Source organism: Paracoccus sp. 08 (genome assembly GCF_024105395.1).
GTDB classification, from domain to species: Bacteria; Pseudomonadota; Alphaproteobacteria; order Rhodobacterales; family Rhodobacteraceae; genus Paracoccus; species Paracoccus marcusii.
Genome location: NZ_WEKR01000076.1, coordinates 1 through 55,646 on the forward strand (window position 1 = coordinate 1; position 55,646 = coordinate 55,646).

At 67.6% G+C, this 55,646-nt stretch carries 56 protein-coding genes and 2 pseudogenes (1 of these 58 running past the window's edge); 9 read left to right on the forward strand and 49 right to left on the reverse strand.

Annotated elements, in window-relative coordinates:
• Positions 1–409, reverse strand: a 409-nt coding sequence (gene trpA, locus GBO37_RS20490) for a tryptophan synthase subunit alpha (protein ID WP_252930626.1), incomplete at its 3' end; no start/stop codon positions are given.
• Positions 410–581: 172 nt separating this feature from the next.
• Here trpA and GBO37_RS20495 point away from each other — a divergent pair.
• From GBO37_RS20495 to GBO37_RS20515, 5 genes and pseudogenes are all read left to right on the forward strand, one after another.
• A pseudogene (locus GBO37_RS20495) lies at positions 582–749 on the forward strand (tryptophan synthase subunit alpha); the annotation flags it as partial.
• A complete protein-coding gene (locus GBO37_RS20500) occupies positions 746–1,306 on the forward strand; it encodes a VOC family protein (protein WP_252930627.1) in 561 nt (186 codons plus the stop codon). The pseudogene GBO37_RS20495 and the gene GBO37_RS20500, both read left to right, overlap by 4 nt.
• Complete coding sequence (locus GBO37_RS20505) at positions 1,303–1,797, forward strand: GNAT family N-acetyltransferase (RefSeq protein ID WP_252930628.1); 495 nt, start codon at positions 1,303–1,305, stop codon at positions 1,795–1,797. The genes GBO37_RS20500 and GBO37_RS20505 overlap by 4 nt, the downstream gene beginning before the upstream one ends.
• A gap of 140 nt (positions 1,798–1,937) precedes the next feature.
• On the forward strand, positions 1,938–2,603 hold the full coding sequence (locus GBO37_RS20510; RefSeq protein WP_045999326.1) for a molecular chaperone DjiA: 666 nt from the start codon (positions 1,938–1,940) through the stop codon (positions 2,601–2,603).
• A gap of 38 nt (positions 2,604–2,641) precedes the next feature.
• Positions 2,642–3,022, forward strand: a complete 381-nt coding sequence (locus GBO37_RS20515; RefSeq protein ID WP_252930629.1) for an AAA+ family ATPase — start codon at positions 2,642–2,644, stop codon at positions 3,020–3,022.
• Here the strand turns inward: GBO37_RS20515 and GBO37_RS20520 are convergent.
• From GBO37_RS20520 to GBO37_RS20565, 10 genes are all read right to left on the reverse strand, one after another.
• Positions 3,019–4,893 carry an exonuclease domain-containing protein gene (locus GBO37_RS20520; RefSeq protein ID WP_252930630.1) on the reverse strand — a complete coding sequence of 625 codons (1,875 nt, stop codon included), beginning with the start codon at positions 4,891–4,893 and terminating at the stop codon, positions 3,019–3,021. The two genes, GBO37_RS20515 and GBO37_RS20520, sit on opposite strands and share 4 nt — an antisense overlap.
• The gene (locus tag GBO37_RS20525; RefSeq protein ID WP_042244394.1) at positions 4,893–5,255 is read right to left on the reverse strand and encodes a response regulator transcription factor; all 363 of its coding nucleotides are present in this window, start codon (positions 5,253–5,255) and stop codon (positions 4,893–4,895) included. Before GBO37_RS20525 ends, GBO37_RS20520 begins: the two co-directional genes overlap by 1 nt.
• Positions 5,248–5,751: a hypothetical protein gene (locus GBO37_RS20530; protein ID WP_252930631.1), complete on the reverse strand. Its 504-nt coding sequence runs from the start codon at positions 5,749–5,751 to the stop codon at positions 5,248–5,250. Before GBO37_RS20530 ends, GBO37_RS20525 begins: the two co-directional genes overlap by 8 nt.
• On the reverse strand, positions 5,748–7,562 hold the full coding sequence (locus tag GBO37_RS20535) for a DUF294 nucleotidyltransferase-like domain-containing protein (RefSeq protein ID WP_252930632.1): 1,815 nt from the start codon (positions 7,560–7,562) through the stop codon (positions 5,748–5,750). The genes GBO37_RS20530 and GBO37_RS20535 overlap by 4 nt, the downstream gene beginning before the upstream one ends.
• A 60-nt stretch (positions 7,563–7,622) precedes the next feature.
• The gene (locus GBO37_RS20540; protein ID WP_252930633.1) at positions 7,623–9,530 is read right to left on the reverse strand and encodes a sodium:solute symporter family protein; all 1,908 of its coding nucleotides are present in this window, start codon (positions 9,528–9,530) and stop codon (positions 7,623–7,625) included.
• A 10-nt stretch (positions 9,531–9,540) separates the two neighbouring features.
• Positions 9,541–9,798 carry a DUF4212 domain-containing protein gene (locus GBO37_RS20545; protein WP_148911726.1) on the reverse strand — a complete coding sequence of 86 codons (258 nt, stop codon included), beginning with the start codon at positions 9,796–9,798 and terminating at the stop codon, positions 9,541–9,543.
• A 119-nt stretch (positions 9,799–9,917) separates the two neighbouring features.
• Positions 9,918–11,873, reverse strand: a complete 1,956-nt coding sequence (gene acs, locus GBO37_RS20550; RefSeq protein ID WP_252930634.1) for an acetate--CoA ligase — start codon at positions 11,871–11,873, stop codon at positions 9,918–9,920.
• A 179-nt stretch (positions 11,874–12,052) separates the two neighbouring features.
• Positions 12,053–13,588, reverse strand: a complete 1,536-nt coding sequence (locus GBO37_RS20555) for a SulP family inorganic anion transporter (RefSeq protein ID WP_252930635.1) — start codon at positions 13,586–13,588, stop codon at positions 12,053–12,055.
• A 70-nt stretch (positions 13,589–13,658) separates the two neighbouring features.
• Positions 13,659–15,953, reverse strand: coding sequence for a glycoside hydrolase family 55 protein (locus tag GBO37_RS20560; RefSeq protein WP_252930636.1), 2,295 nt, complete (start codon positions 15,951–15,953; stop codon positions 13,659–13,661).
• A gap of 129 nt (positions 15,954–16,082) precedes the next feature.
• The gene (locus tag GBO37_RS20565) at positions 16,083–17,669 is read right to left on the reverse strand and encodes a lysine--tRNA ligase (RefSeq protein WP_252930637.1); all 1,587 of its coding nucleotides are present in this window, start codon (positions 17,667–17,669) and stop codon (positions 16,083–16,085) included.
• A gap of 87 nt (positions 17,670–17,756) precedes the next feature.
• Here GBO37_RS20565 and GBO37_RS20570 point away from each other — a divergent pair, with 87 nt between their 5' ends.
• Positions 17,757–18,179, forward strand: a complete 423-nt coding sequence (locus GBO37_RS20570) for a tellurite resistance TerB family protein (RefSeq protein WP_045999336.1) — start codon at positions 17,757–17,759, stop codon at positions 18,177–18,179.
• Here GBO37_RS20570 and GBO37_RS20575 read toward each other — a convergent pair.
• The 3 genes from GBO37_RS20575 to GBO37_RS20585 form a co-directional block, all read right to left on the reverse strand.
• The gene (locus GBO37_RS20575) at positions 18,176–19,561 is read right to left on the reverse strand and encodes a D-alanyl-D-alanine carboxypeptidase (RefSeq protein ID WP_252930638.1); all 1,386 of its coding nucleotides are present in this window, start codon (positions 19,559–19,561) and stop codon (positions 18,176–18,178) included. The two genes, GBO37_RS20570 and GBO37_RS20575, sit on opposite strands and share 4 nt — an antisense overlap.
• Entirely contained in the window at positions 19,558–20,151 is a 594-nt protein-coding gene (locus GBO37_RS20580; RefSeq protein WP_252930639.1) for a nicotinate-nucleotide adenylyltransferase, read from the reverse strand. Before GBO37_RS20580 ends, GBO37_RS20575 begins: the two co-directional genes overlap by 4 nt.
• 89 nt (positions 20,152–20,240) lie before the next feature.
• Positions 20,241–21,842 carry a bifunctional UDP-sugar hydrolase/5'-nucleotidase gene (locus GBO37_RS20585; RefSeq protein WP_252930640.1) on the reverse strand — a complete coding sequence of 534 codons (1,602 nt, stop codon included), beginning with the start codon at positions 21,840–21,842 and terminating at the stop codon, positions 20,241–20,243.
• A gap of 141 nt (positions 21,843–21,983) precedes the next feature.
• On the opposite strand from GBO37_RS20585, the gene GBO37_RS20590 reads away from it, so the two are divergent.
• Both GBO37_RS20590 and GBO37_RS20595 read left to right on the forward strand, forming a co-directional pair.
• Complete coding sequence (locus GBO37_RS20590) at positions 21,984–22,319, forward strand: DUF952 domain-containing protein (protein ID WP_139597533.1); 336 nt, start codon at positions 21,984–21,986, stop codon at positions 22,317–22,319.
• Complete coding sequence (locus tag GBO37_RS20595; RefSeq protein ID WP_252930641.1) at positions 22,316–23,368, forward strand: quinone-dependent dihydroorotate dehydrogenase; 1,053 nt, start codon at positions 22,316–22,318, stop codon at positions 23,366–23,368. Before GBO37_RS20590 ends, GBO37_RS20595 begins: the two co-directional genes overlap by 4 nt.
• Positions 23,369–23,370: 2 nt before the next feature.
• Here the strand turns inward: GBO37_RS20595 and cysE are convergent, their stop codons facing one another.
• The 31 genes and pseudogenes from cysE to GBO37_RS20750 form a co-directional block, all read right to left on the reverse strand.
• Positions 23,371–24,198: a serine O-acetyltransferase gene (gene cysE / locus GBO37_RS20600; protein ID WP_371927660.1), complete on the reverse strand. Its 828-nt coding sequence runs from the start codon at positions 24,196–24,198 to the stop codon at positions 23,371–23,373.
• Between the two features lie 77 nt (positions 24,199–24,275).
• Complete coding sequence (locus GBO37_RS20605; RefSeq protein ID WP_252930643.1) at positions 24,276–24,986, reverse strand: DUF2793 domain-containing protein; 711 nt, start codon at positions 24,984–24,986, stop codon at positions 24,276–24,278.
• Positions 24,976–28,775 (reverse strand): annotated as a pseudogene (locus GBO37_RS20610) (glycoside hydrolase/phage tail family protein). Before GBO37_RS20610 ends, GBO37_RS20605 begins: the two are co-directional and overlap by 11 nt.
• Before the next feature lie 24 nt (positions 28,776–28,799).
• Positions 28,800–29,225: an NlpC/P60 family protein gene (locus GBO37_RS20615; protein WP_127898344.1), complete on the reverse strand. Its 426-nt coding sequence runs from the start codon at positions 29,223–29,225 to the stop codon at positions 28,800–28,802.
• Entirely contained in the window at positions 29,218–30,051 is an 834-nt protein-coding gene (locus GBO37_RS20620; RefSeq protein ID WP_252930644.1) for a DUF2163 domain-containing protein, read from the reverse strand. Before GBO37_RS20620 ends, GBO37_RS20615 begins: the two co-directional genes overlap by 8 nt.
• Complete coding sequence (locus GBO37_RS20625) at positions 30,048–30,680, reverse strand: DUF2460 domain-containing protein (RefSeq protein WP_127898342.1); 633 nt, start codon at positions 30,678–30,680, stop codon at positions 30,048–30,050. The genes GBO37_RS20620 and GBO37_RS20625 overlap by 4 nt, the downstream gene beginning before the upstream one ends.
• 13 nt (positions 30,681–30,693) lie before the next feature.
• Positions 30,694–31,338 carry a phage tail tape measure protein gene (locus tag GBO37_RS20630; RefSeq protein ID WP_252930645.1) on the reverse strand — a complete coding sequence of 215 codons (645 nt, stop codon included), beginning with the start codon at positions 31,336–31,338 and terminating at the stop codon, positions 30,694–30,696.
• Entirely contained in the window at positions 31,325–31,579 is a 255-nt protein-coding gene (locus tag GBO37_RS20635) for a rcc01693 family protein (protein ID WP_252930646.1), read from the reverse strand. The genes GBO37_RS20630 and GBO37_RS20635 overlap by 14 nt, the downstream gene beginning before the upstream one ends.
• The gene (locus tag GBO37_RS20640) at positions 31,576–31,890 is read right to left on the reverse strand and encodes a gene transfer agent family protein (protein WP_252930647.1); all 315 of its coding nucleotides are present in this window, start codon (positions 31,888–31,890) and stop codon (positions 31,576–31,578) included. The genes GBO37_RS20635 and GBO37_RS20640 overlap by 4 nt, the downstream gene beginning before the upstream one ends.
• Positions 31,890–32,303, reverse strand: a complete 414-nt coding sequence (locus tag GBO37_RS20645; RefSeq protein WP_045999351.1) for a phage major tail protein, TP901-1 family — start codon at positions 32,301–32,303, stop codon at positions 31,890–31,892. The genes GBO37_RS20640 and GBO37_RS20645 overlap by 1 nt, the downstream gene beginning before the upstream one ends.
• A gap of 12 nt (positions 32,304–32,315) precedes the next feature.
• A complete protein-coding gene (locus GBO37_RS20650; RefSeq protein ID WP_045999352.1) occupies positions 32,316–32,735 on the reverse strand; it encodes a DUF3168 domain-containing protein in 420 nt (139 codons plus the stop codon).
• A complete protein-coding gene (locus GBO37_RS20655; protein ID WP_127898337.1) occupies positions 32,732–33,070 on the reverse strand; it encodes a head-tail adaptor protein in 339 nt (112 codons plus the stop codon). The genes GBO37_RS20650 and GBO37_RS20655 overlap by 4 nt, the downstream gene beginning before the upstream one ends.
• Positions 33,070–33,684 (reverse strand): hypothetical protein, encoded by a 615-nt coding sequence (locus tag GBO37_RS20660; protein WP_045999353.1) that lies wholly within the window; start codon positions 33,682–33,684, stop codon positions 33,070–33,072. The genes GBO37_RS20655 and GBO37_RS20660 overlap by 1 nt, the downstream gene beginning before the upstream one ends.
• Positions 33,685–33,874: 190 nt before the next feature.
• Positions 33,875–35,038, reverse strand: a complete 1,164-nt coding sequence (locus GBO37_RS20665) for a phage major capsid protein (protein ID WP_252930648.1) — start codon at positions 35,036–35,038, stop codon at positions 33,875–33,877.
• Between the two features lie 108 nt (positions 35,039–35,146).
• Positions 35,147–35,677: an HK97 family phage prohead protease gene (locus GBO37_RS20670; protein WP_240542390.1), complete on the reverse strand. Its 531-nt coding sequence runs from the start codon at positions 35,675–35,677 to the stop codon at positions 35,147–35,149.
• Between the two features lie 3 nt (positions 35,678–35,680).
• Entirely contained in the window at positions 35,681–35,911 is a 231-nt protein-coding gene (locus GBO37_RS20675; protein WP_045999356.1) for a hypothetical protein, read from the reverse strand.
• Between the two features lie 3 nt (positions 35,912–35,914).
• Complete coding sequence (locus tag GBO37_RS20680) at positions 35,915–37,099, reverse strand: phage portal protein (protein WP_252930649.1); 1,185 nt, start codon at positions 37,097–37,099, stop codon at positions 35,915–35,917.
• A gap of 79 nt (positions 37,100–37,178) precedes the next feature.
• Positions 37,179–38,438, reverse strand: a complete 1,260-nt coding sequence (locus GBO37_RS20685) for a DNA-packaging protein (protein ID WP_252930716.1) — start codon at positions 38,436–38,438, stop codon at positions 37,179–37,181.
• 34 nt (positions 38,439–38,472) lie between these two features.
• Positions 38,473–38,880 carry a hypothetical protein gene (locus tag GBO37_RS20690; RefSeq protein ID WP_045999357.1) on the reverse strand — a complete coding sequence of 136 codons (408 nt, stop codon included), beginning with the start codon at positions 38,878–38,880 and terminating at the stop codon, positions 38,473–38,475.
• Between the two features lie 235 nt (positions 38,881–39,115).
• Positions 39,116–39,751, reverse strand: a complete 636-nt coding sequence (locus tag GBO37_RS20695) for a phosphoribosylanthranilate isomerase (RefSeq protein WP_252930650.1) — start codon at positions 39,749–39,751, stop codon at positions 39,116–39,118.
• A gap of 3 nt (positions 39,752–39,754) precedes the next feature.
• Positions 39,755–40,138, reverse strand: a complete 384-nt coding sequence (locus GBO37_RS20700; RefSeq protein WP_252930651.1) for a LapA family protein — start codon at positions 40,136–40,138, stop codon at positions 39,755–39,757.
• Positions 40,139–40,188: 50 nt separating this feature from the next.
• Positions 40,189–40,473, reverse strand: coding sequence for an integration host factor subunit beta (ihfB, locus tag GBO37_RS20705; protein ID WP_045999360.1), 285 nt, complete (start codon positions 40,471–40,473; stop codon positions 40,189–40,191).
• Positions 40,474–40,712: 239 nt separating this feature from the next.
• On the reverse strand, positions 40,713–42,392 hold the full coding sequence (gene rpsA, locus GBO37_RS20710) for a 30S ribosomal protein S1 (RefSeq protein WP_084693668.1): 1,680 nt from the start codon (positions 42,390–42,392) through the stop codon (positions 40,713–40,715).
• Between the two features lie 187 nt (positions 42,393–42,579).
• Positions 42,580–43,371: a metallophosphoesterase gene (locus tag GBO37_RS20715; protein ID WP_252930652.1), complete on the reverse strand. Its 792-nt coding sequence runs from the start codon at positions 43,369–43,371 to the stop codon at positions 42,580–42,582.
• Between the two features lie 6 nt (positions 43,372–43,377).
• Positions 43,378–44,334, reverse strand: a complete 957-nt coding sequence (locus GBO37_RS20720) for a diacylglycerol kinase family protein (RefSeq protein ID WP_252930653.1) — start codon at positions 44,332–44,334, stop codon at positions 43,378–43,380.
• Between the two features lie 71 nt (positions 44,335–44,405).
• On the reverse strand, positions 44,406–44,609 hold the full coding sequence (locus GBO37_RS20725; RefSeq protein WP_127898328.1) for a formate dehydrogenase subunit delta: 204 nt from the start codon (positions 44,607–44,609) through the stop codon (positions 44,406–44,408).
• Positions 44,599–45,423 (reverse strand): formate dehydrogenase accessory sulfurtransferase FdhD, encoded by an 825-nt coding sequence (gene fdhD / locus GBO37_RS20730; protein WP_252930654.1) that lies wholly within the window; start codon positions 45,421–45,423, stop codon positions 44,599–44,601. The genes GBO37_RS20725 and fdhD overlap by 11 nt, the downstream gene beginning before the upstream one ends.
• A 2-nt stretch (positions 45,424–45,425) precedes the next feature.
• Complete coding sequence (gene fdhF / locus GBO37_RS20735; protein WP_252930655.1) at positions 45,426–48,353, reverse strand: formate dehydrogenase subunit alpha; 2,928 nt, start codon at positions 48,351–48,353, stop codon at positions 45,426–45,428.
• Positions 48,350–49,867, reverse strand: a complete 1,518-nt coding sequence (locus GBO37_RS20740; protein ID WP_252930656.1) for an NADH-quinone oxidoreductase subunit NuoF — start codon at positions 49,865–49,867, stop codon at positions 48,350–48,352. The genes fdhF and GBO37_RS20740 overlap by 4 nt, the downstream gene beginning before the upstream one ends.
• Positions 49,864–50,337 (reverse strand): formate dehydrogenase subunit gamma, encoded by a 474-nt coding sequence (locus GBO37_RS20745; protein ID WP_045999367.1) that lies wholly within the window; start codon positions 50,335–50,337, stop codon positions 49,864–49,866. The genes GBO37_RS20740 and GBO37_RS20745 overlap by 4 nt, the downstream gene beginning before the upstream one ends.
• Positions 50,338–50,427: 90 nt before the next feature.
• Complete coding sequence (locus GBO37_RS20750) at positions 50,428–51,306, reverse strand: LysR family transcriptional regulator (RefSeq protein WP_139597519.1); 879 nt, start codon at positions 51,304–51,306, stop codon at positions 50,428–50,430.
• Between the two features lie 90 nt (positions 51,307–51,396).
• Here GBO37_RS20750 and GBO37_RS20755 point away from each other — a divergent pair, with 90 nt between their 5' ends.
• Positions 51,397–52,023, forward strand: a complete 627-nt coding sequence (locus GBO37_RS20755) for an alpha/beta hydrolase (RefSeq protein WP_252930657.1) — start codon at positions 51,397–51,399, stop codon at positions 52,021–52,023.
• On the opposite strand, the gene doeB is transcribed toward GBO37_RS20755, so the two are convergent.
• The 4 genes from doeB to GBO37_RS20775 form a co-directional block, all read right to left on the reverse strand.
• Entirely contained in the window at positions 52,020–53,009 is a 990-nt protein-coding gene (doeB, locus tag GBO37_RS20760; RefSeq protein WP_127898323.1) for a N(2)-acetyl-L-2,4-diaminobutanoate deacetylase DoeB, read from the reverse strand. The two genes, GBO37_RS20755 and doeB, sit on opposite strands and share 4 nt — an antisense overlap.
• The gene (doeA, locus tag GBO37_RS20765) at positions 53,006–54,202 is read right to left on the reverse strand and encodes an ectoine hydrolase DoeA (protein WP_252930658.1); all 1,197 of its coding nucleotides are present in this window, start codon (positions 54,200–54,202) and stop codon (positions 53,006–53,008) included. Before doeA ends, doeB begins: the two co-directional genes overlap by 4 nt.
• Before the next feature lie 27 nt (positions 54,203–54,229).
• A complete protein-coding gene (locus GBO37_RS20770; protein WP_252930659.1) occupies positions 54,230–54,931 on the reverse strand; it encodes an ectoine utilization protein EutA in 702 nt (233 codons plus the stop codon).
• A gap of 10 nt (positions 54,932–54,941) precedes the next feature.
• Positions 54,942–55,646, reverse strand: partial view of a TRAP transporter large permease gene (locus GBO37_RS20775; protein WP_252930660.1) — the 3' portion only. Its footprint extends 582 nt past the window's final position; 705 of the gene's 1,287 nt are visible here — the last part of the coding sequence; its start codon lies beyond the right edge, outside the window; the stop codon is at positions 54,942–54,944.

The window sequence follows — 55,646 nt, forward strand, 5'->3', positions numbered from 1 at the left end:
CCTCGGGGGGCAGGTCGACGACGATCAGGCCGTCGATCCCCGCCTCGACCGCATCGGTCAGGAACTGGGTCACGCCGCCCTTTCGGGCATAGATCGGGTTGTAATAGCCCATCAGCACGATGGGCGTCGTGGTGTCGTCGCGCCGGAATTCGCGCACGATGTCCAGCGTGCGGCTGACGCTGCCGCCCTGGGCCAGGGCGCGCTGACCTGCCGCCTGGATCGTGCTGCCATCGGCCATCGGGTCGGTGAAGGGCATGCCCAGTTCGATGATGTCCACCCCCGCGTCGGGCAGGCCGCGCATGATCTGCAGCGCGGTCGCATCGTCGGGGTCGGATGCCATCATGTAGGCCACGAAGGCCTTCTTGCCCTGGGCCTTGAGCGCTGCAAACCTGTCGTCGATTCTGGTCATGTCCGTCCCTGCATTCTTTGGCACAATCCCTAGCGCGCATGGGGGGTGGGTGCAATCTCCGGGCGCGGGTCGGGCGCGGGCCGGGCCAAGGCTGGACTTGGCCGCGCGGGGCGCGTAACAGGCGCGGGATATTCAGACGGGAAAGGGTGCTGTCATGGGCTTTCGCATGGGGATCGTGGGCTTTGGCATCTCGACCCCCGAGGCCGCCGAGGCGATCGCATCCGTCGCCGACGGCTGCGTCGTCGGCAGCGCCATCGTCAAGCAGATCGGCGAGGGGCGCCCCGTCCCGGAAATCCTGGCCTTCGTCCGCGACCTGGCCGCGGGGGCCCATCGCGGGTGAGCCTGGCCTTCGATCACGTGGCCATCGCCGCCCGCACCCTGGACGAAGGGGCCGCGTGGCTGGCCGGCCACGGCCTGACGCTGGAACCGGGCGGGCGCCATCCGGGCATGGGCACCCACAACCGCCTGATGTCGCTTGGGCCGGGGGAATACCTGGAACTGATCGCGCCCGATCCCGAGGCCGATGTCCGGCCCTGCTGGTTCGGGCTGGACGGGTTCGACGGCCCGCCGCGGGTGGCGGGCTGGGTGATGCGCGCGACGCCACTGCGCGCACCCGCCGGCACGCGCGTCGTGCAGGCGCGCCGCGGCGACCTGTCCTGGCAGATCACCCTGCCGCTGGCCAACCAGATGCCGCGCGACGGGGCGCAGCCCATGCTGATCGACTGGGGTGACGGGCCACACCCGTCCGACCGCCTGCCCGATCGCGGGGTGCGCCTGACGCGGCTGACCCTGCCGCTGGACCGGCTTGAGCTGGACGACCGCCGGCTGATGCTGACCGGGGCGGGTACGCCCCTGACCGCGACCCTGGCAACCCCGGACGGAGAGGTGACGCTGTGATCCTGCGCGACGCGACCGCCGCCGATGTGCCCGCCATCGCGGCCATCTGGAACCCCATCGTCCGCGACACCGCCATCACCTTCTGGNCCGATGAGCGCAGCCATGACCAGATCGCGGCCCTGATCGCAGAGCGGCAGGCGGCCGGACAGGCCTTCATCGTGGCGGCCGATGGTGCCCGTCTTCTGGGCTTTTCCACCTATTCCCAGTTTCGCGGCGGTGCGGGCTATGCGCGCAGCATGGAACACACGATCCACGCGGCTCCGGATGCGCGGGGACGCGGGGTCGGCCGGGCCATGCTGACCGCCGTTCAAGACCACGCCCGCCAGCGCGGCCACCGCATCCTGATCGGCGGGATCACCGGGTCGAACGACGGCTCGATCGCCTTCCACCGGGCCATGGGCTATGCCGAATGGGGCCGCATCCCGGTGGCGGGATGGAAATTCGGGCAGTTTCACGACCTTGTGCTGATGGGGCGCGATCTTTCGGCCTAGCATGCCGCCACGGCGGCAATGCGCCCCTATCGCTTGGCCGGTTTCGGCGCTAACCTTGGGGCATGGATTGCTGCACCACCCCCGAGACTTGCACGGGCCCCTGCCCTGACCTGCCAAGGCCCCGCAGCTTCTGGCAGCGGATGGCCGACCGCATCACCGTGTTCCTGTGGACGAATCGTCCGGCGACGCCGCCGGAACGGTCGGTCGCCTTCACCATTGCGGTGATCGCGCTTGGGGCGAAGCTGGCCAAGGTCGACGGCACCGTCGAACGCTCCGAGGTCGCGGCCTTTCGTCGGGTGTTCATCATCCCCCGGTCCGAGGAAAAGAACGCCGCCCGCGTCTTCGATCTGGCCCGCAAGGACGTGGCCGGCTTCGATGCCTGGGCGCGCAAGATGGCGTCGATGTTCCAGCCTGGCGACCCGGTCCTTCTGGACGTGATGGAGGGTCTGTTCGTCATCGCCGTGGCCGACGGTGCGCTGCAGCCCGCCGAGATCGCGTTTCTGGACGAGGTCGGTCGCATCTTCGGGCTGGCGCCCGCGCAGATCGCCGCGATCCGGCGGCGGCATGACAAGGGCGCCGGCTGCCCGCCCTGCGAGGTTCTGGGCGTCGCACCCGACACCCCCCTGCCCGAGGTCAAGCGCCGCTGGCGCCAGCTGCTGCGCGAGAACCACCCTGACCACGCCATCGGTCGCGGCCTGCCCCCCGAAGCCATCCGTCTGGCCGAGGCTCGCACCCGTCGCCTCAACGAGGCCTGGGACAGCTATCGCAACCTCTATCGCGGCAATCTGCAGGCCGGGGCCGCCTGAACCTTGCGCGGCGGGCGGGCACTGCCCATCTTTGGCCCATGACACGCATCCTGACCCCCGCCGCCCTGTGCCTTGCCCTGCTGTCCGCCCCCGCCTTTGCGCAAGAGGCGCCGGAGGAACCGGGGTTCCTGGAACGCGGCCTGGGCGCGATCATGGGGCAGTTGTGGGGCGAGGAGGAGCCCGGCGTCACGTCGCCCCTGGCCCAGGACCTGGCCGGCGCTCTGCGCCAGATGGGCCCCGTCCTGCAGGATCTGGCGGCGCAGGTCGATGACATCCGCAACTATCAGGCGCCGGAACGCCTGCCCAACGGCGACATCCTGATCCGACGCCGTGAGGACGCGCCCGCGCCGCCCCCCTTGGGCGACACGCTGCGCCCGGACGAAGACCCCGCCCCGGACCAGCCGCAGATCGCGCTTTAGCGGTTCGCATCGGCGATCAGCGCGCGGTGGTCGCGGGCCTTGGCCACGACCTCCTCGAACCGGGTGATGCCCTTGGCCTCCAGTGCGGAGATCAGCGTTAGATAGGCCTGCGCGGTGGCGATGGTGTCGCCCATCGCGGTGTGCCGGGCCTCGGGCGGGATGGCGATGCCAAGACGCTCGGTCAGCGCATCCAGTGTATGGACCTCTGACTGACCCCAGACCATCGCCGACAGCAGCACCGTGTCCAGCACCCGGTTGTCGAACCGCGTGCCGGTCTGCGCCTCGGCGCGCCGCAGAAAGCCCATGTCGAAGGGCGCGTTATGCGCGATCAGCACGCTGTCGTCGCAGAAATGCCGGAATGCCGTCAGCGCCGCGGTCAGATCCGGGGCGTCGGCCACCATTGCGTCGGTGATGTGATGGATCGCGGTCGAGGCCGGGGGAATGGGACAGCCGGGGTTCACCAGCGTCTCGAACCGTTCCCCGGTCAGGCGGCCGCGCGCCAGGCGCAGACCGGCGATCTGGACGATCCGGTCGCGATCGGTCAGTCCCGTGGTTTCGGTGTCGAAGACCACGCAGGTCAGGTCCGCCAGCCGCGACGACGCTGCCCCCCGCGTCGCCAAGGCGAAATCATAGGTCACCCCCGACCCGTCCGCGACGCCCTGCGCCAAGGCCAGCGGCATGACCAGCCGCGCCCTTGCGCCGTCCGTTTCCGGCCAGATGCCGGTGCCGTGGCGGGCCAATATCTCGGCCCCCGTCACATCGGGCTGGCCGGGATCGGGGGCGGCGGTCAGCCAACCCTCCAGCAGGTCGATAGGCAACGGCGACCCGCGCCAATCCAGCACCAGCCGCATCTGGTCGTCAGGGTCCGGCCGGACCGACAGCACCGGGGTGTGCCCCAAGGCGCGCAGCCGGGCATCCAGCAGCAGCAGCAGCGCGTTCAGGCTGGCCGCCTCTGCACGGAACGCCAGCGGCGGCAGATCCGCCGCCTCCAGCCCCGCGGCCAGTTCCGTCAGCGCAGCCACCGTGCCGGGCGCATCGCTGGCCATGATCCTGGACAGGCTGCGTGTGGCGTTGGCCAAGCCCTGTCCTTCGGCGCGGATCGCCTGAGCCAACGCGGGCGGGATCGGCCCGTCCAGCGCGTCCAGCATCGGAACCAAGGTCGACGCATGGCGGCGCAGCGCCTCCAGCATGTCGCGGGGTGCGGGGCGCTGGACCGCGCCATCGCGCAGGATCAGCAGCAGCCCGTCGTCGATCGCGCGCAACCGACCCGACAGGCGGACACCACCGACCGTCAGGCAGACCAGGTCCGTCGCGGCGGCACCCGCGGCCAGCCGCATCTTTGCCGCCCGCAACGCGCCCGATGTCAAAAGCGTGTCCAGCGCCCGGTCCAACGCCAGTCCCGGCAGCAGCCGCGCCGCGCTGGCGTTATAGAACACCACCCGCCCCCGTGCGTCGGCCATGACCGCGCCCGCGCCGAAATCGGCCAGGATCGCCTCCAGGCTGGCCTTTTCGCGCAGGGTTTCGGCGGCGTGATCCTGCAGCGCCTGCGCCAGCGCCTGGTCGGACCGTTCGCGCGCCAGGGCCGCGTCCCGGGCGGCCGGGCCCAGATCGGCAAGGTGACGGGCCTGCGCCAGGTCGGGAACGCGCCCGGTCCGCAACGCCCCGGCCAGCGATTCCAGCGGCCGCGCCAGGTGCCGGTCGAACAGGAACCACAGCGCGGTCATCAGCCCCAAAAGGCCAATGCCCGCGATCATTGCGGCCTGGATCACCGCATCCTGCCCGCCCTGCACCACGCGCCACAGCGCCAACCCCGCCAGGACCAGCGCCGTGACCAGCGCGGCCAGGAACAGCATCAGGATGCGCCGGCGCATCAGGACAGCAGGCGGGCCATCTCGGCCCGCAACTCGGCCAGTTCGAAGGGCTTTGCGATAAAGCCGTCGGCGCCAAGCGCCAGCCCCTTGCGCCGCTCGACCACGGAACCGCGCGCGGTCATCATCAGCACCCGCACCCCCGCCAGGTCGGGATCGGCGCGCACGTCCTGGACGATCTGATACCCCGATACCTCGGGCAGCATCACGTCCAGCAGGACCAGGTCCGGCCGCGTCTGGCGGATGCGGTCCACGGCGCCGCGTCCGGTGGCGATGCGGTCATGGCGATGGCCGTCGCGGGTCAGCAGGAAATCCAGCGCGGTGGCGATATTGTCCTCATCCTCGATGACCAGGATGTCAGCCATTGGTCCCTCCGTCCGGGCAGACGGTGGCAAAGGCCGCATCATCGCCCGCGGGCATCCAGTCGGCGCGTCCCGGACGGATCCGCGCGCCCGCGCAATCGAAGTCCTGCGGCACGATCACGGTCTGGCCGCGGCGTTCCACCAGAATGATCGGCGCACGGAGCGTGCCGTCCGCGCCCTGCGTGATCTGCGCGGGGTCCAGCGCGGCAAACCGCGTCTCGACCGGGAACAGATAGGTCCAGGGCGCCCAGGGCTGGCTGTCATGCCCCACGACCAGCACCTGCGAACCGGCAGGCAGGCTGGCCTGCGCGCGGTCAAACCACGCATAGTCGTTCCACACCGAATAAGCGACCATCGACAGCCCGATGCCCGCCGGCAGCAGCCAGGCGGCGGGCGACAGGCCCAGCTTGCGCGCCAGATGCATCCCGGCATACAGCACCGCCGCCGCCCCGACCGCCGCGGCGATCACCCCGATCAGATCGCTTCCGATCCCTGTCATCCCAGCATCCCCTTGCCATGTCCCACCGCCGACTGCATCCCGCGCACGACGACGAAGGCGTCGCGCAGGTGGCTGCGTTCGAAATCCGACAGATCCGCCGGTGAGAGGTAATTGTCGGGCCTGCGCCCCGCCCTGACCAGATGCGCCTGATTCTCAAGCCGCACGGTCTGGATCATGTCGTAGGCGGCGATCAGGTCGCGCCCGCCCGTGGCCGAGATCACGCCCCGCGCCTCGGCCTCCTCCAGCCGGGCACGTGTGTTGACCGCGCCGATGCGCCCCTGCAGGGCATAGACCCGCGCTAGGTCGGTCACGGGGACCACGCCGTTGTGCTTCATGTCGATATGGTGGCGATGCTCTCCGGACCGGATTGTGGCAAAGCCGCCGATCAGGCCAAGCGGAGGCCGATGTTTCAGTGAATTTCCAACCATATGCGCGATGAAAATCGAATTCTTCGAGGCCGCGTCCAGGGTCCCGTCCTGCAGGTCGCTCAGCAACGTGACGTCGCCGCCGATGGCGCGCAGGTCGAACATGACCGAGGCCAGCATCTGCGCCTCGGGGCTGGGATGGGTGATCCAGTCGCGGAAATAGCCCTGCCAGATGTCCAACGGCTGACACCAGCGCGGGTTGGTCGCCATCATGTCGCCCGGGCAATGCACATAGCCGCAGGCATGCAGCCCGTCGCTGACCCGCCGCGCCAAGGCGGTGAACCACGGATCCTTCGGATTGGCGCGGGATGCCAGGATCAGGCAGTTGTCCTGATCGCTGGCGCCGGTCTGTTCCTGGCGGCCCTGGCTGCCGCAGGCGGCCCAGCACCAGGCGGCGGGCGCAGGCCCAAGGTCGGCGGCCGTCAGGTCCAGCAGGCGGCGCGTGACCGCGTCGGCGATGTCGGTGATCATGCGAGTGATGATCTCGTGCCGCTGGCGGGCCTGAACCAGCTGCGTCAGCAGTTCGGGAATGCGGGCCGTGATGGCGGCCATCTGTGCGGTGTCGCGCGCCTTGGCGACCTGCCGGATCAGCCCCGCGGCGGAAATCGCCTGAACTCGCGTCAGGTCGGTCTGGCTGATCATGCCGACGAAACGGCCGTCATCGACCACCGGCAGATGCCCGATGCGCCGTTCCAGCATGATGTTCAGCACGTCATAGCCCAAGGCCGTGGGGTCCAAGGTCACAGGGTCGGGCGTCATGACGGCGCTGACCGGCTGACGCATGTCACGCCCTTCGGCCACCACGCGGTTCGACATGTCGCGGATAGTAACCAGCCCGATCAGGCGGCCGCCCTGGGTGATGCCCAGGCTGCTGACGCGGGCGTCGCGCATCTGGCGGGCGGCCTCGATGATCGGGGTCTCGGGGGTGCAGCTGACGGGTTTGCCCGACAGCAGTTCCCCCACCTTGAGCCGGGCCAGGTCGCCTCCGCGGTCGGAGGGCCCCCTTCCCCGGTCGAAGAACCGGGCGACCGCGCGATGGTCGGCGATCAGGCGCATCACCTCTGCCCGGGGCAACATCAGGATCACCGCCGGCTGGTCCATGACCCGCGCCGACGTGACTGCCACCCCGTCGCGCAGCAGGCCGCGTTCGCCGAAGGAATTGCGCGGCCCCAGTTGGGATACGCTGTCGCCGTTGCGGTCGGTGACCGCGACCTGGCCGCTTTCGATCAGGTACAGGCCCGGCAGGCGGTCTCCGAACTGGTAGATCAGGTCGCCGGGAGCGAATGTCCTGCGGCTGAAGGAGGTGGCGACGCGCGCCAGCTCGTCCCGCTTCAGGCTGTCATAGGGATGCACGGTGGCGATGAAATCGACAATGCTGTCGGGCATCCGGGGTGACCTTGTGGGAAGGAGGGTGCCGCGCCCCCGGTCGGGGACGCGGCAGGGTGATCAGTGCGCGACGGCACCGCCCGCACCGCGCGGGACACGGATCGATTCGACCAGTTCCTGCACATGGGCGGGGGGACGCTTGCTGACGGCCGAGACGCCGAAGGCGACCGCAAAGTTGATCACCGCGCCCACGGTGCCGAAGGAGGCCGGCGAGATGCCGAACAGCCAGGCGTCGGGCGTATCGGGGAACATGTTGGTGCCCGCGATGAAGAACCAGCCCTTGTAGGCGAAGATGTAGAGGATCGTGGACAGCATGCCCGCGATCATGCCGGCGATCGCGCCTTCCTTGCCGACACGCTTGGAGAAGATCCCCATCATCAGCACCGGGAAGATCGAGCTGGCGGCAAGGCCGAAGGCCAGTGCCACGGTCTGGGCCGCAAAGCCCGGCGGGTTCAGGCCCAGCAGGGTCGCGACCAGGATCGACAGCGCCATCGAGACGCGCGCGGCCATCAGTTCGCCCTTTTCGCTGATGTTCGGGCGCAGCGTGCCCTTAATCAGGTCGTGGGACACGGCGCCCGAGATCGCCAGCAGCAGACCCGCCGCGGTCGACAGGGCAGCGGCCAGGCCGCCGGCGGCGACGATGGCGATGACCCAGCCCGGCAGGTTGGCGATTTCGGGGTTGGCCAGCACCATGATGTCGTTGTTCACGGTGGTCAGCTCGTTCCCGACCCAGTTCTGCTCGACCGCGGGGGCGCCCGGCAGGGCGGCATGGGTCTCGGCCAGGCGGGCGTCATAGGCGGCCTGGGCTGCGTCGATCGCCGCCTGGTCGCCGCAGGTGCGGGCCGCGGCCAGCGCGGTCGCCTGTGCGGCGGCACCGTCGTTGTAGTACTGGATCAGGCCGTCGCCGTTCTTGTCCTCCCAGTTCAGCAGTCCCGTGGTCTGCCAATTGCGCATCCAGGCCAGGTCCTCGCTGGTCTCGATGTCGGCCAGCGACACGGCGGGCTGGCTGAAGGTCTCGCCCTGCGCGGCGCCTGGCCACATGGTCGCGGTCAGGTTGAAGCGCGCCATCGAACCCACCGCCGGAGCGACGGTATAGAGCAGCGCGATGAAGACCAGCGCCCAGCCTGCCGACTTGCGGGCATCGGACACCTTGGGCACGGTGAAGAAGCGGATGATCACGTGCGGCAGACCCGCGGTGCCGATCATCAGCGCCATCGTGAACAGGACCATGTCCAGGGTCGAGTTGTGGTGTTCGGTATAGGCGCGGAAGCCCAGGTCGGTCACTAGACCGTCCAGCTGCGCCAGGAACGCCACGCCCGATCCCTCATGCGTGCCGAACAGGCCCAGGGGCGGCAGGAAATTGCCCGTCAGCTGCAGCGAGATGAACACCGCCGGGATCGTGTAGGCGATGATCAGGACGACATACTGCGCGACCTGTGTGTAGGTGATGCCCTTCATGCCGCCAAGAACGGCATAGCAGAACACCAGCGCCGCGCCGATCCACAGGCCGGTCGCGTTCGACACCTCGAGATAGCGCGAGAAGGTGACGCCCACGCCGGTCATCTGGCCGATCACGTAGGTAATCGAGACGATCAGCAGGCAGATCACGCCGATGATCCGCGCGGTGCGCGAATAGAAGCGGTCGCCGATGAATTCCGGCACGGTGAACTTGCCGAACTTGCGCAGATAGGGCGCCAGCAGCAGGGCCAGCAGCACGTAACCGCCCGTCCAGCCCATCAGGTAGGTCGAGTTGTCATAGCCCGTGAAGGCGATCAGGCCCGCCATCGAGATGAAGGACGCGGCCGACATCCAGTCGGCGGCCGTCGCCATGCCGTTCATGACCGGTCCGACGCCGCGGTTGGCGGCATAGAATTCGGCCGTGGATTTCGCCCGGCAATAGATGGCGATGCCGATATACAGCGCGAACGAGGCGCAGATGACCAGCAGGTTCAGGGTGAATTGGCTCATGGCTGGGTCCTCACTCGTCCACGCCGTGTTCGGCGTCCAGGCGGTTCATGCGCCAGGTGTAGAAGAAGATCAGCGCGATGAAGCACAGGATCGACCCCTGTTGCGCGAACCAGAATCCCAGATCCGTTCCGCCCACCGAAATGCCCGACAGCAGCGGCCGCAGGATGATGCCGAAGCCGTAGGACACCAGCGCCCAGATCGCGAGGCAAACGTAGATGATGCGTAGATTGGCCTGCCAATAGGCATTCGAGGATTGTCTGTCACTCATGTCCCTAGGTCCCTCCCTGTTCAGACATGTCTGTCACTCCGCCCTAGTGTTCTTCCAAGCCCGTCCCCGGCGATGGGCGCGGGCAGGTTTGCGGGGGCGCCAAGGCCCCCGGCCGGTCGTCAGCCGCGGTTCATGCGGTTGGCGATCAGATCGTCCACGACCTCGGGTTCGGCCAGGGTCGAGGTGTCGCCCAGGGTGCCGTGGTCGTTTTCCGCGATCTTGCGCAGGATGCGGCGCATGATCTTGCCGGACCGCGTCTTGGGCAGGCCCGGCGCCCACTGGATCAGGTCCGGCTTGGCAATCGGGCCGATCTCGGTGCGGACCCATTTCTCCAGGTCGGCGCGCAGCTCCTCCGAGGGGTCCACGCCGTTCATCAGCGTGACATAGGCATAGATGCCCTGCCCCTTCATGGGGTGAGGATAGCCCACGACCGCGGCCTCGGCGACCTTCTCATGGGCGACCAGAGCGGATTCGACCTCGGCCGTGCCCATGCGGTGGCCGCTGACGTTGATGACGTCATCGACGCGGCCGGTGATCCAGTAATAGCCGTCCTGGTCCCGGCGGCAGCCGTCGCCGGTGAAGTAATAGCCGGGATACTGCTGGAAATACGCCTCTTCGAAGCGGGCGTGATCGCCCCACAGGGTCCGCATCTGGCCGGGCCAGCTGTCGCCGATGCACAGCACGCCCTCGGCCGGGTCGCCCTGCTGCACCTCGGCCGAGGCCGCGTCCAGGATCACCGGGACCACGCCGAAGAACGGCACCGTGGCCGATCCGGGCTTTGTCTCGATCGCACCGGGCAGCGGCGTGATCAGGTGGCCACCGGTCTCGGTCTGCCACCAGGTGTCGACGATGGGGCAGCGGCCCTTGCCGACATGTTCGTTGTACCAATTCCAGGCCTCGGGGTTGATCGGCTCTCCGACGGTGCCCAGGATGCGCAGCGACGACAGATCATGCGCCTCGACCGGCTCGGGCCCCTTGGCCATCAGCGCGCGGATGGCGGTCGGCGCAGTATAGAACTGGGTGACCTTGTGCTTGGCGCAGACCTGCCAGAAGCGTCCGGCGTCGGGCCAGGTCGGGACACCCTCGAACATCACGGTCGTGGCACCGTTGGCCAGCGGGCCATAGACGATATAGCTGTGGCCGGTGACCCAGCCCACATCCGCCGTGCACCAGAAGACGTCGCCATCCTTATAGTCGAACGTGTACTGATGCGTCATCGCCGCATAGACCAGATAGCCGCCGGTCGTATGCACGACGCCCTTCGGCTTGCCGGTCGATCCCGACGTATACAGGATGAACAGCGGATCCTCGGCGCCCATGGGGCGGGGCGGACAGTCGGGGGCGACCTGCTCCATCTGCGCCTTGACGTCGATGTCGCGCCCCTCGACCCAGGTGGTCTGGTCGCCGGTATGCTTGACCACAAGGCAGCGCACCTTGTCCGAACAATGCAGCAGCGCCGCGTCGGCGTTCGATTTCAGGTTCGTGCGCCGGCCGCCACGCGGCGCGGTGTCGGCGGTAACCAGAACCTTGGCGCCGCTGTCGTTGATCCGGTTGGCCAGCGCATCGGGCGAAAAGCCCGCGAAGACGATCGAATGGATCGCCCCGATGCGCGCGCAGGCCAGCATCGCATAGGCGGCCTCGGGGATCATCGGCAGATAGATCACCACGCGGTCGCCGCGCATCACGCCCTGGCTCAGCAGGACGTTGGCGAACCGGTTCACCTTTTCGGACAGCTGGGCATAGGTGATGTGCTGGGCGGGCGTCTGCGGATCGTCGGGTTCGAAGATGATCGCGGTCTGGTTGGCACGGGTCGGCAGGTGGCGGTCGATGCAGTTGACCGAGGCGTTCAGGACCCCGTCCTCGAACCACTTGATGCTGACCTGCCCCAGGGTGAAGTCGGTGTTCTTGACCTTGGTATAGGGCGTCATCCAGTCCAGCCGCTGCCCCTCGCGGGACCAGAAGCCCTGCGGGTCGCGGATCGATTCGTCATACAGCCGCGCATAGTCCTCGGGGCCGGCATGAGCGTCCTCCAGGCCGGCCGGAATGGCGTGTTTGCGAATGTTTTCAGCGGTCATGACTTTCCCCCTCGTCGTCGCCATGCTGCAGCCCGGCCGCGACGACCCCTATCAGGGTGTGGGCGCAACGCTGCGTCGCCACCATGTTAATCACAGATGAGGGAACAAGTTAACTTGTTTTTTATAAACGGAAATTTTGTAAATTAATTGACTTGAGGATCACCGATCCTGTCAATGCTTCACAAACGTGCAGAGTCTTCGGCAACCGTGACGCTGCCGTGCAGTCCCGCCCGCAGCACCGGCCGCGCATGGACCGCCACGACCCGGGTTCCGCGGCGTGCCAGCCGGTCGCACAGGTCGCGGATCATCTGGGCGCCGCTTCGGTCGATCAGCGTGACCTGTGACATGTCCAGAAGCAGCAGGCGGGGATGCGCGTCGATCCGGGCCAGCGCCCCCTCGATCCGCGCGACAGAGCCAAAGAAGACCGGCCCGGACAGATGGATCACCATCCGGTCCGCTGGGCCATCGGGGTCGGCTGCGGGGGCATGGGCGGTCCCCTCGCGCGACATCCGCGCGATGAACAGCATCCCGGTCAGCGCCATGCCGACCAGGATGCCGGTCGTCAGATCGTGCAGGATAACGCCCAGGAAGGTCGCGACCATCNCCCCCGCCTCGGGCCGGTCGATGCGGGTCAGGCTGATCATCGCGTGCCATTCGATCATCTTCCAAGCGACGACCATCAGAAGCCCCGCCAGGCCGGCCAGGGGAATGGCCCCGACCAGCGGCGCCGCGACGATCAGGAAGGCCAGCAGCAGCGCGGCGTGGATCATCCCCGATGCCGGGCCGCGACTTCCGGCCTTCACGTTGGTCGCCGTCCGGGCGATGGTGCCGGTGACGCAAAAGCCGCCGAACAGGCCCGCCCCGATATTGGCAAGCCCCTGCCCGATCAGCTCGTCATCGGGACGCATGCGGGTGCCGGCCATCTGGTCGGCGACCATCGCCGACAGAAGCGACTCGATCGCCCCCAGCAAGGTGAAGCCCACCGCGAAGGGCAGCGCCGCCTGAACGGACGCCCAGTCCAGCGTGGGCAGCATCGGCATCGGCAGACCGGCCGGCAGCGCGCCGAAGCGATCAAAGACCGATGGCGCGTCCAGCACCTGTGCGGCAAGGGTGGCGGCGACGATCCCCAGCAGCAGCGCCGGCAGGCGGGGCGCCAGGCGCTGTGCGATCACGATCACCGCGACCGCGGTCAGTGCGACGCCGATAACCTGCGGATCAGCCGTGGCACGTGCCTGCCACAGGGCGGACAGCTTGGGCAGTAGCGCGGCAGGTTCGGGCACGGACAGCGTCAGGCCCAACAGGTCGCGCAGCTGGCTTGCGGCGATGATCACCGCAATCCCGGCAGTGAACCCCAAGATCACCGGATAGGGCACCAGCCGGATCGTGCCGCCAAGACGCAGCAGGCCCAGCACCGCCAGCATGGCACCGGACAGCATCGTGGCCAGGATCAGGCCGTCGATGCCGATCGCCGCGACGCAGCCCGCGACCAGCACGATGAACGCGCCCGCCGGGCCGCCGATCTGGTGGCGTGACCCGCCCATGGCGCTGACCAGGAACCCGCCCACGATGGCCGTGACCAGCCCGCGGTCGGGACCGACGCCACTGGCGATGGCGATCGCCAGAGACAGCGGCAGCGCCACGATGGCGACCGTAAGTCCTGCCTGCAGGTCCTTGAGATCGAATGAAAGATCCAGAAAGGCGGGGCGATAGCCCATGGATCCTCCGCACATGGCCYTGGGCCGAGGTTGCCCCCGGCCCAAGGCGCCTGTCAACAGCATGATCGTGCTATTGCGGGCGATCCATCCGCGCATAGATGCAGACCCGGCCGCGCAGGGGCTGCGACCAGGTCAGCCGGATCTGGCGCTTTGACGTGCCCGAATCCGGCACGACCGTCGGGGTCGCATCGACACGGGCGCCGCTGGTCGACTGCAGCGCGACCTCGGTCACGACGGACTGGACGGAACGCGCCCAGCCCTGGAATGGCAGGCCGGTCAGCACCGGCGTGGTCCAGGTCGCCGTGGCGGTGTTCTGGGTCAGCTGGATCATCAGCGGGTTCGACACATAGGTGTTGATGCCGTTGAAGGTGTTGGCCTCGAACTGCAGGTTGCGCATGCTGTTGTAGTTCAGGTCGGCGATCGAGGTGTCGACCCGGTCGATCCGCTCCACGTTGCCATAAAGCGCCTTGAAGACATTCCCCACGACGTTCAGCCCCTGGATGAAATGCCCCGAGCCATAGGGCTTGACGGTGATCCAGGTGAACCACGCAACGGTGTTCGAACACAGGAAGGTGTTGCCCGTCAGGGTCAGGCCGCCAAAGCTGAACTCGGACCCGGTGAAGTTCGGGATGGCGCTGTGTTCGTTGGTCCATTCGATCGAGGCGTTGTCGATGTAGTTGCCCGACACCGTCGTCTGCACGTTGGGCTGGGTCAGCACCAGGCCCGCATAGCGCAGCCCCTGCCCCGACCCGTCGCCCTGGAACCAGTGGTTGCCGCTGATGATGTGGCCGCCGCCGTTCGCCACCATGAAATGCGCGAACCGCACGAAGCGGTTGTTGCGGATCTTGATGTCGTTGGCGTTCACGTTGATCGCGACCGTGGTGCGCTGTTGCGCCGGCAGGTCGAGGTCGTTCGAGATGAACTGGCAGTTGTCGACCAGCAGGTCTTGGCAGCCGCGCCCGATCGAGGTGATCGCCCGGTCCATCGGACGGGTGAAGTAGCAATCGGCGAACTGGATCATCTCTCCCTGCTGGGGCAGCATCACGCCACTGGAGATGCGGTCGCAGCCGAAATCGACCTTGGAGAAGTTCAGGCGGCTCAGTTCGCGCACGCCCGAAAAGTCGAACAGATAGCGATAGCGTTCAAAACTGTACTGCCGCGTTCCCGCGCCGCCATAAAGCGGCTGCGACAGGGTCAGCGTGCCTTGGGCGACGTTCTTGGCGTTCACATAGACCTCGCGGCCGACGCCGCTGCCGATGATGCGGCTGCCGACCTCGATGGCCGCGACATTGGCGACGTTGCTCAGCAGATAGGGCTGGGCCGGGTTGTACGTGCCGGGGCTGGTCGCGCGGCCGGTCTGCCATGCGGGGCCGGGCATTGCCTGGATCGAGCCGTTCTGGATCACCCGGCGGTTCGCGAAGCCCTCCAGCGTGGGCGCCAGTTCGGCCAGCATCAGCGGTTCGTCCAGGTCCACGCGGCGCCCGCCAAGGTCCAGAGAGATATGATCGGTATAGCCCAGCAGCGCCTGAAGCGCCTTCTTCATGCCAAGCGTTTCGTCGCCGAAGGCATCCGCATAGGTCGGAAAATCAAAGCTGCGCAGCAGCGACACGCGTGTCGAGGGCGGGGTGATGAGGCGGCCCTTGAAACGGATGCGGCTGTTGATCGACAGGTCGCCCGAAATGAAGAACGTCCCTGCGGGCACCACGATCGATCCGCCCGCCGCCGCCTGGTCCGCCGCCAGGAACGCGGCCCGGTCGTTCGTTACGCCATCGCCGACCGCGCCGAAATCGCGCACGTCCACCCAGTCCAGCAGCGACGGCACGAACGCCGCGGTGATGTCGTCGATACGGATCGATTCGACCCGGAACGCCCCGCCATTGGCGCCCACCAGGTCCAGACCGAAATGCCCATAGACCGCGCGCGTGCCCCACGGCAGATCGACGCCCGGCCGGTTGCCGACGCCGACGATGGCGCTGACCTCGACCACCTCGCCGTAGTTGCGCAGCGCGACAGTCGTCCCCGTGGTCACCAGGCCCGCGACCGCGTTGCGCGACCCGTCGCCCGCCCAGCCCGCGATGCGAACGCTGGCCAGCGGGCCGGCGACGATCTTGACCCGCGCCGACACGCGCAGATAGACGCCGGGGATCATCGGCGTCTCTCCCATGAAGCGCAGGCTGGTCGTGGTCTGCTGCTTGACGACCTCGAAGCAGGGACCGAAATCCTGGTCGGCGGGAACGATGCCGGCATTGCCCGCATCGGCCCAGGTAGGACTGCCCGATGTGCCGTCGCTGCGCGACCAGACGCCCAAGCCCGCCCTGAAGGCGGGTGGGGTCAGCAAAAGCCCGTTGGTGATCGCTATGTTCATCGGCTATCCCTTCCGTATCGGCATGGCGGGNGGGTCCGGGAAGCCCCGCCGTGATGCGGACAGAAATAGTTGATGAAAGGTTAACGGGGCCTGAACGCAGCGTGCGCCGCAACGGCCCCGTCCGCAACGTCAGCCGTGGTTCATGACCAGCTTGCCGTCAAGCGCGTCCCGGATCAGGTCACGGGTCTCATCCACGCCGTAAAGCGCGATGAAGCCGCCGAACCGGGGCCCCTGGTCCGCGCCCAGCAGCACCTGGTACAGGGCCGCGAACCAGTCGCGCAGCGGCTCGAACCCGTGCTCCTTGCCGACGGCGAAGACCATCGACTGCAGCGTCTCGGGGTCGGCGGGCTGGTCCCATGCGGCCAGGCGATCGGCCAGGTCCTGCATCGCGGTACGCTCGACTTCGGTGGGTTCGCGGAACTGGCGCGAGGGGGCCACGAAATCGGTGAAATAGCGCAGCGCAAAGCCCGCAGCCTGATCCAGACCGGGATGCGTCTCGGGGCTGGCCTCGGGGGCATAGCGGCGGATGAACCCCCACAGTCCCTCCTTGTCGGCGGCGCCCGCGACGGATGCCAGGTTCAGCAGCATCTGGAACGGGATCGCCATGTCGGACGCGGGCACGTTGCCGCCGTGGATGTGCCAGACAGGGTTCGCCAGCTGCTGTTCGGGGGTCTGGTCGGGAAAGGCACGGAGCTGCTGGTGGTATTCGTCCACCGCCTTGGGGATCACGTCCAGATGCATCCGCTTGGCCGTCTTGGGCTTGAGATACATGAAATAGGACAGACTTTCCGTGGACGCATAGGTCAGCCAGTCGTCGATCGACAGGCCGTTGCCCTTGGATTTGCTGATCTTCTGGCCGTCCTGGTCCAGGAACAGCTCATAGGTGAAATGCTCGGGCTTTTTGCCGCCCAGGATCTCGCAGATGCGGTCATAGATCGGCGTGTTGGTGCTGTGATCCTTGCCATACATCTCGAAGTCGACGTCCAGCGCGGCCCAACGTGCACCGAAATCTGGCTTCCACTGCAGCTTCACATTGCCGCCGGTGACCGGCAGGGTGATCTCCTCGCCGTCCTCTTCGAAGGTGATGGTCCCTGCCTTGGCGTCGACATGCTTGATCGGCACATACAGCACGCGGCCCGTCTTGGGGCTGATCGGCAGGAAGCAGGAATAGGTCTGCTGACGCTCTTCGCGCAGGGATGCCAGCATCACCGCCATGATGTCGTCATAGCGTTCGGCGGCGCGCAGCAGCACCGCATCGAACTGGCCGGACTTGTAGAACTCAGTCGCGCTGACGAATTCGTAGTCGAACCCGAACGTGTCCAGAAAGCGGCGCAGCATGGCGTTGTTGTGACCGCCAAAGCTGTCGTATTCGCCGAACGGATCGGGGACCGAGGTCAGGGGAAGCTGCAGGTGCTCCTTCAGCATCTCCTGGTCGGGGACGTTCTCGGGGACCTTGCGCATGCCGTCCAGATCGTCCGAGAAACAGATCAGCCGCGTCGGGATGTCGCTGATCTCCTGAAAGGCGCGGCGGATCATCGTCGTGCGCGCGACCTCTCCGAAGGTGCCGATATGGGGCAGGCCCGAGGGGCCATAGCCCGTCTCGAACAGGACATAGCCCTTTTCGGGGGGCTGCTTCTCGTACCGTTTGAGCACCCGGCGCGCTTCTTCGAACGGCCAGGCCTTCGATTGCATCGCGGCGTCGCGCAGGGTGGTCATGGTCGGATCTCCTGTTGAGGTCCGGAACGCTTATTGAAAGCGCCGCAGATCGTCAATAATTTGCACCCGAACGAAGCGGAGTGTGCCATGACCATCGACCTGCCTTCCCTGTCCCCCTGCGATGCGCTTGTCGCGGTGATGGTGGCGGTGTCCTGCTCGGACAGCACCATCCGCACATCCGAACTGGTGGCGATCCAGCGGATGGTCGACCATGCGCCGGTCTTTGCGGCCTATGACGACGACCGCATCCGGCCGATCAGCCAGACCGTGATGACGCTGTTCGACGAAGAGGATGGCGTGGACGCGCTGTTCGGCCTGATCCGCGACGCGCTGCCCGAGAAGCTCTATGAGACGGCCTATGCGCTTGCCTGCGATGTGGGCGCGGCCGACGGCCGCCTGTACGAGGGCGAGGTCATGATGCTGGCCGAGATCCGCGACCAGTTGAACATCAGCCGCCTGCACGCCGCGGCGATCGAGCTGTCGGCCCGCGTGCGCCACATGACCGTCTAGGCCAGACGACCCGCGAAACTGTTCAGCAGATCGGCCTGCAGCGCCTTGGCCTGCCGTGTCCAGGCGCTGACACCTGCGGGCAGCTCCTCTCCGATGGTGGCCCGGCGACGCACGGCATCGGCGCAGAAGATGGTGAACACGCCTTCGGTTCCCGACGTCCCGGTGACGTATCCGGCCAGGTTCGACACAAAGTTCAGCGTCCCGGTCTTGGCCGCGACCGGCGCGTTGACCGGGTGGTCGTCATCGGCCAGCGGATTGCGTCGCATCAGGCGCGACAACAGCAGATCGCGCCCCGGCCCCGCCAGCACGCGCGTCATCGCATAGGGGCTGATCCGGCTGGCATCCGACAGGCCCGAATGATCGGAAAGTCGCATCCCCTGCCCCAGCCCGTCCAGCCAGCCGCGCATCGCCTGTCCCGACTGCACCAGATCGGGAGCACCGCTGGCATGCAGTCCAAGCGCCTCGGCCGTCAGGTTCGTGGAATATTCCAGCATGTCGCGGACCAGCGCCTCGACCGGGGGGCTGTCATGATGCGCGATGTCCTGGCCCGCTGGCAGGCGGTCGATCACGTCGGGCGCGGGCAGGACCAGCCCGCGGGCGCGGCACAGCGTCTGAAACACATCCGCCGCATAAAGTTCGGGCAGACGCACCGGCAGCCACCGGCTGCCCGTTCGGCCCATCGCGGCGCGCGACACCGTCCAATATTCGCGTTCCAGATCGTGGCGATAGGTAAACAGATCGGACTGGTCGCCCGGCATCGCGGTGACGGTATAGGCGCGGGGGGAATTGTCGGCCGCCCGCGCCTCGACACTGATCTGATGATCGACGCCCACGCGGGTCCAGCCCAGATGGACGCGGTTGAAGTTCAGCATCAGCCCCGAGATGGCGGGGTTGTAAGGCAGATGATCGTCCTGTTCGGGGGCGATTTCGGCGATGCCGGGCAAGGCGCCGCCCCAGACCGCAAAGTGCGCGGGGCTTGGGGTCTTCAGCCCGACAAGATCGTCGGCCAGACGCGCCAGGTCATCGGTGGTCAGCACAGGGTCGCCGCCGCCCGCCAGGATCAGCGTGTCCCCTGCCCTGATCACCCGCGTGCGGAACCGATGGGCCGGGCCAAGCCGGTCCAGTGCATAAAGCGCGGTGATCGCCTTCATCGTGCTGGCCGGCGCCAGCAGCGCCCCCGCCTGGCGCAGGGCCAGCGGTTCGGTCCCGTCGGTCAGCGCAAAGGCCACCCGCCCGGGCAGGCCGGACCGCGTGACAAGATCGCCGGGTTCCGGAAGCGGTCGCGGCCGGGGGCGCAGGTCCAGCCCCTGAGCAGATAGGGCACTGGGGGCCAGGGTAGCGGCCGCCATCATGGTCAGCATCCGGCGTCGGTTCAGCGTCATCGCAGCCCTTTCCGCAGTTCGGTGGAGGACAGGCCCGACATCGGCAGGTTCAAAAGCACCCAGGCCGGCGGCCTTGCCTGCGCCAGCAAAGCAGCCCGCGCTTCCGGCAGGCGCGCGCGGCGCAGGATGGTGGCCGCAACGGCATGACGCGCCGCCAGCCGCGATCCGGGCCGGGCCATCACGGCGATCGGCACCTGGTCGGCGATCGCGCGCCAGCGGTCCCAATGGTGAAACTGCACCATGTTGTCGGACCCCATCAGCCAGACGAACCGCACCCCCGGATAAAGCCGCGCAAGCGCGTGCAGGGTATACGCCGTCTTGCGCAGGCCAAGCTTGGCCTCGATGTCGGTGACAAGGATTCGGGGATCGCGGGCGGTGGCACGGGCGGCGGCCATGCGCGTCGCCAACGGCGCGGGGCCGTGCGCCTTGAGCGGGTTTCCGGGAGAGACCAGCCACCAGACCCGGTCAAGACCCAGCCTGCGCAGGGCGACCTGGCTGATCAGCAGGTGCCCCTGATGGGCCGGATCGAAGGACCCGCCCAGAATGCCGATGCGCTGGCCTGGCCGCGCGAGGGGAAAGCCCGTTCGCATCCGGCCCGATTAGCGCAAGGCGGCGCCCGCGCCAAGCACGCGGACCGCAAAAAGGGGGTGCCGGACCCACGGCCCGGCACCCCTTGGCGTCATTTCACGGTGATGCGGCCATCGACATAGGGGGCATAGCCCTCCTGACGCGCGCCCAGATAATCCGCCACCACTTCGGCCAGATCGGGTCCGAAATCATAGGCGTTCTGGCCGCCCGTCGCGAAGATCTCGTACCCGTCGCCGCCCCCGCGCATGTAGTTGTTGGTGGCAACGCCATAGGTCGCAACAGGATCAATGGGCACCCATTCGCCATCCTGCTGGACCATCACCTCGCTGATGCGCGCGCCCGGTTCAGCAGCAGGATCGACGGTGTATTTCAGTCCCGCCACCTGCGCGAAACGGCCTGCGGCCTCCTCGTACTGGCTAGCGCCGTTCTCCAGTGCGGCGACGACATCGGCACCAGTCAGCTGAAAGGTTGCCAAGACGTTCTGGAACGGCAGGACGGTATACACCTCGCCCATCGTCACCTCGCCCTCGTCGATCGACGCGCGCAGTCCGCCACCGTTCTGGATGGCGATGGTGACGCCCTGATCCGCTACGCGGTCCAGCATGGCGTCGGCCACAAGATTGCCCATCTCGCATTCCCGCGCACGACAGACGTTCCGGTCGCCGTTGATCGGCGCCGAGGTGCTGGCCACCACCTCCTCGCGCAGCGCGGCGATGGGTTCGGCCATCTCGGCCACGCGGGCGGCGATCGCCTCGTCCTCGGGAACCGAGGTGTCCAGCAGAATGGGCTCGCCCTCGACCGACGTCAGAACGCCCGCATCATCGAAGGTCAGCGTCAGATGGCCCAGATACTTGCCATAGGCATAAACCTGCGCCACAGGCACCTGCGCGCCGTCAGCCCCGTCGACCATGGTGGGATAGGCCGCCGTCGCGCCTTCCATGTCACCCAGCAGGGTGTGAGAATGGCCACCGATAACCGCATCGATCCCCGGCACCTCGGCTGCCAGTTCCAGATCGCGCAGATAGCCGACATGGGTCAGGGCGATGACCTTGTCGACGCCCTGATCGGCCAGTTCCGCCGCTGCCGCAGCAAGGCTGTCGGCGTCATCCTGAAAGATGACATTAGGCCCGGGCGACGCCGTTTCAGGCGTGTCCATGGCCAGGGCCGAGACGATGCCGATCTTGTGGTCGCCGACCTCCAGGATGGTGTGCTTAGCGACCTTGTCGGCCAGCACGTTCGACTGGGAAACGTCGATGTTGCTGGACAGGACCGGAAAGTCGACGCCGTCGGTCAGTACCGCCAGACCCTCGGGGCCATCGTCGAACTCATGGTTTCCGACCGCCATCGCGTCATAGCCAATGGCATTCATGAACTCGACCACCTCGGTGCCCTTGTAGGTCGTGTAGAACAGCGATCCCTGGTACTGATCGCCTGCATCCAGCACGATGACGTTCCCGCCCTCGGCCGTGATCCGGTCGCGCAGTTCCTTGATCTTGGTGGCGATGCGGGCCATCCCGCCAAAGCATTCGCCCGCGGCGGTCTGTTCCGCATCGCATGTGCTGTCGCGGTCGCTGATCGGCTCGATCCGGCTGTGGACGTCATTCGTGTGAAGAATGTGCAGAACGGTTTCGGCCTGCGCGGTTCCTGCGAACAGCGCGATGGCGGATGCGGCGGCAAGAAGGCGTCGTGTCATCCCTGATTCCCTATGTGGCCCTGTTGGTTGGCCCCGGCAGCTTGGCGCAGCCGACGGGTCGGGTCAAACCTTCAGGTCCCTGGGCAGCATGGAGGCCGATGACGTCTTGACCCGCAGCCCCGGGCGGAGGCAAATGCCGCCATGCAGATCTTCAAGGTATTTCGCGCGGCCGAATGGGCCCAGATGCAGCAGGACGGCCGCACCCTCGGGGCGCCCGTCGATCTGGCCGACGGCTATATCCACTTCTCGACGGCCCAGCAGCTGTCGGTGACATTGTCCAAGCATTTTGCGAATGAGGACGGGCTGATCCTGCTGTCATGCGATCCGGACGCCCTGGCGCCCGATCTGCGGTGGGAGCCGTCGCGCGGCGGGGCGCTGTTCCCGCATCTGTACCGGGCATTGACGCTGGCGGATGTGCAATGGTCGCGACCCATTGGCCTGACCGACGCGGGTCACGACACGGGGATCGCGCCATGAGCGTGGTCGAAAAGCTGGGACTTGCCGCGCTGCACCGTATCGACCCCGAACGGGCGCACGACCTGTCGATCGCGGCGCTGGCACGCGGTGTGGTGCCGCTGCACGGTCGAGCGGTGACATCCGACAGGTTGCAGGTGTCTCTGGCAGGAATGACGCTGCCCAACCCGATTGGCCTTGCCGCGGGATACGACAAGAACGCGCGCGTCATTGCCCCCCTGATGCGGTCCGGCTTTGGCTTTCTGGAGGTCGGGGCCGCCACACCGCGCCCGCAACCGGGCAATCCCAAACCGCGCCTGTTCCGACTGACGGAACAACGGGCCATCATCAACCGGTTCGGCTTCAACAACGAAGGTGCGGACGTGATCGGCCGGCGCCTGGCGGCGCGTCCCGCGGGCGTGCCGGTCGGTTTGAACCTGGGCGCCAACAAGGACAGCACGGACCGGGCCGAGGACTTTGCCCAGGTCCTGCGCGTCGCGGGACAATCAGCGGATTTCGTGACCGTCAACGTCTCCTCGCCGAACACGGAACGCCTGCGCGACCTGCAGGGGGCAGAGGCACTGGCTGCTTTGCTGGACCGGGTTCTGACAGCACGTGACGGCCTGGCGAAGCGCGTGCCGGTTTTCGTCAAGATCGCCCCGGATCTGACCGACACTGAAATCGCGCAGGTCGCGTCGGTCGCCATGAATGCCAAGCTGGACGGCATCATCGCCACGAACACGACGCTGTCGCGTGACGGCATTACCGGTCCGCATGCCGGACAGGCTGGCGGGCTTTCCGGCCGACCCCTGTTCGCCCGGTCTACCCGCGTCCTTGCCCTGCTGTATCGCGAAACGAAAGGCGCTGTGCCGCTTGTCGGCGTCGGTGGTATCACCAGCGTGGACGATGTGTGGGAGAAGCTGCGAGCCGGCGCCACGGCGGTGCAGATCTATTCGGCCATGATCTATCAGGGACTGTCGATTGCGCCTCGCCTGGCAGAGGCGCTGGACGACCGGCTGACCCGCCAGCGCATCACCCTCGACGATTTAAGAGGCAGTGCCAGCGCCGACTGACCCTAGCTGTAGTCGCCGGCGCCCAGCAGCTGGTTCATGCTGTGCGATGGTTCGGGGCAACCTGCGTCGCCAATGACGCGGGCGGGAACGCCCGCGACCGTCTTGCAGGACGGGACCTCGTGCAGCACGACCGATCCGGCCGCGATCCGCGAATGGTGCCCGACGCGGATGTTGCCCAGAACCTTGGCGCCCGCGCCGATCAGCACACCGTCGCCGATCTTGGGATGACGGTCGCCATCCTCCTTGCCGGTCCCTCCAAGCGTCACGGAATGCAGCATCGACACGTCGTTGCCGACGGTCGCCGTCTCACCGATGACGATGGAATGGGCGTGATCCATCATGATGCCCGTGCCGATGCGCGCCGCGGGATGGATGTCCACCCCAAAGCATTCCGAGCACCGCATCTGGACGAAGTACGACAGATCCTTGCGATCCTGCTGCCACAGCCAATGCGCCATCCGATAGGCCTGAAGCGCCTGGAACCCCTTGAAGAACAGCAGCGGCTGGATCAGCCGATGCGTCGCCGGATCCCGGTCATAGACCGCCATCAGGTCGGCCCGCGCGGCGTCCCCCAGTTCAGGGGCATTGGCATAGGCATGATCGGCGATCTCGCGCAGGATCTGTTCGCTCATCTCGCCCGATGCCAGCTTCAGCGACAGCCGATAGGCCAGTGCTGCCTCAAGGCTCTTGTGATGCAAAAGCCCCGCATGGATCAGCGCACCCAACAGCGGCTCGGCGGCGGCTGCCGCCCGCCCCTCGTCGCGCAGCTGCGCCCAGATCGCATCACGGTCCAGGGACAGCGGTGTCTTTTCGGTATGCAGCATGTTCATCTTGGGCCCGCCCGGTCTGTCTAACCTCCTACATAGGACAGAATGCGGTCCGGGAAAAGACGGGCGGGCCCGGTCGATCAGTTCGGTAGCCGCATTTCCAGCCAATGCACCGCCAGAGAGATGCGCCCGCCCGTGAACGTGCCGCCCTCGGCCGTGACGATCAGCGGATCGGCCTGGTAATAGGCCATGGGCGAGCCAAGCATTCCCCTTGCCCATGAATCCTGCTGCTTGCCAAGGCCCTGACCAAAGCGGTTCAACGCCCCCGCCGTACCAAGACGCCAGCCGGTCAGCGAACCGGTCAGGGTGGCCGTAACCCGTCCGACAGCTCCGATCACCAGCGCACCCGCCGGGATGAAGACCCCGGTCACCGTGCTGCTGCCCGTGCCCAGGATGACCTCGCCCTCGGCCATCCCGGTGACCAGGCCCGACCCGCGGCTTCCCATGCTCATCGCGCCGACGATCCAGGCAGTGCCGTCATGAATGGCCTCCACCCCCCTGTCGGCGACGAACGCGCGCATGCCGCGGGACGGCGGCAGAAAGACCCACCCGCCGTTCGATCCGACGGCGATGCGCCCCGTCTGCCCCACCCATGCCCCCGTGGGCGCCGCGGGAACGCCCCAGCACTGGCCATCCAGAACCGTTGCCGGGGGCGTCTGCGTCGACACGCTCTGCAATACAAGGTTCACCATGCCGTCCAGCAGCATCAGCGCCTCGTTGACGGTGACGTGCTTCTGGGCCTGCGCGGGCTGCAACAGGGCCATCTGAAGGCGCGCGGTTTCACTGGGCATTGAAGTCTCTCCTTGCAAAGGGGCCGCGCCCGAAGGTCTGCGACAATTGGGCCACCTCGATCGTGACCTGTCCGGGCTGCAACTGGTCGCGGACCGCCGCGGGGACGGTCCATGACGGGGTCTGCGTCTGCGCCTCGGCGACGACTTGTCCCGCCTGGATCAGGCGCAGCAGGTAGCGTTCCGATTCCTCGCCAAGCGGAACGTCGGCGCCGTCCCAGCCATCACCCTCGATCCGGCTGCGCCTGATCCAGGTGATGTCATTGTCCTGCTTGCGCAGGTGGCAGGGCGCATAGGGCCGCAGCCCGATCCCCGGCGCGACCGTCGTACGGCTGCGGTAGCTGGCGTCGTCCGGCGCCCGCAGGGCCGGACCCACCCGCCAGAACCGCTCCTGGCCGCGAGTGGAGGGTGGCAGGTCGACCTGGCGGGGGCCGCCATCCAGCAGCACGACCAGACTGCCAGCGGGCCAGACATCCGGCATGATCGCATCCGTGCCGGCCTGCCCACGCAGGCGGCGGCTGATCTGCCACGTGTCCGGCGCCACCAGCTCTGCGTTCGCGAACTGGATGATCTCCCATCGGGTCAGGCTGCCGTCCCCGATCGCCATGGCGTTCGCACCCGACAGCAACGCGCGTTCATTCACGGACCGCAACGGATCGCGAAGCATCCGCAGACGCAGCGGTTCGCCCCGGTCGATCAGACCCGGGCTTGCACGCCCCAATGGCGTCAGCGTCCGACCGATCAGGGCGCGGCGTTGCAGCATCAGGTTCAGGTCGAACCCGCCCTCGGCCTCGGCGGAGCCATAGACCGCGACCGATCCCGGCCAGGGATGGGCCGCGACCGCCAGCCACGGGGCATGCGGAACCTCGTCGCCCCGCAGCAGGGGCAGGTCCATGAACACCGGGAACACGGGCATCGGCGGCAGATACCGGCCGACACCGCCCTGATCCTGATGCGCCAGACGCGGCGTGTAGAGGCCGGGATCGACCCTGACGGCATCGACCGTGATGGCGCCCGCCCGCTCGACCCGATCGATCCGCCAGCGGCGGCTCTCCTGCCCCGGCATATGCGTCACGACAACATCGCCAGGGCCAAGATCCGCACGTGACGGCGGCAGCGCGAACCGTGCTGTATCGCGCGCCACCTCGGCCTCGGCGATCCAGCGGTCGGTGATGGCGCGCCCTTCCGGGCGTGTCAGCACCATGGCCAGTTCGCTTTCGGACACGGCGCGACGGTCGATATCCGTCAGGCTGGCTTCGGCCGTCGCGACCGCATAGTCGCCCCCTGCCGCGACATGGCTGAGGCGCAACTGACCGATGTTCGCGGATTCCATCTGACGGACGGTCTCGAACCCGGTCACGTCGCCGGCGATGGCCAGGTCATCGGGCCCGATCTGCGCGCGTGCCAGTCCGTCACGCGAGACGAACTTCAGCACACCGTCGCGCTCTACCGCGTCAAACCCATGTGCCAGCATCAAGGGCTGCAATGCTGCCCGCCCGGATTCGGAACCCTGCAGGGCATAGCCCCGCACCACGCCTGATATTCTCGACACATCAACGGCCGTCACACCCGCACCCTTGCAGATGTCCGTGACCACCGCGCGCAGCGTGACGGCGCCCGCACGCCCGTTCAGCCAGTGTCCGCGATCCCACGCAGGACCGTCCGACCACAGATCACCACGCCCCGGAAAGGCCGGATAGGGCCGCGCGTCCCAACACCAGACATGCGCGCGGTCCACGTCCAGCATCCGCATGCCATCGGCATTGACCGGGTTGTTGGCCGGGTCGCGCCAATGCGCCATCGTCGCCTCGACATAGGCGGCCTGGATCGCATCGTTCCGCGTACCGTTGGAGAAATGCGGCAGCATGCTCTCGGACGACATCGCGTCCAGGAACTTGTTCGGCTGGTTCGTCGCCTTGTCCAGGGCGGCGCAGCCGAATTCGGTGAACCAGATCGGCTTCGACCCGGGCACCCATGCGGTCGCTTCTCTCTGCCGCACACCACCGGGGCGGTTGTAGTGCAGGTTCTGCCACCAGCCCGTCAGGTCCTTGTAACGCCAGACCCAGGCCTCGTCATAGGCACCGTCCGTGATGGGCGTGCGGTTCTGCGCCAGACGGTCGGCGTCGCTGGCATAGAACCAATCGTACCCCTCTCCTCCCGCGACATTGGCGCGCAAATAGTCGATATTGTCGATCCGACCCCAGGACGCATCCAGATGGTCGTCGCCATCGCGCCAGTCGGACAGCGGCATATAGTTGTCGATGCCAATGAAATCGATATTCGGGTCTGCCCACAGCGGGTCCAGATGAAAGAACAGCTCTCCGTTTCCGGGGTGATGGCCGAAATATTCCGACCAGTCGCTGGCATAGCCGATCTTGACGTTCGGCCCAAGGATGCCGCGGACATCTGCAGCCAGGCGGCGCAGGGCCGCCACGGCGGGATAGGTGTTTCCCGGACCGCGGATCTGGGTCATCGCGACCATCTCGGACCCGATCAGAAAGGCATCGATACCGCCCGCCGCCGCGCAGACATGGGCGGAGCAGCCGATCCGAAGAACGCGGCCACCTGATCGACGGCGGCCGACGTGCCGTCGGTGGTGCCAGCCCGGCCGGGGGCGACGCTGGTCGTGATGCGGCCCCGCCAGGGCATGGCAGGCTGTTCGGTCGCGCCGTAAGGGTCGGTCAATCCGTTGCCGCCCAGTTGCTCCATCAGGATGAACGGATAGAAGATCGCCTTGCGCCCCGACGCCGACAGCGCCCTGAGCCCCTCGATCACCGAGCGGTCAGACGGCGTGCCGCCATAGATCGGACGTCCATCCTTGCGCGCGACCTCGGCCGCGTCCGCACGGCCGATGCCACCCGCGCGCCACGGCATCTCCGCCCCGTCGACCTGACGGTATTCGACCTTGGGCTGCACGCGGCACTGACCGATGCGCAGATCGCTGCCGAACCAGGACACGATCAACGACACCGAACCCACATTCGGCAGTTCGCGCCCCAGGACATCCAGCGATGCGCGAAAGTCGGTCCCGCCCATCGGCGTGTTCGTGTTGAAGCTGCGGCTTTCGCCCAGGTCACCACTTTCGGTAACTGGCGTCGTGGCCAGCGAATACTCCCCCGTGCCGGGGATCAGGGCGACGGCTCGGACGTCGCGCGATAGGCCGCTGCCGTCACGCGCCGGGCATGTCACCTCAAAGCTCAGTTGCGGCATGCGGTTGCCCCACCGCTCCAGGCTCAGGTTCTCCAATACGACATAGGCCGTCCCGCGATAGGCGGGAGCCGCGTCGCCTTCGATGGCGGCGATCACGGGGTCCGGCATCTGCGCCTCGCCACCACGATAGATCCGCATGTTCAGATCCGCCTGTGCAATCTCCTCGCCATCGGCCCAGACCCGGCCCACCGACAGGATCGGACCTTCGGCCAACGCCAATGCGACAGACAGGCGATAGCTTATCTGGGTCACCTGGGTGCTGGGTGCGCCCTTGCCACCACCCGCACTTTCGGACCGCGTGACCTCTTCGAGGTCGGATGCCCAGATGACATGCCCGGGCAGGCGCATCTGTCCCCAGATCCGGGGGATGGCCATGCCCTCTCCGGCTGTCTGGATGCGAAGGCGGTCGATCCGGCCCGTCTCGACGGCCTTCGCCCCACCGCCCAGCAGGCGCTGATCGATGGCACGACCCAGGACGGCTCCTGCCGCACGGCCCAGAACGGCACCCGACAGCCCAAGGACCGCCCCCCCGAAACCTCCGCCAAGCGACGCACCCACGGCAGACAGGACAATCGTGGCCATAAGGGCCTCCTTCGTTCGAATTGGTCAGGGAAAGCGGAACCGTGCCACGATCCTGGATTGCCACGGAGGGGTCAGCGGACTGTCGATGACACCGTGGCCGGTATAGGCATGCAGAAACCGGGGGGCATCGCCCGCGGCCGACAGGATGCCCAAGTGCTTGGCGATGGCGCCCTGCCGCATCCGAAACAACAGCACCTGCCCTGGCTGCCAGTCCGCATCATCGACCGGACGCAGGTGTCGCATGGCCGCGGACAGCAGCACTTCGGTGCTGCCGCATTCGGCCCAATCGGCGGTATAGGCCGGGGGCGCCTCAGGCTCCGCCCCATACAGGTCGCGCCAGACGCCGCGGATCAGCCCAAGGCAATCCGAGCCACTGCCCCGGACGCTGGCCTGATGGACATAAGGCGTGCCCAGCCACAGCCGGGCGGCATCGACGACCGGGCTATCCATTCCGGCGTCCTGCCTGAGGCGCCATCAGCCAATCCTCGGACGGCAGATGAGGAAACCCGCGAAAGTTCAGATGATTGCGAAACTTCAGCCGACACGTATCCGCAGCCTTGTCGCATCCTGCCGTCAGTCGGATCTGGTCGCCGGAGGCGGGCAGAATGCCCAGACTGGACCACAGCTCGATAATCCTCTGGCCACCGGGGCGTGCAGTGTCGTTCTTGATCGCACCATGCAGACCTTGCGCTGCTCCGGACAGAACCTCCAGCCGCCCATGATCGAACCACGCCGCGTCAAAGGCCGGAAATGCGGTGAACGTGAAGACGCGTCCATCGTCCATAACCTGAACCTGGCGCAGCACGCTCAGACTTTCCGCGCTCAGGTCGACCCTGCACGCCCCATCGCCAAGGCGCGCGCTGCACCGGGGATGATAGACGCGCCGCTGCGGCGCGTTTAGCGCCTCTGACAGGCCGCGAAGCTCGGCGCGGAAGGCCCCGTTCCCACGCGAGACCTCGCCCAGAGACCCGCGAAACACCAGCTTGCGACGGGCGACATCGCTCCAGTCGACCTCCCACATGCGCAGTTCCGCCTGGTCCCACCGACCGGCCATCAGGTCGCGCTCGGTGATCGCATCATCGTTCAGCGCCCCGACCGCCTCGGAGTTGTCGACCGACAGGCCGGTTCCCTGAACCAGTGCCCGCGCGGTCAGGCCGCGGTCAGGGCGGAAGGTCACCCCGCCAAAGACCAGCCGCTGGTCATGATCGGTAAAGCCAAGCGTCAGACCATCCGCTCGGCGCACGGACCAAGCCCGTGCAACTGTCGTCGTCGTCATACCCGAACCTCCACGACCGGAATGTCGGGGACCTGCCCGGCTTGGAACGACGCGACGGATACCGCGATCCGGTCCGTGTCGAAGCGCACCGGAACGTCGAATTCGAACCCGGCAGAGATGTCCGCGCCCGCCTCCGGGGCCTCGTCAAAGATGATGCGTCCGGCAACATGGTCCACGGCATAGTTGATGCCGACGAACACCTCGGCACCCCCGATCCCGGCGCGCACGGAACCCTGGACCGGCTTGGTCACGGGCCGACGATAGACCGTCGCCCCGGATCGATAGGCCTTCGACAACGGAAAGACCCGCGTTTGCCCGTCCCCGACCGCGATCACCTGATCGCCGAATGCCGGGGCCGCTGACGGCAGACAACTCTTGTAGTCGGACCAATCCTTCCACCGAAACCCGTGCAGCTGCCCCGCACGCGCCTCGAAAAAGGCGATGACCTCCGACAGGTCGTCCAACGACCTCAGGCCCATGCCCGCGTCAAAGCGGCGAAGCGCATGCGTCCAGGGTGTGTTGCGCTCCTCGAACCCGCTGGCCAGCGCCACGATCTCGGTGCGCCGCTCGGGACCGCCGATGGCACCAAAGGACAGGTTCGTCGGAAATCTTACGTCGTGAAACGCCATCTTTTACCTCCTCTCAGCTGTTTCGCTCGCCGCGGGCCAGCACGCGCGACATCTGCGCCGCGATCTGCGACTGGCTGCGCTGGAACCCGGCCACGTCGGGGGTCTGGATGTTGAACGTCACGTTCACCGATCCCCCACCCCCGGCTGCGGCGACGCCCAGCTTGCCGTCGGGACCGCGCCGCAGCGGCATGATCGCCTCGGGCCCGGCCTCGCCCATCAGCCCCTGACCGCCGCGCATCGGAAATGCCGTTGGTCCGGAGACGACGTCTCCGGCCATGGTGCGTCCGTTGGCGAATGCCCCGCCCTTGGCAAAGGGCATCACCCCGCCCAGCATCCCGCCGATGCCGCCCGCGATCGACCCTGCCAAAGCGTTCTCGACGGGCTTCATGGCGATGCCATAGACGGTATCTGCCAGCGACTGCCCAATCGATTTCAACGCGTCCGACAGCTTGCCGCCGTCCAGGACCAGACCGTCGATGGCGCGGCCCAAGCCACGCTCAAGCCCCGAGGACAGGGTACCGACCTCGCGCGTGGTGAACATCATTGACTGGCGCAGACGACCCAGTTCCGCCTGGAACTCCTGCGTCATGCGGGAATTGCGGCCCAGATCGTCGTCCAGTTGGTCCAGCGCTGCGCCGGTCCCGTCACGTGTGGTCATCTTGATGATCCCCCGTCGTTTCAGCCAAGACCACGCCCGCCGATGCGGGCGCGTCGGGATATCGGGCTGCCAGATCGGCCAGCCGGTCACGGGTCATGCGGGGTGCCGTCGGACCAATGCCCAGCATCAGGCCCAACTCGGCAGGGGTCAGTGCCCAGAACTGATCGGGATGCAGACGCAGCCCCTGCAGGCCCGCCCGCATCAGGCCCGCCCAGTCCAGCCCCCCGGCGCGCCCGGTCATCCAGGCGCCCGAAAGGCCAAGGCCAGCAGGCGGGCGGCAACGCGGGCGGCCTCCAGCGGACCACCGTCGATCTGCACCGCCGTCAGATCACCCGCCTGCCCCGTCCAGCCGCCGCCGCGCAGCCCGGCCACCAGCACGGCCAGGATCTCGCGGCTGGAGAAATGCCCGGCGTCAAGACGGGCGACCAGCCCGGTCAACCCGTCCGCCTCAAGCTGCGCCTCCAGTTCGGCCAGGGCGCCCAGGGTCAGGCGCGCGACATGCGGCCGGCCATCCAGCATCAGCGACACCTCGCCGCGCATCGGGTTGGCCATCACAGCGCCACGAAGGTCAGTGCCCCTGCCGAAGCCAGCGACATCTCATAGGTCGCCTCTCCGTCGTGGCTGCCCGCGTACTCCAGGCCTGTGATCTGGAACCGGCCCTCCACGGTGCCGAAATCGGGGATGATGACCTGGAACAACGGGATTTCGCTGTCAAAGAACGCTTGGCGGGCGCGCCCGTCGGTGGCCGCGTCGCGGAACACGCCGGATCCGGCGATCGACGCGCTGCGCACGCCGGCACCGCCCAACAGCTCGCGCCAGCCACCGGCGCTGTCCATGCTGGTCACGTCGACGGTGTCGGCGTTGAAGGACAGGCGCGTCGCACGCAGGCCCGCCACGGTCTCGAACGTGCCGTTGCCCGACATGTCCATCTTGATCAGCAGATCACGTCCGCTTTGCACTGCCATTATCCCATCTCCTCAGTTCAGATCGATGCGCGCGCGAAAGGTCAGGTCGACCTGACGAGCCGCGCCGCTTTTCACCCGCCGCGCGGTTGCGCGCAGGAACCACAAACCCGCCAGCTGTCCGCGCGACAGCACCAGTCCGCCCGCCTCCAGCGCATCGGCCACGGCGACCGCTGCGGCCTTGACCGCGCCGAAGCCCGCCCCACTGTCGCTGCCCGCCATGACCGAGATCACGAAATCATGCCGCGATCCGCGTGCCGTGGAATCGCTGGCGTCACGCACCTCCTCGGGACCAAGCGAGACATAGATCCCGCTCGGCGCCGTCACAGGCATCGCGTCGAAGATCGCATCGCCCACCAGATCCGCTAGCGCCTCGTTCGTGCGCAACTGCTGATAGACGGCCGCCTGCAAGGCGACCCCTGCCCCATAGCTCATGTCAGATCCTCCTCGCGCGCAAAGCAGTCCAGATACCGACCGGACGGATCGCTCTCCGCGACCGCCTCGATCTGAAACAACCGTGTTCCCTGGCGCAGCCGCTGCCCCGGCCGCGGGCGTCGCGCATCACCCACAGGCGCAGCGCGCAGCGTGATGCGCCATTGGACCACGCTGATCATTCCCGCGCCGGTCCCCTGTTCGCGACCCGACCGCGCCTCCATCTGCGCCCACAGCCAGCCCAGTTGACGCCACCGCGTCTCATAGCCGCCCAAGCCGTCCGCGATCCGGTCGGATGTCTCCAGCGCCAGCCGCGTCGACAGGTTCGGGGCGGCCATCAGCGCCACTCCCGGCTGCCGCGCCCGGCCAGGGTGCGGACTGCGCGCCAGCGCTCGATCAGCGCGCTGACACCAAAGGGCAGTGCATGACGCAAACCATCCTGGCTGCGATCGTCGTAATAACGCGCGGCCAACAGGATGACCGCCTGCGCCAGATCCGCCGGAACCTGGGACCAGGCATCCCCGAAGCCCGCCAGAAACGTGATCGTCACCGTCCCCCGCCGCGGAATCGACGGCAGCACGACCCCGGTCGGCAGGATCACGGGGCGCTGTCCGTCCGGGACCAGCCGCCACCCCTCGGGGGGCAGTTGGGTCAGCGTGCCGTTCCCGTCGTCGATCTCGATGCGCTCGACCGAATGCACGGGCGCCAGCGGCAGCGACTGGCCAAGTCGGTCGCGCCAATCGTCCAGCTGCATGCGGAACCGCCGCTTCAGCAGCACCTTGCCGGTGCGCCCCTCGATCGTGGCGATCGCTGCACGCAGAAAGCCCGCCAGTGCCGCCGTCTCGGCGGCGTCGTCGGGCCCTTCGAAACCTTGGGCCAGACGCAAATGCGCGCGCAGGGCGGCCACCGGCAGCGCCTCCGCCGCGGGCGCCGTTTCCTCTATCAGCATCATGTTGCGAACCTCCCGTCGTGCCGTCCGCATGTTCCACCAAAGGCGGGGCCCCCGAACGGGGCCCCGGCTGTCTTGCAGGCAAAAGGGAAGCGGGGCGCGCCGCACGCCGGCCATCAGCGCGCGCGGACAGTTGCTAAACCGGAATGCCCGGCACCAGGCGCGCCCCTCCCTCATCCGATCCCCCGGGGGATCAGATGAAGCGCAGCAGCCTGACGGCGCGGAAATCGGTGATCCCGCCGCCGACACGCTTGGTGGCATAGAACAGCACGTGCGGCTTGGCGCTGAACGGGTCGCGCAGCACGCGCAGGTCGGGACGCTCGACGATCGTGTAGGCCGCGCGGAAATCACCGAACGCGATCGAGAACGAGCTCGTCGTCATGTCGGGCATGTCCTCGCTGATCATCACCGGATAGCCCAGCAGCTGGGGCACCTGGCCCACGCTCAGCGCATCGGTCCAAAGGAAACGGCCGTCGGCATCCTTCATCTTGCGCACCCGGGCCGCCGTCTTCGAGTTCATCAGGAACGAGGCGTTCGAGCGATACTCCGCGCCCAGAGAGTAGATCAGGTCGATCAGGCAATCCATCGGCGCGGCGGCCGGGAAATCGCCAGCCGCGGTGGTGGCGACGAAGCCGATCTGGGCCGTGGTCGCGGTCGCCACAGGCGCGGTGGGATAGCTCAGCAGGCCGCGCGGCTTGTCGACGCCGTCGCCGCGCAGAAAGGCGTTGGCCTCGGACCGGGCGAACTTCTCGGCGATGCGCTCGGCCAGCCAGCCCTCGACATCAAAGGCCGCATCGTCCAGCAGGCGCTGGCTGGCACGCGGCATCGCGGACAGCTCGTGGACCGGGATGGCGATGCGGTCCAGGGCCGAGTTCGCGGTCTCGACCGTGGCGGCCTCGGTCGCCCAACCGGCGCCCATGTCGCCACGCTCGACCAGCGCCTCATAGACGCTGCCCTCGATGGTCACCACGTTGGCCAGACGGCGCAGCGACGAGGTGGAATGCAGCGTGTTCTGCACGGTCTCGGCAACCTTGGGTGCGGCCAGAAAACCGCCGTCGCTGGCCACCGACAGCGCCTTCTCCTCGATGGCCAGACCGCGCAGGCCGTCATCGTCGCCGCTGCGCAGATAGGCGTTGAACGCCTTCTGGTGGGGCACCTCGACCTCTGCGGTGGCGGACAGGGGCGCGCGGCCCCGCAGGGCGGTCTTGCGGTCGATCATGGTCATACGCTGTTCCTGTGCGTTGAGCTTGGATTGAATATCTTCACGAAAGCCTTTGAGTTCGCTGACGAACCCCATCATGGCCCCCTTCAGGTCGGCGGGCATGTCGCCGCCGCCCGCGGCCTTCACCTCGGTCATGGTCTTCTCCTCGTCACGGTGATCGGGGCCGCGCCCCTGTCGTCGGACCTCCCGCACGGGACCGGTCCGAACCTGGTTGACGGACCGGGATGCACCCGGTCCGAAATCTCATGCGCCGCGCAGGGCCTGTGCCGCCTGCACGAACAGCGCCGCGACGTCGCGCATCTCGTCGCTGTCCTTGCGGTCCACCTTGGCCTCGGCCAGCATCGGGAACGTCACCAGCGACACCTCCCACAGCTCGACCTCGGCCAGCACGCGCCGCCCGGCCTTGTCGCGTTCGGCCCGCAGGGTGCGATAGCCGATGGACAGCCCGTCGATCGCACCCGCCTGGATCAGCGCCGCCGCCTCGCGGGCCTGCGCCACGTCGGGCAGCAGGCGGCCCTTGACCCACAGGCCCTTGCCGTCCTCCCGGACCTCGTCCCAGACCCCGATGGGGCGGGTCGGATCGTGCTGCCACAGCATCCGCACCTTGTCGCCGCGCGCCGCGATCCGCGCCAGCGACGCGGCAAACGCCCCGGGCAGGACCGCATCGCCGCCCTGATCGGTCAGACCGAACAGGCTGGCATAACCTTCGATCACCTGACCGTCGGTCAGCACGGGCGGACCGCCCGCGAACTTCATCTCCAGACCCGGAACCATCCCTCAGCCTCCTTTCGGCGCATAATCTAGAATACCCTGGACGGCCTGCGTCAGGATCACGGCGACCACGCCGTAGACCGTCATCCACAGCCGCCGCTCCAGCCCTTCGATCATCGCCTCGATCCGCTCCAGGCGCTTCTCGACCTGGCCGAACTGCAGCGCCATGATCCGTTCCTGCGCCTCAAGACGCGTGTCGTGCCACAGCCCGTCCTTGACGAAACGCGACCCTTCCATGCCTCACGCCCCGTCCAGGGGCGGCAGGCCCAGAAGGGCGCGCTTTTCCGCATCCGTCAGAAAGCTCGCACCGCTGATGCGGGCCCATTGCTGGTTGCGCTCCTCGGCCAGGGCCGGGATCTGATCCAGATCGGGGCGCAGCTCGATCTCGGCGCCCAGATGCTCGGACAGCCACCAGGCGACCGCCGCCGACACCCGCGTCGCCAGCGGCAGCACCGTCAGGCGGAAGAACGCCCGGTGCGCCTCGGCATAATTCGCATAGGTCGCGTCCCCCGGAATCCCCAGCAGCATGGGCGGCACGCCAAAAGCCAACGCGATCTCGCGCGCCGCCGACAGCTTGGTCTCGTGGAACTCCATGTCGGACGGGCTGAAACCCATCGGACGCCAGTCCAGCCCGCCTTCCAGCAGCATCGGACGGCCCGCATTGCGCGCGCCCTGATGGTTCATCTCGATCTCGCCCACCAGGCGGTCGTACTGCTCGGCGCTCAGCACCCCCTGCCCGTCGACCCCCTTGTAGATGATCGCTCCACTGGGCCGCGCCGCATTGTCCAGCAGCGCCTTGGACCAGGCACTGGCGCTGTTGTGCACGTCCAGCGCGACGGCGGCCGCCTGCATCGGCGACAGACCGTAATGGTCGTCCTGCGGGTGGAACGCCTTGACGTGGCAGATCGGATCGGGGCTGCCGGTCATGTCGAACCGGTGCTTGCGCCCGCCCACCGCATATTCATAGGCGACGGGCCAGCCATCCGCACCGGGCACCACGCTCATGCGGTCGGACCGCAGCACGTGCAGCTCCTCCGGGATGCCCGTGGCGTCCGCGCCCACAGCCTCCAGATAGCCGTTTCCCGACAGCAGGATCTGCCCGAACAGCGCCTCGAACAGCTCGGCCCGACCTTGGCCCGGATTGGGCCTGCGCAGCAGATCCAGAACCGGATGCACCTCATAGCGGTGGTCGCGATCCGCGCAGATCATCGGCACGGCCGCCGCGGCCTCGGCGATCAGGCGCACGCTGCGAAAGCCCACCGGGTTCCCCATGAACCCGCCGCGCGTCAGCGTGCCCGTATCCCTGGCCGACCAGACAGGGCGCCCGGACCCGCTGGCGAATGCCACGACCCGGCCCGTCGCACTGGCCTTCCTCTCTGGCGGGGGGGATGATTTCTCCTCCCGCGAAAACAATCGAAACGCCATGCTCGCCTCCATGCCTCAGCCATGCGAAGGGCCGCCCCCTGCGGGACGGCCCTTCGTCGGTCCGACCTCTCGGACCCGGTTACAATCGCCGCATCTGCGGCCTGCGCCAGCCTGCGGCGGGCTCGATCATCAGCTCATGGACCGCCCAGACCAAGGCATCCAGCCGGTCGGGACTGCCCCGCCCCTCGAACCCGCGCACCGTCATCTGGCACATCTGATCCTCCAGCGTGCCCAGGGCGCCCTTCAGATGCTTGACGCGCCCCTGCTCGTACAGCGCGGCGACGGGCTCTGCCCGCAACCCCTTGCCCCGCGACGCCCGCAGCGCCTTGAACGGGACCAGCGGGTCGATCTGGCGCACAACGCTCTCGACCAGATCACCGCCCTGGTTCACCTCGGCCACCAGCTTCTCGGCACCGTGGCGGTCCATCGCGGCAATCGCGGCGCGGGCCCAATCCGTGGGCCCGCCCCGGACGCTGGCATCCTCCAGCACATAGGCGCGCCAATCCTTGGGTTCGCCCTGCGTAACGACGCCCGCGACCACGATCCCGCATTCGTCGCTGGCCCGCCCGCCGGTGACCGACGGGTCGACCGAGACGACGATCCGGTCTAGCTTGGGCGCCTCGGCCACCCGCGCGCCTTCCAGCATCGCGGTCGTCCACAGCGCCCCCTCGACATCGTCCAGCAGCACGCCGTCCAGCTCCTGGCGCCCCAACCGCGTCCCGCCATAGCGGCTCTCGACCTCCGCCAGGAAACTCTCCGCCAGATAGGCGCGGTTCGCATCTGTCGGCGCATGGGTCACCACAGTGCTGGCATTGCCCAGAATGCGCTTCAGCACGCCCACATTGCGCGGCGTGGTGGTGACGACCTGCTGGGGATGCTCGCCAAGCCGCAGCGCGAACTGCAGCATGTCCCAGACATCCTCGGCCTTCTTCCACTTGGCCAGCTCATCGACCCAGGCCGCATCGAACTGGGGCCCGCGCAAAGCCTCCGGCTCATGCGCGGAATAGACCGTGGCGGTCGCCCCGTTCGCCCAGACCAGCCGCTTGCGCCCCGCCTCCCAGACCGGACGCCGGTCGGGGGGCGAACAGGCCAGGATGCCGCTCTCGCCGAACACCATCACCTCGCGCACCTGGTCGAAGGTCTCTCCGACCAGGGCCACGCGATGGCATTTCCCGGGTGCCGCAGCCGTGGGCCCCTCGACCAGGCTGCGCACCCATTCCGACCCGGCGCGGGTCTTGCCCGCCCCGCGCCCGCCCATGATCACCCAGGATTTCCAGTCGCCCTCGGGGGGCAACTGGTGCGGCAAAGCCCAGAACTCGAACAGCCAGGGCAGGCTCATCAGCGCGTTCTGCGACAGCCCGCCCAGGAATTCCTCAACCTCCTCCGGCCCGGCGGAGGCAAGCCAGGCGGCGCCCGATCTCGTCTCGTGCGGCGCCGAGGTCAAGGCTGCCCCCTCCGACGCCGCCCGCGATGTCCTTGCGAAGTTTGTCAACCTTGATCCTTTCCGCCATCAGCAGTTGGACGGCCTCGCGGACCGTCTTCGCCGTCTCCATGGCCTTTTTCAGCTTGGCCGGGTCAAGCTCCCCGGACTTGAGCGCTTCAAGCTCGGCCTGGTGCCCCCGCAGGTCCTTGACATAATCCCAGAACAGCCAGCGCAGGACGTCGATCTCGTCCTCGCCCTCGGCGATCTCGGGCATCGCGAACCCGGCCTTTTCAGGCTGGGTTCCAGTCACGAAAGGTCCGTCGGTTTTCCCGGCCCCGCCCCATTCCATATCGTTCATGCACTCTGCCCCGCCTCGTGTTCCTGTCCGCACGAGCCAAGAGACGAAAAAAGCGGCCCAAGGATTTCCCCCGGCCGCTTGCCCACCTCTTCCAGCATGTAAAAGTTCTACCTTAGGGCGTTCGCAAAGTCAATCGATAAACCTATACGTGCAAAATGTGGCGCATAAACTCTGCGATTACAATGTGATACACTATGCAACACCCCCGGCGTACGCCGCGCAACATGCCACTGAATCAGCTCCGCGCGGCCTCGACGAACGCGCGGATCAGCGCAACATCCTTGACGCCCGGTGCACGTTCCACGCCCGAACTGACATCCACGACAGGCGCGCCCGTCAGCCGCACAGCCTCGGCGACGTTGTCCGGTGTCAGTCCCCCGGCCAGCATCCAGGGCCGCAACCAATGCCGCCCGACCAGCAGCCGCCAATCGAAGGCCAGCCCGTTCCCGCCCGGCAGATCGGCTCCCGCCGGCGGCTTGGCATCCACCAGCAGCATGTCCGCCGTCACGCCGTAATCCATAAGCTGCGGCAGGTCCGCTGGACCCGACAGACCGACCGCCTTCATCACAGGCAGCCCCGTCAACGCCTTGACCTCGGCCACCCGCCCGGCGCTCTCATGGCCGTGCAGCTGGATAACGTCCAGCGCCGCGTGGTCCAGCACCTCATGCAGCAAATCGTCCGACGGATCGACGAACAGTCCCACGCGGGCGACCCCAACGGGAACCTCCGCCGTCAGCGCTGCGGCTTGGGTCGGGGTCACTGCACGCGGCGACTTGGGAAAGAATACGAACCCCAGAAAGCGCGCACCGGCATCGACGGCCGCCGCGACATGGCGTTCCTCGGACAGCCCGCAGATCTTGACCTCGGCCACGCCTCAGCGAACCGCAGGCAGGGCCGCGCCCTTGGCCGGGGCAGGCTCGTCCAGAATCGCCAGAACCTCGTCACGCGGGGCGGCGTGGCGGTCGCGCAGATGCCCGACCTCGCTCTCAAGACGCACGACCTCGGCGTTGCGCTGACGCGCCTCGCGGCGGAAATGCGCCTCGCGCAGCCACTCCCAGACCAGACCGGCCAGCATTCCCAAGGCAAAGGCCAAGAAGATCACCAGGAACAGCGGCACCGTCAGCGACCACGTGCCACCCAAGTACTGTCCGAAATTGGCCGGGAACGCCGACAGGGTGACCATGTCACGGTTGGCCAAGGCGACCGCCACCAGCACAAGCGCCAGTGCTGCGACAAAGATCAGACGGATGAAGCGCATTGAATTTCCTCGATATCGCAGACGGGCGGGATGCCCGGTAAACAGGGGCCTCAGGCGTCGCCGTTCAGACGGTCGCGCAGCAGCTTGCCGGTCTTGAAGAACGGAACGTGCTTTTCGTCAACCTCGACCGATTCACCGGTGCGCGGATTGCGCCCCGTCCGGGAATCGCGCTTCTTGACAGAGAAGGCGCCAAAGCCGCGCAACTCGACCCGGTCGCCCCGCGCCATCGCGTCGATGACCTCCTCGAAGATCGTGTTCACGATCCTCTCGACGTCGCGGCGGAATAGGTGGGGGTTTTCATCTGAGATCTTCTGGATCAGTTCGGACCGGATCATATGTTCCCCCAATTGGACGGGTCTTCCTGCCGTCAAAGTCAGCACGTCAAACCGCAAGGCCGGTGCAATACCGCCCTTCATGTTTCCGTTCAACGCCCGACAGAAGTCACTGGTTTCATAGCGTTGCCAGCTTTGCCCCAAACGCGCAAGCGGGATGGCGCGCATCCGCCCGGCCGTGGGCAAGAAAAAGCCCGCCCCGGACGAACCGGGGCGGGCAAGGATCGATCGGGTTGGGCCGATTAGCTGTTGCGGTTCAGTGCCGCACCCAAGATGTCGCCCAAGGACGCGCCCGAATCCGAGCTGCCATAGGTGTCGATGGCTTCCTTTTCCTCGGCAATCTCGCGGGCCTTGATCGACAGGCCAAGACGGCGGGTCTTGGTGTCGACGTTGGTCACGCGGGCATCGACCTTGTCGCCGACGCTGAAACGCTCGGGGCGCTGGTCGGCACGGTCGCGGGCCAGGTCGCTGCGGCGGATGAACGACTTGACGCCGTTGTACTCGACCTCGATGCCACCCTCTTCGATCGCGGTGACTTCGGCGGTGACGATGGTACCACGCTTCACGCCATCAACGGCCTCGGCCATGTTCTCGTTTTCCAACGACTTGATGGACAGGCTGATGCGCTCCTTCTCGACGTCCACGTCCTGGACGACCGCCTTGACGACGTCACCCTTGCGGAAGTCCTGGATCGCGTCTTCGCCGCGGGCATCCCAGCTGATGTCCGACAGGTGGACCATGCCGTCGATGTCGCCTTCCAGGCCGATGAACAGACCGAACTCGGTGATGTTCTTGACCTCGCCCTCGATGACGGTGCCGGTCGGATGGGTTTCGGCGAACACTTCCCACGGGTTGCGCATCGTCTGCTTCAGGCCCAGGGACACGCGGCGCTTGGCCTCGTCGATCTCCAGAACCATCACTTCGACTTCCTGCGAGGTCGAGACGATCTTGCCCGGGTGGACGTTCTTCTTGGTCCAGCTCATTTCCGAAACGTGGACCAGACCCTCGACACCGGCTTCCAGCTCCACGAAGGCGCCGTAATCGGTGATGTTGGTCACGCGGCCCTGGTGGACCGACTCGATCGGGAACTTGTCGGCGACCGTATCCCACGGATCGGCCTGCAGCTGCTTCATGCCCAGGCTGATGCGGTGGCTGTCCTTGTTGATCTTGATGACCTGGACCTTGACGGTCTCGCCGATCGCCAGGATCTCGGACGGGTGGTTGACGCGACGCCAGGCCATGTCGGTGACGTGCAGCAGGCCGTCGACGCCACCCAGGTCAACGAACGCACCGTATTCGGTGATGTTCTTGACCACGCCGTCGATCGACTGACCTTCGGTCAGGTTCGCGATGACTTCGGCGCGCTGTTCCGCGCGGCTCTCTTCCAGAATGGCGCGACGCGACACGACGATGTTGCCGCGGCGACGGTCCATCTTCAGGATCTGGAACGGCTGCTTCAGACCCATCAGCGGGCCGGCATCGCGCACGGGGCGCACATCGACCTGCGAACCGGGCAGGAAGGCGACGGCACCGCCCAGGTCGACCGTGAAGCCGCCCTTGACGCGACCGAAGATGGCGCCTTCGACGCGCTCTTCGCTTTCGTAGGCCTTCTCCAGACGGTCCCAGGCTTCCTCGCGGCGGGCCTTCTCACGGCTGATCGACGCTTCGCCGCGGGCGTTCTCGACGCGGTCCAGATAGACCTCGACCTCGTCGCCGACCTTGATGCTGGGCTCTTCGCCGGGATTGGCAAATTCCTTCAGATCGACGCGGCCTTCCATCTTGTAGCCGACGTCGATGATGGCCTGACCTGCCTCGATGGCAATGACGCGGCCTTTGACAACGCTGCCCTCGTCGGGGGTGTCAATCTCGAGGCTTTCATTCAGAAGGGCCTCGAACTCCTCCATGGTCGCTTTAGCGCACATACGTATTCAGTATCCTTTGTGTCTGTTTTCCGGCCTGACGGTTGGCTCCGCCGGTCTTTATGGTGCCGTTGAGGCAACGCCAAAGGGTCGCGGCATGACGCCCGACCCGTTGGAATGCGGTCTGTTCTGACCATGTCGCCCGTGTGACTGCGGCCCCAATACCCGTGTTTGACGCCAATTTCAACGCCTAAACGCGTCTCCACACGCCCGACGCGCGGCTGTAATCCGCGATCTCGGGGGCGCCGAAATCGCCCGCGTCCATCGGCGCGACATGCCGCTCCAGCCGCAGGTCGGGTCCGTCGATCTCCAGCAGCACGAACTCGTTCTGCCCGTCGGTGATGCGCGCACACAGCGCCGTGCCGGTCTGGATCTGCAGCACGCGCGGATGGCGGCCCGTCGCCAGCAACGCGTCCGTCGCCCAACGGTGCAGATGCCCCGACAGGACAACCTGCACCCCCGACGCCTCCAGCCGGTACAGCGCCTCGGACGCGCGCCGTGCCAGCGCCTTGTCGACCCGCGGCAGCTGCTGCAGCGGATGATGCAGCGCGACGATATTCGTGCCCATCGCGTCGACATTGCCGATGATGCGGCCGATCTCGCCCTCGCGGATCTTGCCGCGCTGCCAAGCATAGGGATCGGCGCTGTTCAGCGCCATGACCCGCACGTCGCCCGCACGCCCCACCGGGGTCAGCACGGGACCAAAATGCCGCCGGAACCCCGCAAAGGGCCAGAACATCCGCGCCACAAGGTTCCATGCCGGTACGTCGTGATTACCCGGCATGCACATCAAGGGCGCCTCGATGCGGTCAAGAAAGGCGCGTGCCTGCCGCATCTGCGGGGGCAGCGCGCGATGCGTGATGTCGCCGCCGATGACCACCAGGTCGGGGCGCAGCGCCGCAATCCGCGCCAGCAGCGGCTCCTCCAACGCGGCACGGTGAAATCCGAAATGCAGGTCGGTCAGGTGAAGAATGCGCGTCACCGGTGGTCAGCCCTTCGGCTGCTCGGTCTTGCTGACCCCATCGCGGGGCAGCAGGACCTTGAGCCCGTCATGGCGCACCTTCAGCCGGAAGGGGCTCTCCAACGCCGTCTTCTCGCCGTCATGGGCGATCAGCTGGCGCCGCTTGGGCGTCTCGATGGTCAGCTCGTCCGTCAGGATCAGGTCGAAATCGTCGTTCTTGGCGCTCTTGCCCATCGCCATGCGCAGGGCGGACCGCATCAGCGGCAGGGGGTGCTTCGCCTTGGCGATCAGCACCGCGAATTCGCCGCGGCGGATCTCCTCCGCCCCTTCCAGCCCAAAGCTGTCCAACTGATAGGCGCTGCGCGCGACAAAGACCAAGGCACTGGTATAGCGGCTCTCCTGCCCGTCGACGCGGGCGACCAGCTGCATCGGGCGGCGCAGGCGCCGCAGCGCCACCAGCACCGACCAATAGGCCGCCATCCGCGACCGCCCCCACCGCTTGTAGATCCCCTCGCGCGTCTTCAGGATCTGCGGATAGGCGCCCAGACTGACGTTGTTCAGAAAGATCAGCCCGTTGACGTCGCCGACATCGACCGCCTCGACCCGCGCGTCCAAAATCGTGTCCAGCGCCTCCTCGACGGTCTCTCCGACGCCCAGGTCCCGGGCAAAGTAGTTGAACGTCCCGCCCGGCACGACGCCCATCACGACATCGCGATCAACCAGCGCACCGGCGACCGCCGACTGCGTGCCGTCGCCACCTGCGGCGATGACCAGGTCGAACCCCTCGGTCGCGACCTTGCGCGCCAGCGCGGGCAGGTCGCTCCCCTTCCGGCTCTCGCGCAGCTCGAAGCTGCCGCAGGCCGGAGCAAGCCGTTCGTTCAGCATCTCGCGCAGCTCGACATGCTTCTTCTTGCCCGATCCGCGGTTCATCACGACACAGACCTTGGCACTGGCCAGGTCGAACCCATCGGTCTGGTGCTGCATCGCTGGACTGTCCCCGGCCGTGATTGTCATCTGCTGGGCACCGAACACCCGACCCCGCCGAAGGGTTGCATCTACAGCAGCCGGGCCGCCGCCTCGGCCGACGGTTTCAGCCCCTGCCCGCCGCCGCCGACAAAGGCGACCAGCTGTTCGCGCATCCGCGGCTCCCAGAAATCGCGCAGATGTGCGGCGATCTTTTCGGGTGCTGCGCCGCCGGGCTGGGTGTCGAAGAAACCGGCGATCTGGTTGACCATCAGGACCATCTTGTCAGGCGACATCGGACACCTCGGCGCGCAGCCGTTCGGGGTGGGAAAACAGATCAAAGCCTTCGCCGCGGGCAAAGGCCGCCAGGGTGATGCCCGCGCCCTGCGCCAGGCGCAGCGCATGGGCGGTGGGGGCGGACACGGCGATCAGCACCGCGCCCCCGGCCAGGGCGCATTTCTGCACCATCTCGACGGACACGCGGCTGGTCAGCACAAAGGCGCCCTGCCCCGCATCCATGCCCTGCCGCGCCATCGCGCCGATCAGCTTGTCCAAGGCGTTGTGGCGGCCCACATCCTCGCGCGCCAGCACGATCCCCCGTCCGGGGATCATGAAGCCCGCCGCATGGACCGCGCGGGTCCGGTCATGCAATGGCTGCCAGCCGCGCAGATCGTCGGTCGCCCGCGCGATCTGGCTCGCATCCAGCACCGGCCCAGCGCCCGACAGGTCGGGCAGCGCGCGTACCGCCTCCTCAAGGCTGTCGATCCCGCACAGCCCGCAGCCCACCGGCCCCGCCATGAAGCGGCGTCGCGCCGCCAGCGCGTCGGTGCGGTCATCCGCGATCCACATCTGCGCCTCGACGCCGCGGAGATGGGCCAGAACCTCCAGACGCTCGATCTGGGCAGGGTCCGTCACGATCCCCTCGGTCAGGGAAAAGCCCACCGCGAAATCCTCCAGATCCGCGGGCGTGGCCATCATGACGGCCTGGGTCGATCCGCCATAGACCATCGCCACGGCCGTCTCCTCCGGCAGGGTCCGGGTGACATCCGCGCGGCAGGCCGCGCGGACATGGGTGGCGGGGGCTTGGGTCGTGGGGTCGGGCAGGTTCATCGTCACTCCGCGGCTGACAGGATCCGCCGCGACCTTTCGGCCTGCGCAGTATAGCGTTCCTGCCAATCCGACGGACCGTTCGAGGGGCTTACCTGCACCGCGGTGACCTTGTATTCCGGGCAATTTGTCGCCCAGTCCGAAAAATCGGTCGTCACCACGTTAGCCTGCGTCGCCGGGTGGTGGAAGGTCGTATAGACCACCCCCGGCGACACCCGTTCGGTCAGCGTCACCATCAGCGTGGTTTCCCCCGCCCGGCTGGCCAGCCGCACCCAGTCCCCGTCGCGGATGCCGCGGGTCTCGGCGTCATGCGGATGGATCTCCAGCACGTCCTGGCCGTGCCAGGCGGTGTTCTCGGTCCGCCGGGTCTGCGCGCCCACATTGTACTGCGACAGGATGCGCCCGGTGGTCAGCAGCAGCGGGAACCGCGGTCCGGTGCGTTCGTCGGTCGGAATATACTCGGTGATCACGAAATGCCCGCGCCCCGACTGGAACCCGTCGACATGCATCAGCGGCGTGCCCGTGGGCGCGGCCTCGTTGCAGGGCCACTGCACCGAGCCCAGCTCCTCCAGCCGCTCATAGCTGACGCCCGCAAAGCTGGGCGTGGTCGCGGCGATCTCGTCCATGATCTGGGACGGGTGGGTGTAATGCCACCCCGCCCCCATCGCGTTGGCCAGCATCTGGGTGATCTCCCAGTCCTCATAACCGTTGCGGGGCGCCATGACCTTGCGCACGCGGTTGATACGGCGTTCGGCATTGGTGAAGGTCCCGTCCTTTTCCAGGAACGACGACCCGGGCAGGAAGACATGCGCGTAATTCGCCGTCTCGTTCAGGAACAGGTCGTGGACGATCACGCATTCCATCGCGGCAAGGCCCGCCGCCACGTGATGCGTGTCGGGATCGGATTGCAGGATGTCCTCTCCCTGGCAGTAGAGACCCTTGAAGGTCCCCTCGACCGCGGCATCCAGCATGTTCGGGATGCGCAGGCCCGGCTCGGGGTCGATCTGGACCCCCCAGGCGTTCTCGAAGATCGCGCGCACGTCGGGCATCTTGACGTGGCGGTATCCCGGCAGCTCGTGCGGGAACGACCCCATGTCGCAGGCGCCCTGCACGTTGTTCTGACCGCGCAACGGGTTCACGCCCACGCCGGGCCGCCCGATATTGCCGGTCAGCATCGCAAGGTTCGCGATCGCCATCACGGTCGTCGACCCCTGGCTGTGTTCGGTTACGCCCAGCCCGTAATAGATCGCGCCGTTCCCGCCCGTCGCGAACAGCCGTGCGGCGGCGCGCAGCTCTGCGGCGGGCACGCCGGTCAGCGTCTCGGTCGCCTCGGGGGCGTGGCGGGGATCGGCGATGAACTCGGCGTAATGCTGGAACTCGTCCCAATCACAGCGGTCGCGGATATAGGCCTCGTCCATCAGCCCCTCGGTCACGATCACATGCGCCATGGCGCTGATGACGGCGACGTTGGTGCCGGGGCGCAGTGGCAGGTGATGGGATGCCTCGACATGCGCGGACCGCACGATGTCGGTGCGGCGCGGATCGACGACGATCAGCTTGGCCCCCTGGCGCAGGCGCTTCTTCAGACGGCTGGCAAAGACCGGGTGGCCGTCCGTCGGGTTGGCCCCGATGATCAGCACCACGTTGGTCTGTTCCACGCTGTCGAAATCCTGCGTCCCGGCCGAGGTGCCGAAGGTCTTGCCCAACCCGTATCCCGTGGGCGAATGGCACACCCGCGCGCAGGTGTCGGTGTTGTTGTTCAGGAACACCGCACGGGTCAGCTTCTGGACCAGATAGGTCTCCTCGTTGGTGCAGCGGCTGGAGGTGATGACCCCCACCGACCGCCGCCCATGCCGTTCCTGGATCCCGCGCATCCGCTCGGCGGCAAAGGCCAGCGCCTCGTCCCAGGCGACCTCGCGCCACGGGTCCTCGATCCGCTCGCGGATCATCGGCTTCAGAATGCGGTCCTGGTGGGCGGCATAGCCATAGGCGAACCGCCCCTTGACGCAGCTGTGCCCGCGGTTCGCCTTGCCGTGCTTGTAGGGCACCATGCGCACCAACTGGTCGCCGTTCATCTCGGCCTTGAAGCTGCAGCCGACGCCGCAATAGGCGCAGGTGGTGATGACCGACCGCGTGGGCGTGCCCAGTTCGGCCACCGACTTTTCCTGCAGGGTCGCGGTCGGGCAGGCCTGTACGCAGGCACCGCAGCTGACGCAATCGCTGGAGAAGAAATCGTCGGCGCTGGTCCCGGCGCTGACGCGGCTGTCAAAGCCCCGGCCCTCGATGGTCAGGGCGAACGTCCCCTGCACCTCGTCGCAGGCCCGCACGCAGCGCGAACAGACAATGCACTTGCTGGGATCATAGGTGAAATAGGGGTTGGAGTTGTCCTTGGGAATGAACTGCGGGTTGTCATGCCCCCCGCGCAGCCGGGCCTCGGCCTGCGACCGCGCGCCCGTTCCTGACGGGTCGAAATGGTTGTCGCCCGGCGCATAGCGGACGTCGCGCAGGCCCACCTGCCCGGCCGTGTCCTGCAACTCGCAATCGCCATTGGCCGAACAGGTCAGGCAATCCAGCGGGTGGTCGCTGATATACAGCTCCATCACGCCCTTGCGCAGCTTGCGGATCTTGGCGGACTGCGTGTGGACCACCATCCCCTCGGCCACGGGGGTCGTGCAGGATGCGGGCGTGCCGCGCCGCCCCTCGATCTCGACCACGCACAGGCGGCACGACCCGAAGGCCTCCATGTTGTCGCTGGCGCACAGCTTGGGGATCTGCACGTCGGCCATCATGGCGGCGCGCATCACCGACGTTCCCTCGGGCACGATCACCGCAATGCCGTCGATTGTCAGGGCGACCGGAGCGCCGCTGCGCGCAGGGGTGCCCATGTCGCGGTCGTCGCCGGGCGCGAATTCCGGGATGATGAAGTCTTTCATTCCGCGGCCTCCTTATGGGTGGCGAAATCGTCGGGAAATTGCGTCAGCGCGGACATGACCGGATAGGGCGTGAAGCCGCCCAGGGCGCACAGCGACCCGTCCTTCATCGTCTCGCACAGATCGGTCAGCAGGGCGGCGGCACCCGGATCGCCCGCGGCGATGCGGTCGATCGTCTCGACCCCGCGCACGGCGCCGATCCGGCAGGGCGTGCACTTGCCGCAGGATTCGACGGCGCAGAACTCCATCGCGAAACGCGCCATCTGCAGCATGTCGGCGCTGTCGTCGAACACGACCAGACCGGCATGGCCGATCAGCCCGCCCGCGGCATCGAAATCCTCGTATCCCATCGGCGTGTCGAACTTGCTGACGGGCATATAGGCGCCCAGCGGCCCGCCGACCTGCACGGCCTTGACCGGACGCCCGGTTGCGGTGCCGCCGCCGATGTCGTTGACGACCTCGCCCAGCGACATCCCGAAGGCGGTCTCGAACAGGCCGCCGCGCGCGACGTTGCCGGCGATCTGCAGGGTCACGGTGCCCCGCGACCGCCCCAGCCCGAAATCGGCATAGGCCTGCGCGCCCCGTTCGAAGATCACCGGGACGGTGGCCAGGCTGATGACGTTGTTGACGACCGTCGGCTTGCCCAGGAACCCCTCCAGCGCGGGCAGCGGGGGCTTGGCGCGCACCGTGCCGCGCTTGCCCTCCAGGCTGTTCAGCAGGCTGGTCTCCTCTCCGCAGACATAGGCGCCGGCGCCGACCCGCACCTGCATGTCGAAGGCCCGCCCCGAGCCCAGCACATCCGCACCCAGCATGCCGCGCTGGCGGGCGATAACGACCGCGCGTTCCAGCACGTCGATCGCCACGGGGTATTCCGACCGCATGTAGACATAGCCGCGCGTCGCCCCGACCCCCAGGGCGGCGATCGCCATCCCCTCGATCAGGGTGAAGGGATCGCCCTCCATGATCATCCGGTCGGCGAAGGTGCCGCTGTCGCCCTCGTCGGCATTGCAGACGATGTATTTCTGATCGGCGACCGCATCGGCCACGGTCTTCCACTTGATACCGGTCGGAAAGCCCGCGCCGCCGCGCCCGCGCAGCCCGCTGGCCGTGACCTCGGCCACGATGGCCGCGCCGTCCATGCCGATCGCGCGGCGCAGCCCCGCCAGACCGCCATGGCGTTCGTATTCGTCCAGGTCCAGCGGGTCGATCAGCCCGCAGCGCGCGAATGTCAGCCGCGTCTGGCGCGCGAAGAAGGGAATGTCCTCGACCCGGCCAAGGCAGGGCAACGTGCCATCCAGCAGCGCGCCCACATCGGCGGGCGTCACCGGGCCATAGGCCAGGCGCCGGCCGTCGGCCTCGATCTCGACCAGGGGCTCCAGCCAGACCATGCCGCGCGACCCGTTGCGCACGACCTGGGCATCCAGACCCCGCGCGGCGATCTGCTGCGTCAGGGCGTCGGCCACGGCATCGGCACCCAGCGCCTTGGCGGCGCTGTCCAGAGGAACAAAGATCCTCATCGTGCCGCCTCCAGCGCGGTGACCAGCCGGTCGCCGTCGACCCGCCCCATCAGCTGCCCGTCCAGCATCGCGGCCGGACCGCAGGCGCACAGGCCCAGGCAATAGACCGGCTCGACCGTCACGGCCCCGTCGGCGGTGGTCCCGTGCCAGTCCACGCCCAGCCGGTCCAGAACGCCCGCGGCCATCGCGGCGCCGCCCATCGACTGGCAGGCCTCGGCGCGGCAGATCTTCAGGATGTGACGTCCGGCGGGATGGTCGCGGAAATCGTGATAGAAGCTGATGACGCCATGCACCTCGGCCCGGCCCAGGTTCAGCACGTCGGCCAGCACCGGCACGGCGGCCTGCGGCACGTGCCCCCATTCCGCCTGGATCGCATGCAGCATCGGCAGCAGCGGCCCCTCCAGCGCGGTCAGGGGGGTGACGACATCGCGGATCTCGTCCGCGGTCGGGGCTGGCGCGTCGTTCAGCATGGCTGGCCTTTCAGATATCCGTTCCCCAGAAGACAGCGGGGATCATCTGAAATCAATATCGCAGTTCCGTTGAACGATAGAGCGTTTCTATCAAACCATGCGCCGCGCCTCGCTCAGCAGCGCCTCCAGAACCGGGGTATGCGGCTCTCTCCAAGGGGCGATCAGGCCCACGGCGTGGCCCGGTGCCGACCCCTCCAGCGCGATCAGGCGCAAGGGTTTGCCCTGCGCCAGGAAACCGGCGATATCCTCGGGAAGGATGGTCAGCCAGCCACCCGCCATCACATGCGAAACCAGCACCACGGTCGAATTCGATTCCACCGTGGCTTGCGGCACCACACCAGCGGCGGTCAGGGTGCGGTTGATGATGCGGCGGTTCTGCATGTCCTGGGACAGAAGGCACAGCCGCTGCCCGTCCAGATCAGACCACGCGACCTGCGCCTGCGCCGCCAGCGGGTGATCCTGATGCGCGACCAGCAGATAGCGTTCGTCGTACAACGGCACGCTGCTGACACGGCCCAGCGGTTCGTTGTCCAGATACGAGATGCCTGCATCCACCTCCAGGTCGTCGATCATCTGCAAAATCTCGGCCGAGGTGCGCGACAGGATGGTGAAGCCCACGTTCGGATGCGCCGCCCCGAACCGGGCGCTGATCCGTGCGGCCCAGGTCAGCGCGGTGGGAATGACCGCGATACGCAGCCGGCCCGACAGGCCGTGGCGGACGGCCCGCATCTCGTCGCGCAGCTGGCGGGTATCGCCCACGATGCGCCGTGCCCAGACCAGGGCCTGCTGCCCCTCGGGTGTCAGCCCGCCATAGCGCGATCCGCGAAAGATCAGCAGGACGCCCAGGCTCTCCTCCAACTGCTTGATCCCGGCGGACAGGGTGGGCTGGGTCACGCCGATGGTCGCGGCGGCGCGGCCAAAATGGCCCTCCTTCGCCACGGCCAGGAACATCTCCAGCTTGTCGATCATGCGTGGTCCCCCTTTGGCCGCCATCAGGCGCGTCCGGGCGGGCGCGGTCAAGGACTTGCCGCGCGGGCCGTCGCGGGTCAGGGTCGGCGCATGACCGATATCCTGCTGATCCACGGAGCATGGCACGGCGGCTGGTGCTGGGACCGGACCGCGGCCCTGCTGCGGGCGCAAGGCTGGCGCGTGGCCTGTCCCGATGTCGCGGGCGACACCTTGGCCGCCTGCGCCGCGGCCCTGCCCTGGGCGCCGGTGGTGGTGGGTCATTCCCTGGGCGGCATGCTGGCCGAGGCGATGGACCCGGCCCCGCGGGTGCTGATCCACCTGTGTTCCTATCTGCCGCTGCCGGGCGACAGCGTGGCGTCTCTGGACCGGCTGATCCCCGCGCCGCCCCGGAACTGGCCGCGCGACGACCTGGGGCGGCTGGTTCTGCCACCGGACGCCGCACGGGCGATGCTGTATGACAACTGCGCCGACGCCGACCTGTCCCGCCTGCGGCCCCAGCCGGTCGGCCCGCTGCGCGACACGCTGCCGGGCCCGCGCAAGCAGACCACCCGCCACTATGTCCTGTGCGACCGGGACCGCGCCATCCTGCCTGCCGCGCAGCGCGCGATGCTGGACCGCGCGCCGGTCGATCACCTGCACCACCGGCCCTGGGGGCATTCGCCCTTTCAGTCCGACCCGCAGGCTCTGGCCGACCTGATCGACGCGATCGCGCGCTAGGGCGCGGGGACGGCCACCACGGCCAGGCAGTCGCCGGTCTGCACCAGCCCCGGAAAGTGCCGCGCAGCCAGCAGGCCGGGGCGGTTCGCGCAGACCGTCACGGGCGCGATGCCGGTGCGATCCACGGGCCAGATGCAGGCCAGCGGCTGCCCCTCGGCCACGTCCTGACCCAGATCGACCAAAGGGTGCAGCAGCCCGCCCTGGGGCGCAAAGTGGAAGCAGGCATCGTCGGGCATGTCCAGCATGCGACTGTCGTCCACCCCCTCGACCGGGCCGGACAGGATGCCCGCATGGCGCAGCACGTTGCGGGCCCCGCGCAGCGCGATGGAGACGGTCGCCGCAGTGGCCGTGCCGCCGCCGCCCAGTTCCGTGGTGACGAAGACCTTGCCCTGCTGTTCCACGGTCGTGTCAAACATGCCCACCGCGTCGATTTCCCGCATCATCATCGACCAGGGCGCGCCAAAGGCCCGCATCGCGGCCACGCAGGCCGCCTGCTGATCCGCGTCGTCCAGGTAATGCGCCGCGGCATAGGGCAGAAAGTCCAGCGTCTTGCCCCCCGAATGGTAATCCAGCACCAGGTCGGCGGCGGGCACCAGGACCGTCGCCAGGTAATCCGCGATCTTCTGCGTGACCGAACCGTCGGGGCGCCCAGGAAAGGCGCGGTTCATGTTCACTCCGTCGATGGGGCTGACCCGCGTGCCCGCCGCGACCGCGGGTGCGTTCATCGCGGGCAGGATGATCACGCGGCCCATCACCTGCGCGGGCTCCAGCTCCCATGCCAGCTGCTGCAGCGCCAGGGGGCCTTCGTATTCGTCGCCGTGATTGCCCCCGGTCAGCAGCGCGGTGGGCCCGTCGCCGCCACGGATCACCGTCAGCGGGATCATCACGCTGCCCCAGGCGCTGTCGTTGCGGCTATAGGGCAGGCGCAGAAAGCCGTGATGCTTGCCCGGCGCGTCCAGCGGGATGGTGGGCGTGATCGCGGTCATCCCTTCACCAGCATCCGGCGCGGCAGGGTGCAGAACAGGTCGGGGGCGCCATCGGTGATGATGATCGATTCCGTCGTCTCGTACCCCCAGTCGTCCATCCACAGCCCGGTCATGAAATGAAACGTCATGCCCGGCTTCAGCACGGTCTTGTCGCCCCGGCGCAGCGACATGGTGCGTTCGCCCCAGTCGGGCGGATAGGACAGGCCGATCGGGTATCCGGTGCGGTTGTCCTTGACGATGCCGTGGCGGTCCAGCACCCGGAAGAAGGCGTTGGCGACATCCTCGCAGGTGTTGCCGGCGCGGGCGGTTTCCAGCCCCTCGTCCATGCCCTCCAGGACGGCCTTCTCGGCCTCCAGCATGGCGTCGGGGGGCGTGCCCAGAAAGATCGTGCGCGACAGCGGCACGTGATAGCGCTGATAGCAGCCGGCGATTTCGAAGAAGGTGCCCTCCTCGGGCTTCATCGGCTGGTCGTCCCAGGTCAGGTGCGGCGCGCCCGCATCCGGCCCCGACGGCAGCAGCGGCACGATGGCCGGATAGTCGCCGCCATGCCCCGACCATTCGTCATAGCGCAGGCCCGCGTCATAGATCTCGGCCACCAGGTCGCATTTGCGCATGCCGACCTCGACCTTGTCGGCGATGCGGCGGTGCATGCGCTCGACGATGCGCGCGGCCTTGCGCATGTATTCCAGTTCCTTCTCGGTCTTGACGGCGCGCTGCCAGTTGACCAGCGACGCGGCATCCGTCAGCCGCGCATCGGGCAGGCCCGTTGCCAGGCAGGCATGGGCCTTGGCCGAATACCAGTAGTTGTCCATCTCGACCCCGATGGTGCCCCGGTTCCAGCCCAGATCGGTCAGACGGGCGGCCAGGTATTCCATCGGGTGACGCTCGGTCGATTGGACGTAATGGTCGGGATAGCCGATGATTGCGTCCTCGGGCATCCAGACGGTACGCAGCGCGCCCTGCGCGTCCTGCCCGCGCCCGAACCAGACGGGCGGGCCCGACGGCCCGACGATCACGCATTGATGCACATAGAACGACCAGCCGTCATAGCCGGTCAGCCAGGCCATGTTGGACGGGTCGCTGACGATCAGCGCGTCCAGGCCCTGGCGCGCCATGCGGGCGCGGGTGCCGGCCAGACGGGCCTCGTATTCCTCGGTCGCGAAACGTTCGGGCGTGCGTTGCAGTTCAGGCATGGGACGGACCTTGCGTCGGGGGGTGAATTACCAGCTGCGGGTGCGGAACAGCGCGCCCGGCCCGCGACCCGGGATGCGCGCGCGGTCCAGCATCGCCCAGAACAGCGCCTGGTTCGAGGTGACCACCGGTTTGCCCAGCAGCCCCTCCAGCGTGTCGATCAGGTCCAGCGCGGGCAGCGCGGTGCAGGACATGAACAGCGCCTGCGCGTCGGGGTGGTCGCTGGCCAGCGCCATCTCGGTGATCTCGGTCGGGTTCAGCATAGCCATGTCGCGGTCGTCGGCATGACCCATCGACGACCGGCGGACGACATCGATGCCATTGGACGCGAAATGATCGCCGACCAGTTCGGTCGTCGCCGCCAGATAGGGCGTCATCAGCGCGACCCGCGCCACGCCCAGCGCCGCGAACGCCCGCAGCGCCGCGCCCGCGGGCGNGGTCACCGGCGCGCGACCCCCGGCCAGCGCATCCATCGTATCGCCCAGCACCGCCGCGGCGGAGGTGCAGCCGAAGCCGATGCCCGACAGCGCCACGCCCGGCACCAGCAGGTCCACCGCGTCACGCAGGCGCGGGCCGGTGGCGCGCAGGTTGTCCTCGGTCGTGGGGTTGTCAAAGGCGATGCGCGTGACGTGCAGCCGGGTTCCGGGCGGCATCAGGCTGGCCGCGTCACCCTCGATCGTCAGGTCGGTGGCCAGGGCCACCAGCCCGAACCGGTTCAGATTGTCCTGCATGCGGCTCCCCTTACCCGTCGATGGACAGGTCGCGCAGGAACAACGCGATCTGCGGGAAAAAGATCAGCAGGACCGATACCGTCAGCAGCATGATCACGAAGGGCGGCGTGCCGCGGATGACCTCCCAATAGGGCCGGCGGAACACCGCGATGGCCGTGAAGATGTCGCAGCCGAAGGGCGGTGTGGCGCTGCCGATGGCGACCTGCAGGGTGATGATCGTGCCGACCAGCACCGGGTCCAGCCCCGTCGCCTGCACCACCGGCGCAAAGATCGGCACCAGCACCAGGATCACCACGATCGGGTCGACGAACATGCAGCCGATGAAGAACGCGATGGAGATGGTGAACAGCACGCCATAGGGGCCCATGCCGTCGATGCCGATGCCGGCCAGTATCTCCTGCGGGATCTGGGCGAAGCTGATGACATAGCTGAAGGCCGCGCCGGCGCCGACCAGGATGAACACCACCGCGGTGATCAGCCCGGTCGATTTGGCGGTCGCGAACAGCTGGCGGGGCGACACCTGCCGAAAGACCAGCATTTCCAGCACCAGGGCATAGAGGACGCAGGCGGCCGCGGCCTCGGTCGGAGAGAAGACCCCGCCATAGATGCCGCCGATGATCAGCACCGGAAAGCCCATCGGCCAAATGGCACGGCGCACGGCGCGCAGCCGGTCGGGCCAGGGCATGCGCGGTTCCGTCGGCACGTCGTGGCGCAC

Excerpts from the sequence above, each read along its gene's own strand:
- GBO37_RS20700 (WP_252930651.1), bottom strand. The coding sequence starts at position 40,138 with ATGCGCTTCATCCGTCTGATCTTTGTCGCAGCACTGGCGCTTGTGCTG.
- GBO37_RS20530 (WP_252930631.1), bottom strand. The coding sequence starts at position 5,751 with ATGACAGGGATCGGAAGCGATCTGATCGGGGTGATCGCCGCGGCGGTC.
- cysE (WP_371927660.1), bottom strand. The coding sequence starts at position 24,198 with ATGAACATGCTGCATACCGAAAAGACACCGCTGTCCCTGGACCGTGAT.
- GBO37_RS20645 (WP_045999351.1), bottom strand. The coding sequence starts at position 32,303 with ATGGCAGTGCAAAGCGGACGTGATCTGCTGATCAAGATGGACATGTCG.
- ihfB (WP_045999360.1), bottom strand. The coding sequence starts at position 40,473 with ATGATCCGGTCCGAACTGATCCAGAAGATCTCAGATGAAAACCCCCAC.
- GBO37_RS20680 (WP_252930649.1), bottom strand. The coding sequence starts at position 37,099 with ATGGCGTTTCGATTGTTTTCGCGGGAGGAGAAATCATCCCCCCCGCCA.
- GBO37_RS20635 (WP_252930646.1), bottom strand. The coding sequence starts at position 31,579 with ATGACCGGGCGCGCCGGGGGGCTGGACTGGGCGGGCCTGATGCGGGCG.
- GBO37_RS20525 (WP_042244394.1), bottom strand. The coding sequence starts at position 5,255 with ATGGCTGACATCCTGGTCATCGAGGATGAGGACAATATCGCCACCGCG.
- GBO37_RS20575 (WP_252930638.1), bottom strand. The coding sequence starts at position 19,561 with ATGACGCTGAACCGACGCCGGATGCTGACCATGATGGCGGCCGCTACC.
- GBO37_RS20510 (WP_045999326.1), top strand. The coding sequence starts at position 1,938 with ATGGCCGACCGCATCACCGTGTTCCTGTGGACGAATCGTCCGGCGACG.
- GBO37_RS20535 (WP_252930632.1), bottom strand. The coding sequence starts at position 7,562 with ATGCCCGACAGCATTGTCGATTTCATCGCCACCGTGCATCCCTATGAC.
- GBO37_RS20570 (WP_045999336.1), top strand. The coding sequence starts at position 17,757 with ATGACCATCGACCTGCCTTCCCTGTCCCCCTGCGATGCGCTTGTCGCG.
- GBO37_RS20655 (WP_127898337.1), bottom strand. The coding sequence starts at position 33,070 with ATGGCCGCCCCGAACCTGTCGACGCGGCTGGCGCTGGAGACATCCGAC.
- fdhD (WP_252930654.1), bottom strand. The coding sequence starts at position 45,423 with ATGAACCTGCCCGACCCCACGACCCAAGCCCCCGCCACCCATGTCCGC.
- GBO37_RS20750 (WP_139597519.1), bottom strand. The coding sequence starts at position 51,306 with ATGATCGACAAGCTGGAGATGTTCCTGGCCGTGGCGAAGGAGGGCCAT.
- GBO37_RS20515 (WP_252930629.1), top strand. The coding sequence starts at position 2,642 with ATGACACGCATCCTGACCCCCGCCGCCCTGTGCCTTGCCCTGCTGTCC.
- GBO37_RS20745 (WP_045999367.1), bottom strand. The coding sequence starts at position 50,337 with ATGCTGAACGACGCGCCAGCCCCGACCGCGGACGAGATCCGCGATGTC.
- GBO37_RS20620 (WP_252930644.1), bottom strand. The coding sequence starts at position 30,051 with ATGACGACGACGACAGTTGCACGGGCTTGGTCCGTGCGCCGAGCGGAT.
- GBO37_RS20565 (WP_252930637.1), bottom strand. The coding sequence starts at position 17,669 with ATGACCACCCTGCGCGACGCCGCGATGCAATCGAAGGCCTGGCCGTTC.
- GBO37_RS20675 (WP_045999356.1), bottom strand. The coding sequence starts at position 35,911 with ATGGAAGGGTCGCGTTTCGTCAAGGACGGGCTGTGGCACGACACGCGT.
- GBO37_RS20650 (WP_045999352.1), bottom strand. The coding sequence starts at position 32,735 with ATGAGCTATGGGGCAGGGGTCGCCTTGCAGGCGGCCGTCTATCAGCAG.
- GBO37_RS20585 (WP_252930640.1), bottom strand. The coding sequence starts at position 21,842 with ATGACACGACGCCTTCTTGCCGCCGCATCCGCCATCGCGCTGTTCGCA.
- GBO37_RS20725 (WP_127898328.1), bottom strand. The coding sequence starts at position 44,609 with ATGTCGCCTGACAAGATGGTCCTGATGGTCAACCAGATCGCCGGTTTC.
- GBO37_RS20660 (WP_045999353.1), bottom strand. The coding sequence starts at position 33,684 with ATGATGCTGATAGAGGAAACGGCGCCCGCGGCGGAGGCGCTGCCGGTG.
- GBO37_RS20605 (WP_252930643.1), bottom strand. The coding sequence starts at position 24,986 with ATGCCCAGTGAAACCGCGCGCCTTCAGATGGCCCTGTTGCAGCCCGCG.
- GBO37_RS20690 (WP_045999357.1), bottom strand. The coding sequence starts at position 38,880 with ATGAACGATATGGAATGGGGCGGGGCCGGGAAAACCGACGGACCTTTC.
- GBO37_RS20625 (WP_127898342.1), bottom strand. The coding sequence starts at position 30,680 with ATGGCGTTTCACGACGTAAGATTTCCGACGAACCTGTCCTTTGGTGCC.
- GBO37_RS20665 (WP_252930648.1), bottom strand. The coding sequence starts at position 35,038 with ATGACCGAGGTGAAGGCCGCGGGCGGCGGCGACATGCCCGCCGACCTG.
- GBO37_RS20590 (WP_139597533.1), top strand. The coding sequence starts at position 21,984 with ATGCAGATCTTCAAGGTATTTCGCGCGGCCGAATGGGCCCAGATGCAG.
- GBO37_RS20520 (WP_252930630.1), bottom strand. The coding sequence starts at position 4,893 with ATGCGCCGGCGCATCCTGATGCTGTTCCTGGCCGCGCTGGTCACGGCG.
- doeB (WP_127898323.1), bottom strand. The coding sequence starts at position 53,009 with ATGACCGCGATCACGCCCACCATCCCGCTGGACGCGCCGGGCAAGCAT.
- GBO37_RS20640 (WP_252930647.1), bottom strand. The coding sequence starts at position 31,890 with ATGGCCAACCCGATGCGCGGCGAGGTGTCGCTGATGCTGGATGGCCGG.
- GBO37_RS20595 (WP_252930641.1), top strand. The coding sequence starts at position 22,316 with ATGAGCGTGGTCGAAAAGCTGGGACTTGCCGCGCTGCACCGTATCGAC.
- GBO37_RS20560 (WP_252930636.1), bottom strand. The coding sequence starts at position 15,953 with ATGAACATAGCGATCACCAACGGGCTTTTGCTGACCCCACCCGCCTTC.
- GBO37_RS20545 (WP_148911726.1), bottom strand. The coding sequence starts at position 9,798 with ATGAGTGACAGACAATCCTCGAATGCCTATTGGCAGGCCAATCTACGC.
- rpsA (WP_084693668.1), bottom strand. The coding sequence starts at position 42,392 with ATGTGCGCTAAAGCGACCATGGAGGAGTTCGAGGCCCTTCTGAATGAA.
- GBO37_RS20615 (WP_127898344.1), bottom strand. The coding sequence starts at position 29,225 with ATGGATAGCCCGGTCGTCGATGCCGCCCGGCTGTGGCTGGGCACGCCT.
- GBO37_RS20685 (WP_252930716.1), bottom strand. The coding sequence starts at position 38,438 with ATGAGCCTGCCCTGGCTGTTCGAGTTCTGGGCTTTGCCGCACCAGTTG.
- fdhF (WP_252930655.1), bottom strand. The coding sequence starts at position 48,353 with ATGAAAGACTTCATCATCCCGGAATTCGCGCCCGGCGACGACCGCGAC.
- acs (WP_252930634.1), bottom strand. The coding sequence starts at position 11,873 with ATGACCGCTGAAAACATTCGCAAACACGCCATTCCGGCCGGCCTGGAG.
- GBO37_RS20755 (WP_252930657.1), top strand. The coding sequence starts at position 51,397 with ATGACCGATATCCTGCTGATCCACGGAGCATGGCACGGCGGCTGGTGC.
- GBO37_RS20580 (WP_252930639.1), bottom strand. The coding sequence starts at position 20,151 with ATGCGAACGGGCTTTCCCCTCGCGCGGCCAGGCCAGCGCATCGGCATT.
- GBO37_RS20540 (WP_252930633.1), bottom strand. The coding sequence starts at position 9,530 with ATGAGCCAATTCACCCTGAACCTGCTGGTCATCTGCGCCTCGTTCGCG.
- GBO37_RS20670 (WP_240542390.1), bottom strand. The coding sequence starts at position 35,677 with ATGGTTCCGGGTCTGGAGATGAAGTTCGCGGGCGGTCCGCCCGTGCTG.
- GBO37_RS20720 (WP_252930653.1), bottom strand. The coding sequence starts at position 44,334 with ATGCAGCACCAGACCGATGGGTTCGACCTGGCCAGTGCCAAGGTCTGT.
- GBO37_RS20630 (WP_252930645.1), bottom strand. The coding sequence starts at position 31,338 with ATGACCACACGTGACGGGACCGGCGCAGCGCTGGACCAACTGGACGAC.
- GBO37_RS20740 (WP_252930656.1), bottom strand. The coding sequence starts at position 49,867 with ATGAGGATCTTTGTTCCTCTGGACAGCGCCGCCAAGGCGCTGGGTGCC.
- doeA (WP_252930658.1), bottom strand. The coding sequence starts at position 54,202 with ATGCCTGAACTGCAACGCACGCCCGAACGTTTCGCGACCGAGGAATAC.